The following is a 57671-nucleotide window of genomic DNA, read 5'->3' on the forward strand; positions in this document are numbered from 1 at the left end:
TTCAAACTTGAAGGTGTTTTTATTTGTCTCATCTTATGGGGGCAGTCCCTGCAAGCGGTGCTCTTTTATTTTTTAACAAATCCAATCAAAATGGAGATCATCGGCGATATATAAAGGAAAAACGTAAACGGAATATAGTCTATGACGGGAACACCGAGTGCGCTCGCCATAAAAGCGCCGCTGACGCCCCAAGGGATTAACGGGTTAATCAATGTTCCGCCATCCTCTAATGATCTTGTCAGAAATTTTCGCGGGATGTTTTGTTGGTCGTATAAGGATTTATATGATTGTCCCGGTATTAATATTGATAAATACTGTTCGCCGGTTGCCAAATTGACGCCGATGCTTGAGCCGACAGTTGCTGCAACGAGACGGCCTTTTGAGCGGATGCCTTTCATGACGCCTTCCAATAGTGCTGAAATCAATCCGATTTTCTCCATCAATCCGCCGAGTGCAAAAGCAATCATAATGAGAGAGACAGAGCCCATCATAGATTGCAGACCGCCTCTGTTGATGATTTTTGCTGCCGCCTCATTATCTGTTTCGAATGTTGTGCCATTTTGTAAAGCTGTCATAAATGCCTGAAGGCTGCTGTCAGGTACAAAAATAGCAGTCAACATTCCCGAGGAAATAATTCCGATAGTCAGAACGGGAATCACGGACACACGCTTAATTGCCAGCAAAACGACTAAGAGCGGGGAAAGAAGGGCCCACGGTGTCACGTTTGCGGCATCCTTTATGCCGGTTATGACACGTTGGATATCATCAGTTGAAGCGGCATCAGCTGACACAGATAAACCAAGAAAGTAAAACAGAACGACGGTGATGAGCAAAGCCGGAATGGTAGTGCCCATCATATGGCGAATGTGTTCAAAGATCGGTATTTCGCCTATGCCGGCGGCAAAATTGGTGGTGTCTGACATCGGAGACATTTTATCACCAAAACAAGCGCCGCATATGACTGCGCCCGCCGTCCATTCAAGCGGAACGCCGGCCGCGCTCGCCACGCCGATCAGCGCTACCCCGATCGTGCTCACAGTAGTCAGGCTTGAGCCGACAAGTGTGCTGATGATCATGCATGAAAACAAAGCTGTCAAAAGGAGGTGGCTTGGTTCAATAAAGGACAGAGCATAAACTGTCACGGACGGTATTGCGCCGCTGTACATCCAAGCGCCGATTAAGATGCCGATCAGCGCCAGAACGATAATCGGCTGTACGCCGTTTTTGATTCCATCAACAATCCCCTTTTCTAGGCTCTTCCAGGAAAAACCGAACCATAAACCGGCTGCTGAAAGCATGACAACACATAGAAACAGCGGGATATGCGGTTCTGTATGAAGAAAGAATAAGCAAGAAATAATGATGCCTAACATGAATATAAATAAACCGACGGCTAACGGAAACGTCAGCTTTTTTTGAGATTCCAAAATAACACCCCGTATTTTCTTTAATGCTTTTGTGCTTTTGGGCACGAAAGCATTATAACAGAAAAAAACGAAAATCTATGTTTTTTCACAATTATGAATATAAAAAAGCGAGCACAGGGCGTGCTCACTTTACGATCAGAACGGGTATATCTGATTTTGCTGAAAGTTTTTCGCTCACACTTCCAAATAGCAGCTTTTTCAGCCTGTTTTGGTCTCTGGTTCCAGTTACGATCAAATCTGCAGAAATGCGGTTTGCATGCTCGATAATTGATTCAGCAGGATCGCCTTCTAAAATATCGATATCTCCATCTGCCTGCTGGTCATTCAGCATCATTCTCGCTTCAGCGATGACCTCTTCTGTACGGTCTTCGTAGATCATTGGCTCAGGTGAGGCAACATCAGATATCAGCGGCTCGGGAACACTTGTCATGCCTCCGCCAATATAGCTTGCCCCGGCTGCGGGCCTCGGCGGGTCGATGATGGTCTGATTGTCTTTCATATCATGTGAATGGGCGACGGTAATGGCGGCATTTACGGTATTAGCAAGGTCAATGGCTGTCTGAAGCGCTTTCTTGCTATTTTCACTTCCGTCAAACGCAACGATGATACGGTCAGCATGAAACATCATTCTCACCCTCTCAAAACGTCTTACAACACCATACCCGGATTTAAGCACAATTAACCTTTTCCTATTCAAGTAATGATTGACAAAAAAAGGTTTTGTTTATATGATGAAAAAAAGATGAAATCAGAACGGAAGGAGGGTTTGCTATGCCAAGGAATTTGCGTGTTTATCAAACAGTTTCATATTGGCGCGGCAATCCCTATGTTCTGTTTAATTGAACGGTTTATTGGCCTAGCCGCGCGCTGAAAAGCGCTGTGCATATCATTTGGATAAAAAAGGCATGGAGCTGACGCTTCATGCCTTTTTTATATACAAAATTGAAGGAAAGACAGGTGTATGGGATGTGAAGACAAATACAGAGGCGAGGGCAGCTCACGTCAAACTGAACGAAAAAAGCAGCAAGGAAAAAATAGAAGGCGGCTGATGAGATAAAGGAGATGGGAATCGATGTTTTCAGTTTTGAAAAAGCTTGGCTGGTTTTTTAAAGCTTACTGGCTGCGCTATACGATTGCGATTGTGCTTTTATTAGGAGTTAATGTCATTGAAATGTTTCCGCCCAAGCTCTTGGGGAATGCCATAGATGACATGAAATCAGGGGCATTTAATGCGGAAGGGCTGCTGTTTTATATCGGTATCTTTTTTGTGCTGACGGCGGCCGTGTATATCATGTCTTATTTTTGGATGCACCAGCTGTTTGGCGGAGCGAATGTGATGGAGAAAATTCTTCGTACAAAGCTGATGGGGCATCTGCTGACGATGTCGCCGCCGTTCTATGAAAAAAACCGGACAGGCGATTTAATGGCACGGGGGACGAATGATCTTCAGGCCGTCAGTTTAACGACGGGGTTTGGCATCTTGACGTTAGTCGACTCCACGATGTTTATGATGACGATCTTTCTGACAATGGGATTTTTAATCAGCTGGAAGCTGACCTTTGCCGCCATTATCCCGCTCCCTATTATGGCGATTGCAATCAGCCTATACGGAAGTAAAATTCATGAGCGGTTCACGGAGGCCCAAAATGCGTTTGGGGCGCTGAATGACAGGGTGCTTGAATCCGTTTCAGGCGTGCGGGTGATTCGCGCATATGTGCAGGAAACAAACGATGTTCGCCGATTTCATGAAATGACCGCAGATGTTTACCGGAAAAACATGAAAGTGGCATTTATTGATTCGCTGTTTGAGCCGACGGTGAAGCTGCTTGTCGGCGCCAGTTATCTGATCGGACTTGGCTATGGAGCATTTCTTGTATTCCGGAACGAGCTGACAATTGGCGAGCTTGTGTCCTTTAACGTTTATCTCGGCATGATGATTTGGCCGATGTTTGCAATCGGTGAACTTATTAATGTGATGCAGCGAGGTAATGCGTCATTAGATCGGGTAAATGAAACCCTTTCTTATGAGCCGGACGTGACAGATCCAAAGCAGCCCGCTGAACTGAAAGAGCCAGGAGATATCGTTTTCAGCAATGTCTGCTTTACATATCCAAGCTCAACAAGCAGCAATATTCACGATATTTCGTTTACGGTGCGAAAAGGGCAGACTGTTGGGATTGCCGGTAAAACAGGGAGCGGGAAAACGACGATTATCAAGCAGCTCTTGCGCCAGTACCCTCCCGGTGAAGGGAGCATCACATTCTCAGGCGTGCCGATTGAGCAGATCCCTCTTGATCGGCTCCGCGGGTGGATCGGATATGTGCCGCAGGATCATTTGCTGTTTTCACGAACGGTAAAAGAAAATATCTTATACGGAAAACAGGATGCAAGTGATGAAGAGGTTCAGCAAGCTATTGCCGATGCACATTTTGAAACCGATTTACACATGCTTCCGTCCGGCCTGGAGACAATGGTCGGCGAAAAAGGCGTGGCGCTGTCCGGCGGGCAAAAACAAAGAATCTCGATTGCGAGAGCACTTATGGCGAATCCGGAGATTTTGATTCTGGATGATTCGCTTTCTGCCGTAGATGCTAAAACAGAGGCGGCGATTATCAGCAATATCAGAGAAAACCGCAAAGGAAAAACGACTTTTATTTTGACGCACCGTTTATCCGCGGTAGAGCATGCTGACCTGGTCCTTGTGATGGACGGCGGCGTGATTTCGGAGAGAGGCACGCATCAAGAGCTGCTGGCCAATAATGGGTGGTATCGGGAACAATATGAAAGACAGCAGCTGTTCACTGAGGAGGAAAGGGGAGCAGGCGCATGAAAACAGGAAAAACGTTATGGAGATACGCACTCCTTTATCGAAAATTGCTGATCACAGCCGTCCTATTGCTGGCAATCGCTGTCGGGGCAGAACTGACCGGACCGTTTATCGGCAAAAAAATGATTGACGATCATATCCTCGGCATTGAGAAAACATGGTATGAAGCGGAAAAAGATAAAAACGCCGTTCAGTTTCACGGCACTTCATACGTCAGAGAGGACCGGATGCAGGGCCCTGTTTCTAAAGAAAAAGAAGCGCATATTTATCAAGTGGGAATGGCGTTTTATTTTGTTGATCAGGCGGTCAGTTTTGATGGGAACAGAACGTTTTCTGACGGAAAGCTGACGATTACAAACGGAGACGAGAGCCGGACATATGAAGCCGAAAAGCTGACAAAGCAGGAGCTTTTCCAGTTCTATCAGCCGGAAATAAAGGGAATGGTGTTTCTGATCTGCTTGTATGGGGGCTTGCTTGTTTTTTCGGTATTCTTTCAATACGGACAGCATTATTTGCTGCAGATGAGCGCCAATCGCATTATCCAAAAGATGAGGCAGGACGTGTTTTCGCACATACAGAAAATGCCGATTCGTTATTTTGACAACCTTCCGGCCGGTAAAGTGGTTGCGCGGATTACCAACGATACGGAGGCCATCAGGGATTTATATGTCACAGTGCTGTCAACATTTGTGACAAGCGGAATCTATATGATTGGGATATTCACGGCTTTGTTTCTGCTGGATGTTAAGCTCGCGTTAGTGTGTCTGGCAATTGTGCCGATTATCTGGCTGTGGTCGGTCATATACCGAAAATACGCGTCATATTACAATCAAAAAATCCGCTCAATCAATAGTGGCATTAACGCAAAAATGAATGAGTCCATTCAAGGCATGACGATTATTCAGGCTTTCCGTCATCAAAAAGAAACGATGAGAGAATTTGAGGAATTAAATGAATCACATTTTTATTTTCAAAACAGGATGCTGAATTTAAACTCCTTAATGTCCCATAATCTTGTCAATGTGATCCGAAACCTTGCGTTTGTCAGTTTGATCTGGCATTTTGGCGGTGCAAGCCTGAATACGGCCGGAATGGTTTCCATCGGTGTGCTGTACGCGTTTGTCGACTATTTAAACCGGTTATTTCAGCCGATTACAGGCATCGTCAATCAGTTTTCAAAGCTGGAGCTTGCACGGGTCTCTGCCGGACGCGTTTTCGAACTCCTTGAAGAAAAGGATACGGAAGAAGCGGGTGAACCGGCGAAGGAGCGCGCGCTGGGGCGGGTGGAATTTCGTGATGTGTCATTTGCCTATCAAGATGGTGAAGAGGTATTAAAACATATTTCCTTTACCGCGCAAAAAGGCGAGACCATAGCGCTCGTCGGCCATACCGGATCTGGAAAAAGCTCGATTTTAAATCTCTTGTTTCGTTTTTATGACGCGCAAAAAGGGGATATTCTGATTGATGGGAAGAGCATTTACAACATGTCAAGGCAGGAACTCAGATCCCAAATGGGCATTGTGCTTCAGGACCCATACTTATTCTCGGGCACAATCGGTTCAAACGTCAGTCTGAATGACGAACGAATGACTGAGGAAGATATCAAAAAAGCACTGCAGCAAGTTGGTGCCGATCCGCTTCTGAAAAAGCTTCCGAAAGGCATAAATGAACCCGTGATTGAAAAAGGCAGCACGCTGTCTTCCGGAGAGCGGCAGTTAATTTCTTTCGCCAGAGCTTTGGCGTTTGATCCCGCCATTTTGATTTTAGATGAAGCAACAGCACATATTGATACAGAGACAGAGGCCGTGATCCAGCAGGCGCTCGATGTCGTGAAACAAGGACGCACCACCTTCGTCATCGCCCATCGGCTCTCAACAATCAGAAACGCAGATCAGATTTTGGTCCTCGATAAAGGAGAAATTGTAGAAAGAGGGAATCATGAGGAGCTAATGGCGGTTAGAGGCCAATATTATCAAATGTATGAACTGCAAAAGGGCCAGAAACATTCCATTGCATAAAGCACAAAAACCCAAAACAATCGTGTTTTGGGTTTTTTGTTTTTATGTAGTTAATAAGCCAGTCCCACACGGTATCCGGCATACTCTCCTGTAACGAGCTCACGATATAGAAAATCAGCAGTATCGCCGACCGAAATCCTTGTGCCGCCCTCAGGCAAAACGCTACGCTCGGTTCGATAAACGCCGGTTGCTGTTCCGTCCGGAAGGTAAGTGGGACAGATAATTGTCCAGTCTAACGAGGATTCTTTAAGCATTTCGTATACTTTTGCGTGCTCTTTGGCGGCGCGGGTCAGCTTTCGTTTCGATTCATTTGTTTCAAACCGGTATTTTCCTGGTTCATATCGGGAATCAAGAATGCCTGCGGTACCGATCGTAATCAGCCGTTTCATATCCTGTTCCCGCATAATGGCGAGAATGTGTGTCATAGCTGTTGACAGGGTATCATCACCATCCGTGCCGAGACAGCTGATCACGATTTGAGCATCCTTTATCACGTTTTTTACATCTTCCCGGCAGCGTGCGTTCCCCGTAACGATTCGGTCTTTTGGAAGGGGAAGCTCAGTAGGTTGAGATCTGACCAGAGCATATATGTCAAATTGTTCATCTGCGGCAGCTTGTTTTAAAAAAGCTTGTCCGACGCGGCCGCTGGCTCCAAATAAAGCGATTTTCATCAAAAACCCTCCTCGCCCTATTATAAAAGGATGTTCTCAATTTGAACAGCGCGGGAAAGAATACCTGTACAAATAGACAGAATGATGGGAAACATATTCATGAATCATGGATATACTTACGAACTGAACCAGCTCCCAATTCACAAAGGCGATGAATGACACCCTTATTCCCTCCCTTTTTTTCTAGGATATGTGGAGCAGGAAAAAAGGGTGACAAATATAAAGAGAGCGCGGAAACCGCGCCCTCTATAGCCATATATTAAGTTGTTATTGTACTCTGCCGCCCATTTGCTGTTGAGCGAAAGATACTAAACGTTTTGTGATTTCTCCTCCGACAGAACCGTTAGCGCGGGAAGTTGTTTCCGCTCCAAGGTTAACGCCGAATTCAGAAGCGATTTCAAGTTTCATTTGATCGATAGCCTGAGCTGCGCCAGGAACTAGTAAGTCATTTGAAGAATTTTGGTTAGCCATGTGTAAAATCTCCTTTTTGTTTAGTGTGGTTGGGTTAACTGGAGTTGCACCAGTCTGTGGACCCGTCTCGGGTGTCACTGCCCCTCGGCGTAACCCAATGCTTGCCGGCTTGTTACTAGTATTATGTTAAAATGCCCGGAAGCTCATGCGGATAATTGAGTGGTAAATCTTGAGAAGCTAAAAAAAGCTTAGCCGTTCAGGCTAAGCTAGTCATAAATATGAAAAAGCATCAGTTCATGTATCTCATTTTTAAGAGCAGGCTCGTCAGCGCGGGCGGGAAACAAGTCTCCCCATTCAATTTCACCGCTTTTATGATAGATGCCTTCATAATGGGTTCCTTTATAATAAAACGAAATGCTCCATCCGGGCAGCTTCTCTTTTTGGAACAACGGTTTCCAGCTAAAATGCGAAATCATTACGCCACGCTCCTTAAAATTGATATCCATTGACCTGATACGAACGATTATTTTCATTGTATCACTGTTTCAGAACATCATTGAAGAGGTCTTTGTGCGGCAGTTTGTCCTAGGTTTGGAAAAAGGTAAGCCCGCTTTATCAAAAAAAGCGGACAGATTACGAAGGCCATAACGCATCATGGGAGGTGATCGCCTTCTCGGATAGATAGGATGCGTATTCAAAGCTTCTTCGTTTTGTCAAAGAATCAACATGATGCAAGTTTGGATGAGAAAAAATACTGCGGCCCGGACGTGAATTCGCTTCAAACATCCATACCTTACCGTTCTGATCAATGCCAAAATCGAAACCGATCTCCCCGATAAACCCCTCGATATGGTCGTGAAGCACATGACTTGCCGTCAGTGCTGCAGCAGAAAGCTTTTTAATGACCTCAATTCTTTCAGCGGGATCATCATATACTTCCGCAAGTGTTTTTACCGTTCCGCCATTCGAAAGATGGGTTGTAATGCTGTTTTCTCCGGAAATTTTGACGGCTATGGCTGTCACCGTCCATTTCCCTTTTCTGTTTTTATTCGTATGGACGCGGAAATCCGCTGGTTTTCCTTGAAATTTGATCAGATCCACACCTTGCTGAATGAGAAAGTCGGATGGATCGTGCTGTTTTTGAAATTCTGCCAGAAATGCAGCGGCATCGGAATAATTGATTGCAGAAAACGTTTTGGCATCGTTCGTATGTTTCACCGTCAGGCCATCGTCTGTTTTTGTCAGCTGATAAATTCCGGTGCCGAGTGCTCCGTTTGCAGGTTTGATATAGACTTTTTTGTATGCATCACAGAGTTCTGCAATTCTTTCCACAGATGGTGTCAGCTCCGATTTTGGCAAAAAAGGAGCTGTTCTCGGATCTTGTTCGAGCAATTGATGAACGCTCCATTTATTAAAAAATGTTTTATTAAACCATGGGATTTGATATTCATCAATCAGCCGTTTTTTTGTATGCTGCAGGAGAAGCGAATCTTCAATTTTTCGGTTTGGCAACCGGTCATAAACGACATTTGGCAGCGGGACGATTTTTTTCTCCCAGCCGTTTTCCCTGTAAAGGAGCGCTTCAATTGTGCCTTCCTCCCAATTGATTTGATGCGCGCCAAAAACGAAACAGTAGCCTCCTGCTTGCTCGTGTAACGTCACAAGCTTAGAAAAAAAGAGGGAACGGTCCTTAAAAGGGCGCTCAAGAGATACGGAAAACCCCGCCGTAAAGATACCGATCAGCGGTCCGATATGAACCGTATGATCATGAATCAGAATGTCAGCCCTGCTTCGGTGGGGAAGCAAAAGCTCATGAAACAGATTTTCAGAGAGAAGCACGGTTTGTTCTAGATGCTGTCTATAAGAAACGTGGCATCTGACAACCTTCGTCCCGAATGCGGCATGCAAAAGTCCGTCTTGCTTTAGAGATGAGGGCAGAAACAGGGTATTTTCACTGGTTTTGTCTATGCCGATCAAAAACCGTTTACCATTCACGCGGAAGAACTCCTTTCTGGCTTTGCTCGGAAAACAGGTATTGGCAGCGTTTAAGGGGGCAGGTGTACAGCTGTTCTTTTTGCTCGGGAGAGACACGCAGGATTGATTTTCTGCCGGGTTTGGAATTGATATCCATGATCCAAATTCTCCCGTCCTTTGCAAGGCATATATCGAGTCCGAGTTCAAACAGCGGTCCGTAGCGCTCGTCAAGATAATACGGAACCGATTGGGTGATCGAGAACACGTCATCAAGTAAGACCACTTGCTGTTTTTTCGGTATATCTTCAAACCACGAATCAAATGTCAGTGCATCAGATCCGCCTGACAAATTGGCCAGCAGCCCATGTTTGTATCCTCGTCTTACTGCCTTGCCGACTGTATTCCATTCACCTGCTTCGTTTTTTTCCATGAACAGGCGGATATCACATGGGTATTGTTCCTTATCTTGAATATTTAAATAAGGCTGAAGCAAATATTGGTGCTGAAGCACTTTTTTGCACCATGTTTTGAAAGAAGTTTGGTTGGAAAAGGTTTTTGACTGCTTATCCTTTCCGATGTGATAAGTGGCAGTGATGTTTTTCTTGCCCAGCTCCAAAAGAATTACGCCTCTGCCTCCTGCACCGAACGCCGGTTTTAGGATGCAGGCTTTTTCTTTAGATAAAAAGGAGTGGATTTGCTCATAACGGTTCACCTTCATCGTTTCCGGAATATAGGGGTTAATGACAGCATGCTGCTGCAAATCTTGAAGGACGGTCCACTTATCTGGCAAGCCCAGCCCGATGAATTCCGTTTTCGGATATTTTTTGAGCCACTCAACGATCGGTTTTGCTTTTTGGGATTGTGAATCCTTGCCGTAAAAACAGCGGTCATAAATATAATCTGGTATTGCCATTTCAGTTTCGTTCCATGTGCTGCTGGCCGAATGATAGACTGATGCTTTCACACGCAAGGTGTCAGGTGAAATATCAAACGGCGTAAACCGGATGAAACGTATGCCAAATTCGGGTGCTCTTTTGGCCAGCTCTGCGGAATAGTCCGCTTCATGCTGGCGGGATAAGGACATAAAACCAAGTGTTATCATGGTGAGACTCCCCCTTTTATTCAAAAGCTGCCGGCGGGTGTCAGCAGCTTTACGCTAAATACATGTAAACGGTATTCTACTCTACAGAATACGATTCTCCACCTTGCCCTATTCCAGATGAACAAGCTGATTTTATGACAACAGGAATTTGTCTCCTTATTTGCTAAGTGATTGCATCAACCTCTATAATACGAATAGATATATCATCTATATGAAAAAAAGCTGAAGCACAGATGGAGGAAGATGAATAGGAATGGGTATTGCAGGAACCTTTATTTTTATGATCGTGATCGGCGCCGTCATTGGCGCGGTGACGAATCATTTAGCAATTCAAATGCTATTTAGGCCTTATAAGGCGTACTATTTGTTTGGAAAACGAGTCCCTTTTACCCCCGGGCTGATTCCAAGAAGGCGGGATGAACTGGCAAAACAAATGGGACTGATGGTCGTCAATCATCTGTTAACCCCTGAGGGCATTAAAAAGCGGCTCGTCTCTGATACAGCCAAAACGCAGGCTCTCCAAATTGGGGAGCAGCTGATTCAAAAGCTGACACTTTCTGAAATGACAGTAAAAGAAGCGCTTGAAAAAGCCGGGGTGAAGAGTGCTGATGAAGCGGCAGATGCATGGATCAGCAACTGGACGGATGATAAGCTGAATCAGCTTTTCCGCCAATACGAGCACCAATCGTTAAAAGAGCTGGTGCCTTTGGAAGTGCAGGAAAAGCTTGAGGAAAAGATCCCGATGATTTCAGGATATATATTGGCACGCAGCGTCAGATATTTTGAAAGCGATGAAGGAAAAATCCGACTCGGCAATATGATTGATGATTTTTTAAAAGAGCGCGGCATGCTTGGAAGCATGGTGCAAATGTTTTTGGGCAATACAAGCCTCGCAGACCGCGTGCTGCCGGAGCTGCTGAAGTTTCTGAGGAACGAGGAAACAAATAGACTGCTTTCTGATCTTTTGAAAAACGAATGGGGCAAGCTGAGAGAGTATACGTTTTATGAAGCAGACGAAAAATGGAATGCCAAAGCGCTTATTTTCAGCCTGAAACGAAGCGTGCTGAAAACATTTTCGACTGCTCCTTTCTTCGACAATACGATTGGCAGTCTTGCTGTCCGCTATGAATCTGAGCTGGCCCAGCAAATGCTCCCGGCGCTGTTAGACAAATTGCTTGAAGGGATTTCGGCCAATCTTGAAAGTGTTTTAAAACGGATGCGCCTTGAGGAGATCGTCAAGGAGCAGGTGGATCAGTTCCCGGTGCAGCGTCTTGAAGAAATGGTGCTGTCCATTTCAAAAAAAGAATTTAAAATGATTACTTATTTGGGAGGCCTTCTCGGCGGGATCATAGGTGCGATTCAAGCGCTGTTTGTCATCCTTTTTTAAGAAGAAATGGTTTGTGATTAATGAAAGGAGCTCCATAGTTTGTTATAGTGGAGTGGTATGTCAAATGGCAATGATGAAAGGAGCTATTTATAATGGCTGTTAATTTTTATGATGTAGCGTATGATCTGGAAAAAGCATTACGCGGGAGCGAAGAGTTCACCCGTTTAAAAAACCTTTACGATGAGGTAAACGCAGATGAATCAGCGAAGCGCATGTTCGAAAACTTCCGTGACGTGCAGCTTAGACTCCAGCAAAAACAAATGGCAGGAGAAGAAATTACACAAGAAGAAGTGACACAGGCTCAAAAAACTGTTGCGCTTGTACAGCAGCACGAAAAAATTTCTCAGCTGATGGAAGCGGAACAGCGCATGAGCATGCTGATCGGTGAATTGAACAAAATCATTATGAAGCCTTTAGAAGAGCTTTACGGCAGTGTTGAAGGCTAATGAAGCAAATCCCTTCTTGGAAAAGAAGGGATTTTTTATTCATTCAGCAAATTTCGAAATCCAGTGAGTCTTTTGTCTCTCCGTTGATAATCACTGATAATGTATGAGTGCCTTTGTAATGTTTTCTGGTCGTTAGGTCCTTAAAGGAATGATTTTTTGTGTATGACTTCGTTTCGTTTTTTCGAATAGTTGTTTCTGTTATTTTAAATATTTTTTGATGACGCTGGCCCCTTGCTTTGACAAAATCAATCGCGTACTCAATTCTCACTTTTTGATCCCTGTCTGATCGAACAGAAAAAGAAAATGCAATGCTTTCGCCAATGGCTATACGGCTTGGTTGGCATGTTAGATCATGTATTTGTATTGAATCGGCATTTTCATAACCAAAAAGCGCTAAGGCTTGTTTATCACCCTTTTTTAATAAGGTACGATAGGCGTGTTTGATGATCCAATCAGAATAGGGATGTGTTCCGTACCATTGATCTGCGACTTTTCTCAGCAAATGAGGATGTGTTTTTGATATATCATTCAGATTGTTGGCCACGCTTTTTCGTACATATAAGGACTCGTCCTGCATCAGATTCTCAAGGATCGGCAGAACCGGAGAAGGGTCCGATTTCAAAGCGGGTATCGATTTTCCCCATGGCAGGCGGGGTCTGCTTCCTTCACTCGCAAGTCTTCTCACGTGCTCATTTTCATGCTCAGACCATGCAAGCAATTGTGCAATCATTTTGTCTTGATCCAAAAGCAAAAAAGGCCTCACAGCGAATTCTGAAGTAGAATATTGCGTAAAGTATTCCAATGCGTGTATCGATTCATCCCAATGCGCTAACCCGTACTGCTCCACATAATCAGGGAATAGAATTCCGCTGAGTCCTTTAAAATGAGGGGCAGCATCCCGTAAAATGGCCACCGCTTCACCGAAATGTTTTGGCAGTGTTTCGTATAAGGAAACTGTAATGCGGCGCATCCGCTCTTTTAATGCGAGCCCAGGCCATTCTTCCTTCAGTAAATGTTCCTCAAATCTGTCTTGGTTAAAATCAGGATAGGATGCCTTAACATGGTGTATTAATCGAGATAGTAGTTTTTCATTGTATATTTCTTTTAAATCAGCCATCTAATCACCGCTTTATCGCTTAGTATGTATATTATATGAGAATATATGTTCTGCATCAAGTGTCGTGTTCCAAAAATTGACAATTAGTGCTACCTCAGGTATACATCACCTGGTCACTTTTTTTAGTTAAAAAAACCCTTGTCATCTGCAAAGAAAACTGAGATAATACCATTGAAAGCGCCTACACTTACCTGATTTATAAATGGATACGGTCGCATATCATGCCGTTATATAGAGGGGATAAGCAACAGAGAGTAAGTGTTCGGAGCGCATCATTGGTCAAACAAGGGGTTCCTGATACATGATTTTTCGTAAATCGAAATAACGATATTAGGGAGAATGGCTGCTTCGATCGTATCCTATATGTTTCAATCCACAAAGTCTGCTGAGCCAGGCTTTTTTTGCTTTGCGGAAAAGGTTGTTCTAAACACAGAGACAGGGTCATATCTTATACACAAGTACAGTCATCAAGGAGGGGGACATCTCTGTGTCAAAACAACTGCTTGCCTTAAATATAGATGGAGCGCTGCTTCGGTCGAACGGGAAGATTCATCAGGCAACGAAAGACGCGATTGAATACGTTAAGAAAAAAGGGATTTACGTCACGCTCGTGACCAACCGCCATTTTCGTTCAGCACAGAAAATCGCGAAATCGCTGAAGCTTGATGCCAAGCTGATCACCCATAGCGGGGCATACATTGCTGAAAAAATAGACGCCCCGTTTTTTGAAAAAAGAATTTCTGACGATCACACCTTTAATATTGTTCAAGTGCTGGAGAGCTATCAATGCAATATTCGGCTTCTGCACGAGAAATATTCTATTGGAAACAAGAAAAAAGTAAATTCGAATTTATTGGGGAAAGCACTCATTCACCCGTCTGATCCGATCTTTTATCCAGTCCAGTTCGTTGAATCATTAAGCGATCTTCTCATGGATGAGCCGGTAAGTGCGCCTGTCATCGAAGTGTACACGGAGCACGACATCCAGCATGACATCACAGAAACAATTACGAAAGCCTTCCCTGCGGTTGACGTGATTCACGTAAACGATGAGAAGCTGAATATCGTCCCGAGAGGTGTCTCGAAGGAAGCGGGCCTGGCCCTCGTCGCTTCAGAGCTGGGGCTGACCATGGATGATGTCGTGGCCATCGGGCATCAGTATGACGATCTCCCGATGATTGAACTTGCCGGCCTTGGGGTAGCGATGGGAAACGCCGCTCCGGAGATCAAGAGAAAGGCTGATTGGGTCACAAGGTCCAATGACGAGCAGGGTGTCGCTTATATGATGAAAGAATATTTCCGAATGCAGCAGCGAAAAGGATTTCTTGATAAGTTCCACATGAAACGTGTATAAAAAAAGCCGCTCGCGCCCTGACAGGTGCGGCGGCTTTTTTGCCGGATTGATTTTAGCGGTTTATTTCTGTACACTAAAGAAAGTTTTGAATCTGATAAATTAGGTGATGACGTTGCAAATTAAAATAGAAGGCATACATGATGACCGCCTGCATCGGCCTCTGCAAAATATTGCAAACTTGTTTTATGAAGAGTGCGAGCTTGTGTACGGCGGAGATGAGCCCGCAGATGTTGCTATTTCTTTAGCGTGCTCACAAACGGATGAGCAAGTGACGGTTTCGGGAGAAGTGAAGGGAACTGGCATTACGGAGCAGCATACAAAATCTTTTTCTCCCGGCATGAATGAAAAAGAAGCTTTTAAGCAAGTGAAAAACACGATTTCTTATGTGTACCTTAATCTTCTTCAAGCACATACGGGCATCACGCAAAAGTGGGGAATCCTCACAGGTATCCGGCCGACAAAACTGCTTCATAAAAAGCTGCAAAGCGGAATGTCGAAGGAGCAAGCGCATGCTGAATTGAAAAAAGACTATTTAATTCATGATGAGAAAATCGAGTTAATGCAGGAAATTGTAGACCGGCAGCTGGCGGCAGTGCCGGATCTGTATGAAGTAAAGGACGAAGTCAGCATTTATATCGGCATTCCGTTCTGTCCGACAAAATGCGCGTACTGCACGTTCCCTGCGTACGCCATCCAAGGGCAGGCGGGCAGAGTCGGTTCATTCTTATGGGGGCTGCATTACGAAATGCAGAAAATCGGCGAATGGCTGAAGGAGCATGATGTTAAGGTTACAACCATTTACTTTGGCGGCGGGACGCCGACAAGCATTACAGCGGAGGAAATGGATCTGCTGTATGAAGAAATGGTCCGCTCCTTCCCGGATGTGAAAAACATTCGCGAGATTACGGTGGAAGCCGGCCGCCCTGACACGATTACAGAAGAAAAACTCGCCGTGTTAAACAAATATGACATTGACCGGATCAGCATCAATCCGCAATCCTATGAAAACGAAACGCTAAAGGCGATTGGACGGCATCATACAGTTGAAGAAACCATTGAGAAATATCATCTATCACGCCTGCACGGCATGAATAATATCAACATGGACCTGATTATCGGTTTACCCGGGGAGGGCGTGAAGGAGTTCAGGCACAGCCTTTCAGAAACGGAAAAACTGATGCCGGAATCTCTTACGGTTCATACCCTTTCCTTTAAACGGGCGTCTGAAATGACAAGAAACAAGCATAAGTACAAAGTCGCTGGCAGGGAAGAGGTTTCTCAAATGATGGATGACGCGGTAGCCTGGACGAAAGATCATGGGTACATGCCTTATTATTTATACCGCCAGAAAAACATTCTTGGAAACCTTGAAAATGTCGGATACTCTTTGCCTGGACAAGAAAGCATCTATAACATCATGATTATGGAAGAGGTGCAGACGATTATCGGCATCGGCTGCGGCGCAGCAAGTAAATTTATTGATCGTGAGACAGGGAAAATTACGCACTTTGCCAATCCGAAAGATCCGAAATCATACAATGAGCGCTTCGAGCACTACACGGACGAAAAGATCAAATATTTAGAGCAGATTTTTGAGAAAACAACAAAGCAGCACTGATTTACAGTGCTGCTTTTTTTATCCCCTTTTTTTTGCAGGCTGAACATCAGGCTTCCATTTAAATACCATGTTCAGCAGGCGGTAGATTCGTTTTGATTCCTTTGTTAAAAGCGGTCCTAAAATCGCCAGTATGAGGACATATAATGCCGCAAATGGCTTTAATGTGGCTGACAGGCCGCCGGCTATCCCGAGATTGGCAACGATAATCGAAAACTCGCCCCGTGATACGATCGTCAGGCCGATATTCGATGAAGCTTTATGGGAAAGCCCTGCGCGCCGTCCTGCCACCATTCCGGCGATAAAGTTCCCGAGGATGGTCAAAATCACTGCTCCCAGCGCAAGCCAAACCGCTTCACCGAGCGAAAACGGGTCGATGCTGAGTCCGAAGCTGAAAAAGAACATTGCTCCAAAGAAGTCGCGAAACGGAACAACTAGATGCTCAATCCGGTCAGAATGCTCTGTTTCAGAAAAAACCAAACCGAGCAGCAGCGCGCCAATCGCTTCTGCTACATGAATCGTCTCTGAAAACCCGGCGATAAAAAAGAGTGCGGCAAAAATGACGATAATAAACACTTCATTTGAGCGAATATCCAACAGTTTATTCAATAGCGGCGGGAGCTTTCTGGCTGCAATAAAGAACAGCAGCATATAACCGAAGGCGATCAAAATGGACAAGAGCGCACTCCCTACGGATGTCGCATCACCTAGCACAAGGCCGGACACAACCGACAAATACACGGCAAGGAATATATCCTCGAACATAATGATGCCAAGAATCAGCTCGGTTTCCGGATTGGCCGTTCTTTTTAAATCAACGAGCACTTTTGCGACAATTGCACTTGACGAGATTGTGATGACGCCTGCGAGGACGAGGACTTCCAGAAAGGAAAACCCGGTGATAAACCCATAAAGCATTCCGAGGCTGAAATTAATCAAGATATAAATCGTTCCGCCGATTGCGATTGATTTTCCGGATTTGATTAATTTTCCAACGGAGAATTCGAGTCCGAGATAGAAAAGGAGGAACAGCACACCCATCCGTCCGAAAAACTCGATAATTTCACTGCTTTCTATAAATGTAAGGTCGATAATCCCTACTTTCGGCGCGTGCGGTCCAAGCAGCATTCCAAGCACAATCAGAAATGGAATAATTGAGAATTTAATTTTATTGGCGATTAGACTGGCAATCGCCACAAGCACAAGTGCAGTCCCGACTTCAAATACAAGATGATCCATCGGCCGATCACACGCCCTCTCCAGAAAGAAAATCGTGAATCAGCTTCTTCAGATGCTTTCTTTCACCTGAGAGGACAAGTGTGTCATTTTCTTCAATGACCGAATCGGCTCCGGGATTTAAAAGCTTCTCCTGGCTGTGTTTGATGATGGCAATCACAGTGACGTCGTAGTTTTGGCGGACATCAAGCTCTCCGAGTGTGCGCCCGATCGATTTTGCGCCTTTTTCGACCTTAAACCATTCAATAATGAGATCGCTGAAGGCCATTTCGATGGACTCAAGCGCTTGCGGTTTATAGACCATGCCCCCTAAGATGGCAGCAATTTGCCTTGCTTCAGCATCATCCAATGAGATATTGGAAAGAAGCTCATCCGGATCTCGGTCATTAAACCGGTAAATTTCTCTTCTTCCATCATCATGAATGATAATCGTCATTTTTTCGTGACTTCTTGTTTCGATTTCAAATTTTTTGCCGATGCCAGGCAAATCATTCTCTTTAATATTCAATGAAAATCCCTCCGAATGTAGTGTTGGCTAAATGGGGTAAGTTACAAACAAAACGTGAACATGTATATTCGGAGGTAATTAGACTGGTATTTGACAGGAACGGCACAGACCTTTTCCAGCCTGTTTATCAGCGGTTCGTCAAGAGGTTTGACAGACAGCTGCCTGACAGATTGCGCCAGCGGGCTGTACTCTTTGATCAGCTCTGCCGGATACATGCTGCCCGGCGACGGCGTTTTGGCCAATTGTGTTTCCTGCGGATATGAGGACATAGGCACATAGCTGTCAGTGCTTGCTTCAAGCTGGGAAGGCAGAACCACGTCCGAAGGGGGAAAGTACACCATAAATAAACTTAGCAGAAAACTGATCAGCAATTTATCCATGTTCCTTCCCTCCTTTCTCATCCTGATATCCCTTCTTTTTCACTATATAAAACTTTATGTTTTCATTCAAACAATATGCATTTTTCAGTATCTATTGACCTTGAAAAATAAAAAGGTTTATTTGAGAGTGGCGGGGAATGTATAGGAGAAAGAAAAAAGAAAGCGTATACATGGAGGTGCTTCATATGGAGTTTATTCAATATGAATGTAATGGGGCCGTAGCAGAGATTATCCTGAATCGACCTGACGCCCATCATGCCTTGAATGAACAAATGCTGTCTGAATTGAAGGAAGCGGTCGAAATGGCGGCTGCAAGCGAGGCGCTCATCGTTCTCCTGAGAGGAAGCGGGAAAGGTTTTTCGGCCGGCGGAGACATCCGAATGATGACATCAGAGCATGACCCTGATCAATTTAAGCAACTGATGGATACGATTGAGGCTGTCACTCTGACGCTATATCAGATGAAGAAAGTGACAATTGCAGCTATTCACGGCGCTGCTGCGGGATTGGGCCTGAGTTTGGCACTTTGCGCTGACATTGTGCTTGCGGAAAAAAACGCCGTTCTCGCGATGAATTTTATCGGCATCGGGCTTGTTCCGGATGGCGGAGGTCATTATTTGCTGAAGAAAAGAATTGGGGAGGCGAAGGCGAAAAAGCTGATTTGGAGCGGGAAAAAACTTTCCGCCGCGGAAGCCGCCGATATGGGTCTTCTGGATGGGACATTTGCCGGAGACCCTGCGGAAGGCGCAAGGCCCTTTATCGAAACCCTGATGGCCTCACCTCTATTGGCGATGATCGAGACGAAAGCCATCTTTCAAAGCCTCCAGCTTGAAGAACTGAAAAAGGTGCTTTCTCTAGAGCGCAGCGCCCAAGAAAAAATGAGAAGGACCAAGGATCACCAAGAAGGAATCCGTGCCTTTTTAGAAAAACGGGAGCCGAAGTTCCAAGTGTAACAGATCAGCCGGGAAGCTGATCATCTGTGAAACAAAATCAGCTTTCCGGCTGCATTAACTAAACGATGGGTATGACTGAGAAGCTCTTTTTCTTTTAACAGGGCTTCACCATGCGTTTTTGCCGCTTCTTCATTTTCAGCCTCGAATCGCTCATTTACCAGTGTTGTTCCCGCAGGATCAAAAGCTGTAAGGAAATAATCAGCCATAGGTTTCCCTCCATTTACAAGATTTATCGTTCTTTCTTCAATTATATTCCAAACAGGGAATCAAAATCCTTTATTATGTTTCCTCCAAAATTAGTATATAATGGGTCAGGGAAGGAGGAGATTAAGTGCTAACGATTGATCATGTCACGAAGACATTTGGAGATTATAAGGCCGTTGACGGATTAGACTTAGACATTCCGGAGCAGCAAATGTTCGGTCTTTTAGGCGCAAACGGAGCGGGAAAAACGACGACATTTCGCATGATCCTTGGCTTATTAAGCATTACAGAGGGCTCAATCAGCTGGAAGGGCCGCCCTGTGAATTACAGTATCAGCAACAAAATCGGTTATTTGCCGGAAGAACGGGGCCTTTATCCGAAAATGAAGGTAAAGGATCAGCTTGTCTATCTTGCCAGATTAAAAGGGATGGAGAAGCGGGAGGCTGTAAAAGAGCTCGGCACATGGCTTGAACGCTTCAATATAACAAATTACGAGAATAAGAAGGTGGAGGAGCTTTCAAAAGGAAACCAGCAGAAAATCCAATTCATTTCGGCTGTTTTGCATAAGCCTGAGCTGCTGATTCTTGATGAGCCATTCAGCGGCCTGGACCCTGTCAATGTTGAGCTGTTAAAAGAGGCTGTGATCTCGCTGAAAAACAGCGGTGTTTCTATTTTATTTTCAAGCCATCGCATGGAGCATGTGGAGGAGCTTTGTGAGAACCTTTGCATATTGCAGAAAGGAAAACCGGTTGTGCAAGGCAAGCTGAAGGAGATCAAGCGTTCCTTCGGAAAAAAGAATGTTACCATTCACTCCGATGACGATCTGCGTTTTTTGCAGTCTCATGAAGGCATTCTTCAATGGAAGGAAACGGCCGGCGGCGTCAAGCTGCAGATTGCCAATGAAGACATCTCTCAAGAGATTTTTGCCTTGCTCCAAGGGAAAGGGTTCATCAGAAAGTTCGAGCTTGAAGAGCCGTCACTGCATGATATTTTTATAGAAAAGGTGGGGGCCGTCTATGAATAAATTTTGGATCATGCTTTCTCATACATATAAAAATAAGATTATGGCAAAATCCTTTATTATTTCGACTGTCATCACGGTACTGCTTGTTTTAGTTGTAACGAATCTGGAGTCGATTATTTCTCTGTTTCAAGGTGATGACGCCAAAGAAAAAATCGCTGTTGTTGATGAAACAAACGAATTATACCCGATTTTCTCGAAGCAGCTGAAGGCGATTGATACAAACGGCGATCTTGATGTAAAGCAGTCGAAGAAATCGGAGGATGAGGTTACAAAGCAAGTCAAAGATGAAACGTTTGACGGCATGCTCATCATTAAAAGAGATGAAAAAGGAACCATTTCAGGAACGTATAAAGCGTTAACGATTTCTGATGAAAGCACGTATCAAACGCTGCAGCAGGCCTTGACGCAAACCAAAACGGCTGTCGGAACGGCGGAGCTCGGCGTTTCGCAGGAAACAATCAGCAGCCTTTATGCGCCCGTTACTGTCGGGCAGGAGGCGCTGAAAGAGGGAGCCAAGTCTGAGGAAGAGCTGGGCCAGACGGTAGGACTCGTTTATATCATGCTGTTCGTCATTTATTTCTCTGTGATTATGTATGCCAGCATGATTGCGATGGAGGTCGCAACTGAAAAATCATCGCGTGTCATGGAAATTCTCATCTCAAGCATGCCGCCGATTCAGCAGATGTTTGCAAAGCTGCTTGGCATCGGGCTCGTCGGGATCACTCAGCTTGCTGTCATTATAGCAGCCGGCTCTCTGTCGCTTAAGCTGAACAAAACGAGCGACACAGCTTCATCTGTCGGCGGATTCCTTAACCTGACCGACGTTTCAGCAACGACTGTTATTTATGCTGTGATTTTCTTTTTGCTCGGATACTTTTTATACGCGACACTCGCCGCGTTTCTCGGCAGTGTCGTCAGCAGAATAGAGGACGTGCAGCAAACGATCACGCCGATGACGCTTTTGGTGGTCGCCGGTTTTATGATCGCGATGTTCGGCTTGAATGCACCTGATGCAGGATTTATTACGGTAACCTCGTTTATTCCGTTTTTCACGCCAATGATTATGTTCCTGCGCGTCGGCATGCTTGATATTCCGTTTTGGCAGGCGGCTGCAGGAATCGGAATCACACTGCTCACTATTGTCATACTGGCAGTCATCGGCGCCAGAATTTACAAAGGCGGTGTGTTGATTTACGGCAACTCAAGCGCGTTCAAAGCGATCAAACAAGCACTTCGTTTAGCGAAAAATTGATGAAAAAACAGCCTGGGGTTTCTCAGGCTGTTTCTTTTTTGACAGAACGTGCATTCGTAAGAATTCGGTGCTAAAATAAGGGTACTTCATCCTGGAAAGGAGCAGAATGTTGACTGATCTAACCTTTATTCATGCTGCAGATCTTCATCTTGACAGCCCGTTTTACGGGATATCGCACCTGCCGGAACCGATTTTTGCCCGGATTAAAGAAAGCACGTTTGCTAGCGTGAGATATATAATAGACGCCGCAGTGAGAGAAAACGTTGATTTCATTTTGCTGGCGGGAGATCTATTTGACGAAGCCAATCGAAGCTTAAAGGCCCAGCTCTTTTTGAAAAAACAGTTTGAAAGACTCAGAGAGTGCGGGATTTCAGTTTATGTGATCTTTGGGAACCACGATCATCTGGGCGGGGAGTGGACGCCGATTGAATGGCCGGAGAATGTCCACATTTTTGCATCCGCTGATCCTGAAGAAAAATCGTTTTATAAGGAAGGCAGGCGCATAGCAAGCATTTACGGCTTCAGCTACCAGGCCAGAGCCGTAACGGAAAATCAAGCCGCCCGTTATCGGAGATCGACTGACGCGCCGTTTCATATCGGTATGCTCCACGGCACGCTATCAGGAGCTGAAGGGCACGATCCGTATTGCCCGTTTACACATGACGATCTTATGAAAAGCGGGATGGATTATTGGGCGCTTGGCCACATACATAAACGCCAGGTTCTTTCTGCCGAGCATCCGGCAGTCATTTATCCGGGAAACACGCAAGCGCGCCATATGAAGGAGACGGGAGATAAAGGCTATTATCTCGTTCGTGTGACAAACGGAGACATTTCTTATGAATTCCAGAAAGCGCACGATGTGATGTGGGAAAAAGCGGCAGTTGATGTGACAGAGGCAAAGAATATGACCGCCCTTTTCCAAATGGTTGAGGACACGTTTTCGAAGATGCGGACAAAGGGCAGCCCTGTTTGTGTAAGACTGGTATTACAAGGGACGGCGCCGGAATGGCTGCTGAAGGCGCCGAGAGGCACTTTGAATGAGCTTCTTGAAACGTTTCAGGAGCAGGAGGCGGAGGAAGAACACTTCATTTGGCCGCTTGCATTAGAAGATGAGACGGAACAAGAAACGAACCTAACAGACCTTGATCCTTTTTTTGGCGGTTTATTGGAAGACATTGATTGCAGTGATTTATCAGACGTGCTGGAAGGGCTTGAGCGGCACCCTGTGTATAGAAGGCACGCGGACCGGTTTAGCCAAGAGGAGGTAAAGGAAATAAAAGAACAGGCACAGATTTTATTGAAAAGACAGCTTAAGGTGCTTGAAATATGAGGCGGTGAAAGCTTTGCGCATTAAATCTTTACACATTTACCACTATGGGAAATTTTCCAATCAGACCTTTCACTTCTCCGCCTCACCTGTCCAATTAATCTACGGATTAAATGAGGCAGGAAAAACGACGATGATGTCCTTTATTGAAAGCATGCTGTTCGGTTTTCCAAAAACGAAAAAATATGAACCGAAAACAGGCGGTGTCTACGGCGGTGTTCTTGAAGCCGAACATCCTGAGTATGGGGTTGTGAAGATCGAACGGACGAAAGGGACTGCCGAGAAGCTGAGAGTGTACACCGAAAAGGGCGAAGTGAAGCATGGAGATTTTTTAAAGCAGCTGTTCCAAGGCACGGACAGGGCGCTTTATAAAGCCATTTATTCGTTTGACGTATTTGGGCTTCAGGAAATTCACGCCTTTAATCGGGACAAGATTGGGGAGTTTCTGCTGTTTTCCAGCTTGTTTGGCGCTGAAGCCGTCTCTAAGCTTGATTCAAGGCTGGCCAAGGAAAGCGAAAGGCTCTATAAACCAAACGGGCGAAACCCCCAATTGAATCAGGAGCTGGAAACGCTGAAGCAGCTGGCAGCGAAGCTGAAGCAGGCTGAGGCAGAGGAAGCGGGCTATCATCAGCTTCTTGAGGAAAAAAGAACGCTTGAAGCCCGTCTTGAAGCCGCCGAAACCGAATTGAAAGAGGCGGCCGGACATATCCGAATGATTGAGGGAGCGATTGAGCTGAAGCCGCTGCTAAATGAAAAAGCGACGCTGGAACAGGCGATTGCTCAATATCCGGAACAAGCAAGACAATTTCCGGCTGACGGGCTGCATCAGCTGGAAAAATACGAATCTCATCTTCATCCGAAATCAGCACAGCTTGAGGCGCTTCGGGTGAAGATGGCTGAACTGGACAAGCAGATGCAAAAGCTTAACCCGGATAGAGACATATTGGCGAGAGAAACGCTGATACAAGAGCTTTCGGCAGGGTTTCATATGTATCAATCCTACGGAGAACAGCTCGCCGCCATTCAGGCACAGCTGCGCCAGTCGTCTGCACAGGCAGCGGCAGGGCTGGAACAGCTCAATAAAACGGATGAAAATGAACTCCTGAAGATGAACACGTCATATGACTATGAATGGAAGCTTCAGCAGGCGGTACAGCAGTACGTGCAGGCCAGGGACAGAAAACGGCAGCTCGATGAGACATTTGAAATTGCCCGGCAGGAGCTGGAAGACACAGAAAAGGCCGTTCGTGCCGCTTCGTCTGCCATCCTTGAAAACAGCCAAAGAAAAGATAAAGAAGCGGCTCTTAAAGCATATGATGAAGCACAGGGGCAGCATCAGGAGCAAACGAAGCTGAGAGAACAGCTGAAGTTTTTTGAAAGGCAGCAGGCTAAACAGAAAAAGGCTGTGATGTCAGCCGGCATGTTGTTCATCGTTCTCTTTCTGCTGCTGCAGCAATGGATTCCCGCCATATGTATCGGCGCAGCCCTTATCGTGTATTGGGTTGCCGCAGGGAAAAAAGCACCGTCTTCCCGAAACCGGGAGGCGAGACTGCCAATGACGGATATTTCGCCGGCAGAAGCCGAAGCGCTGCGAGAAGCGCTATGGGAGGATGACCGCAATAAACAGCATCTCATCACACAGCGGGCGGTGCTGCAGCAAAAAGAGGCGGCGTATGAAAGGGTCATCCAGCAATTTGAACAGTGGGAAACCGATATGGCTCCGTCCTTTGCTCAGGTTGAGCATTTTATGAAGGAGCTCGGATTCAAGGAAGATCCGTCTTTTTTGCTTGATGCATACAGCTTAATGAAGGATGTCAAAAAAGAAGTGAATAAAAAGCACGAGCTGACCATTGAAGCAGGCAGGCTGAGAAAGCACCGGAGAGCATTCGAAGAACGCGTCAGCATGCTTCATCCTGTGAACCAGAGCCAGGACATCTCCATCTCGGATGCCCTTCACACATTGCGGAAAAGCGTTGAACGAGAAAAAGAAATCGAGAAGCAAAAAAAGGAAATTGAAACAGATATTCATTATACAAAGGAACAGATGCTGGAGCTGGAACAAGAAATACAGTATTTCCACGCACAGATCGAACAGCTATATGCCGTAGCAGCTGTAAAAGACAGAAATGAATTTTGCGCTATGGCAGACATCAGCAGGGAATTGAAGGATACGGAGAACAAACGTTATCACGTAAACGCACAGCTGCAAGGCGGACACCCAGAGGAACTTGAACTGGCGGGGGCCAATACGCTTTCTGAATTGAAAAACCGGCAATTCATTGAGAATGAAAGAAAAGAGCGGCTGACTGAGGAGATCGAACAGCTTCGCAGCCAAATCGCATTGCTCTTGGTCAAACAGGAACAATTAGAGGCTTCTGGGCTGGTCTCAGACCTCAAGCTTCAAACCGAAATGCAAAAAGAGCGTGTGAAAGAGACCGCTAAAAAATGGGCCTCCATACAAATGATTAAACAGGTGATCAGAAACAAATTGGAGCGGCATAAGAAAGTCGAGCTTCCCCGCCTTTTGGAGACAGCCGGAGAATTTTTCCGCCCGCTGACTGACGGAAGCTATCAAACGATTTATTTCTCTGAAACGGATGATTCCATTATGGTCATGAACGGTGATGGAACTGTCTATCATGCCGAAGAACTGTCACAAGGGACGTGCGAGCAGCTGTATACAGCGATCCGGTTTGCTCTGGCCGTTACGCGTCAGGATGGGGCCAGGCTTCCGTTCCAGCTTGACGACAGCTTTGTTCACTTTGATCAGGCCAGGCTGAAACGCGTATTAGACGTTCTTTATGATTTATCTGAAGGCGGACGACAGATTTTGTATTTTACATGCCATGACCATGTAAAAGATGCATTTCAAAACAGCCAAATCATCCATTTGGTGTCATAAAAGAGGTTCTATAGCTGTAAATCGGTATGTGATATACTGGTATTATGTAAGATACGGAGGGAGCTTTAATAGAATGGCTAAAGGGATTATGCTACATGAGGTTGGCGAACAGGTGGACCAATATCTATTGATTAAATCCTCGACGAAAGGGATTGCAAGCAATGGAAAACCGTTTTTAACGCTGATGCTGCAAGACCAGTCAGGTGATATTGAAGCAAAGCTGTGGGATGCCAAGCAAAGTGATGAACTGACCTATGCGCCGCAAACGATTGTGAAGGTCGTAGGGGATGTCCACCATTACCGTGGGCGCACCCAGCTGAAGCTGAGAAATATCAGGCCGGTAAGCGAACATGAAAACGTCAATATTGATGATTTTTTAGAAACCGCGCCGATTCCGAAAAATGAAATGATGGACACCATCACTCAATATATATTTGAAATGAAAAACCCAAATATCCAACGGATAACAAGGTTTTTAGTCAAAAAACACGAAGCTGAATTTATGGATTATCCGGCAGCGACGAAAAACCACCATGAGTTTGTCTCAGGTTTAGCGTATCATGTTGTCTCTATGCTGAATCTGGCGAAAACCATTGCAGATTTATATCCGTCTCTTGATCGTGATCTGCTTTATGCCGGTGTTATCCTGCATGATCTCGGAAAAGTGAAAGAACTGTCCGGCCCTGTTTCCACTTCATATACGGTCGAAGGCAATTTGCTCGGCCATATTTCGATTATGGTCACAGAGCTGTCAAAAGCGGCTGAGGAGCTTCAAATCGATTCAGAAGAGGTGTTAATTCTTCAGCATTTGATTTTAAGTCACCACGGCAAAGCAGAATGGGGCAGCCCAAAACCACCGATGGTGAAGGAAGCGGAAATTTTACATTATATAGACAACCTGGATGCCAAAATGAATATGATGGACAGAGCGCTTGAGCGCGTGAAACCGGGCGAATACACTGAACGTGTATTTGCACTGGAAAACCGTTCCTTTTATAAACCGACTTTTCATAAATAATCAAAAAAGGACTGATGCTGAAACATTCAGCTCAGTCCTTTTTTATGCGTTATTGCCGCTCATAACTCGTCTCACTCCCGCATATGGTTAAGAATAAAGAATCTATGCAAAAGGGGGAGGAGCCCGTGTTATTTTTTCCATGGTGGGTGTATCTTTGTATTGTAGGCATCATTTTCAGCGCATATAAACTTGTGGCGGCAGCCAAAGAGGAAGAAAAAGTAGACCAGTCCTTTATTGAAAAAGAGGGGCAGATTTATATAGAGAGGATGGAAAAGGAGAGAGAACGCCGCAGTTCCCAGCAGCATGACGAAGAAAATCCAAACCATTCCATCGCATAAAAAAAGCTGTGCAGCTCAATGAGCGTGCACAGCTTTTTTTATTATTATTTAGAATTGCTTGAAGATGAAGAGGTGCTGCTGTTTGTTGAAGATGTATTAAATGTGTCTTTCAGGTCTTTATCCTTCACTTCAATGTCAGCTTTTTTCATGACTTTTTGAACAGCTTCCTGAACAGCTGTGCTGTCATTAAGTTTTTGTTCAAGCACTTCAGATTTCAGCTCTTTTTTCATATCTTCGTATTTGCCGCGTTCTTCTGTCTTTTTGATGATGTGGTAGCCGTATTGTGTTTTGACAGGATCACTGACTTCACCTGTTTTTAATTTAAATGCAGCTTTACTGAACGTTTCGTCCATTTGGCCTTCTTTTGCGAACCAGCCAAGGTCGCCGCCTTGTGAAGCAGAGCTGTCTGTTGAGTATTCTTTCGCAAGGTCTTCAAATTTCTCGCCTTTTTTCAGCTTTTTCTCTACTTCTTCAGCTGTCTTTTTATCAGCAACAAGGATGTGGCTTGCACGGATTTTGCCTTTTAAGCCTTCCCAGTACTCTTTGATATCGGCATCTGTTACTTTGATGTTATCTTTAGCCGCTTTTTGTGTCAGCAATTCATATTTTACTTGCTCTTTGAGGTAATCTTTTCCGTATTGGTCTTCAAGGGCAGTATATTGATCGCCAAGCTGTGTTTTGTAATCTTTCAGCTTGTTGTCAATTTCTTTATCTGTAACTTTATATTTCTTGTCTAATACTTTTTCTTGCACCAGCTGTGTCAACACACTTGCACCAGCTGTTTTCTTCATGTTTGTGTAAAGCTCGCCTTTCGTCACATCGCCTGCGTCTGTTTTTGCGATGACTTCTTTGTCGCCGCTGCTGCAAGCACTGAGAGCGAGGATGCTTGTAGCAGTGATAGCTGCTATTGCGATTTTCTTCATTGTTTTCAAACACTCCTAATCATTCCAAATTAAATTACCTATGCGTATCATAACATATTGTGGCTTTCTGTAAAAAGATTTTAAATAAAGGGCATTCGTCTAGTCAAACTTTTGCTGGCGACATACTTATATATTGATCAAGAAAAGGAGGTATGTAACATGAGCGGAGGATACTCTAACGGATTCGCGTTGCTCGTAGTACTGTTCATTTTGCTTATCATCGTAGGTGCAGCTTACATCTACTAAGCAGCCCGGGGATCGCTTGCACGATAAGCGATCCTTTATTTACACAAGCGCCTAATCGTTTCAATCATGAATTGCATAAGATGTAATTGGTAAATAAAGCTTTTTACAGGAGGTGCTTTTTAAGATGGGTGAAGTATTTGCAGGCGGTTTCGCTTTATTGGTTGTTTTGTTCATTTTATTGATTATCATCGGCGCTTCTTGGCTGTACTAATCAAACAAAAAAGCATAGCTGCTGAAACAGCAGCTATGCTTTTTTCATATTTACACAGTAAAGGAGATCTCCACAAACGAAGAGATCAGTAAAATTAATATAGATACATTAATAAATCGAAATACCTTATCCTGCCGCTCTTCAGGAATCTCTCTGACAAGGCATAATGTATTGGTGAGCCTGTTTATGAAGTATAAAATAAACATGGCAGCCACGATAAAATAGAATAAAATGATGGGAGATTCCCCCTCTCTCTGAACTGTCCCATATTACATTACCAAATATTTATTAAAAAAGATAGAATGCAAATTCAAAAATCGAGGTCTGGCTACTTTTCTACAAGAATATCCAAGCCATCTGCTTCCTGATCTATAAAACAGGCTTTCGGCGCTTGTATCAGCTTGAGAGCCAGCAAGAAGTCAGGCAGACAATAGCCGGCATGTATGCCCGAAATCATGCAGAAATAATGGGCGTGATTTGGAAATGCCAGCGCCGCGTAAAACAGTACAGGCGTAATCAGCAAAAACGGGCTTACGAGCGAAATCAGCATTGTCGTTTTTGGTATCCGTTTCCATGAGCGCATGCGCAATATGTAAACCTTTTTTTCTATTTTTCTTTTTTTGCAGATGATTGGCAGGACATGGATGACTTTATGTACAAATAAAATAACGACGAGCAAACCGCCGAATAAGGGTACGTATTCATCGCTTAAGCTTGTGCCAGGCCGCAGCAGCTCAAATGCTAAAAAGGTAGATATAAAAACCAAAATCATAAAACATACAGCAGTTAATATTATGCGAACGGCGCCATAATCCTTCATGAGATTTATGGTCTTCCAGCAATTCATCAAAGTCATCCTTCCATGCATCTTGAATAGAATCTCAAAATAATTTACTCCTCCCAAGAGAAAAAATCAATGCTTTTTAAGAAAAAATATCATCCGGCAGGTATTTTTTTGAAACAAGCAAACAAACTGCAAAATATGGGGTTAGAACTTTCTTCTCAGTGAAATATCAGCTAAAATAAGATTAAAGATAGAAAGAAGTGGTGTGGATGGATTCGATGGATCATCGCATTGAGCGATTAGAATATTACATACAATTATTAGTGAAAACAGTAGATATGGACAGGTACCCCTTCTATGCGCTTCTCATTGATAAAGGACTGAGCAAGGAGGAAGGGGAAGAGGTTATGAGGATATGCGATGAATTGTCGGAAGAGCTGGCAACACAAAAAGCGCAAGGATTTGTAACTTTCGATAAGCTCCTTGCGCTTTTTGCCGGACAGCTGAATGAAAAATTAGATGTTCACGAAACGATTTTTGCCCTGTATGAGCAGGGGCTTTATCAAGAACTGATGGAAGTGTTTATTGATATCATGAAGCATTTTGATTAGCTGTTTACAGGTTCGAGCTCTTCTGCCGGTTCATCCGCAGTACTGTTCTTTGCTTTTTTCTTCAGCTTTCCGTTTACGCTTTCAAAGTCATTGTCAATATTGGTGAGTGACGTTTCGAAAATTTCCATAAAATCATCGCCGTAGATATGGCGTATCATACACATCATTTCTGCCACTTCAGGAAATTTTCCGAATAAATGATACAAAGGCTGTGACCCTTTAAAAACCGCGTTGCGAGTTGGATCAAATTCCTCAAGCAAGCTCCAGAAAACCTCGGTGCCTTCCTCAGTTAATTGAACGTATGTGTTCCGTTTATCATTCAGCCGTTTGGAGAACCTTAAATATCCTCGTTCTTCCAGCTTTTTTGAAAAGTTGAATGCGGTTGATACGTGCATGACTCCGAATTTAGCGATTTCAGAAATGGAAGCTCCATTCAGTTGATACGCAATCCATAAAATATGATGCTCATTGATATTCAGGTCATACGGTTTGAGCCACTGCTGCCAATCCTTCTCGATCGATTTCCAAAGAGCCTTGCTAAGCTGAGCCATTTTCTGGGTGAAGACCAGAGCCTCTTTCACATCATAGGGCGGTTCCACTCGATTCATTACGTCACCTGCTTCTCTTTTTCTTTTTCTCTATTATGCCAATAAAATAAAGATTAATAAAGATGAAAATGTAAGAATTTTTTAATAAATTCACAAACCATTGCGGTGAGAGGCTTTTTCGGCAAAAAAAAATGCGGGTCCCAGTTTGGACCGCATTTTTTTCTTTTGAATAGGATATTAGTTTTGTAAGGTTTTCTCCAGCTGTCTGATCTTCTCTTCAATATCAGCGATTTCTTTTTGCAAATCCTGCTGGTGAGGCTTGATCTCTTCCTGCCATTTTTTAATTGACGTTTGGAGCTCGCCGCTTACGTCTTTAATGACGTCTGTACTTTCTTTTGCCGCTTTGATCAGCTGGTCTTTTAACGCAAGCCCGTCTGATTTTAAGCGTTTGATCGTTTCTTCGAAAGAATCATAATTGGTTTTCATTTTTTCACGCAGCTGCTTTCCTGAGGAAGGTGCAGATAGAAGAACTGCTGCTCCTCCGATGATGCCGCCTACGAATAGTCCTGTTAATAGAGAACGTCCGTCCGCCATTACAATCACCCCGTCTTTTTCTTGAAAATAGGATTCATTCAGTATTTTTCATTTTTGTTGAAAGCCTGAACTTCTATACATAGCTTGCTTTATTTTAGCATATTTTTTAAGTGAAAAGGAGGGAGAAGGTTGTCTGTCTTTATGATTGTGTTATCCTGCATCACACTTGTCTTCGCTTCAGGCGCTGTTTACTATATCAGACTTCTCAGCCAGGCTGCTTCTTATCCGCCCAAGAAGGTCATCCGGCAAAAAGCGCTTGTTTGTTCAACCGGAACCGCCTTTACACTATGCCTTATCTTTTTCACGAAACTCTTCGCTTAAAACATGCTGGCATGCTGCGGGCTCTTTGTCAAAAAACCTCTCCCGGAAGCGGAAGAGGTTTTGGGTGATAATTATTTAACAGCTTCCAAAAAGCTCGAACGTCTTAAAATCGTTTGTATAATCGGATACATAATGATCATGGCGATAGTATTCAGCACAGTAGCAGGCAGAACAACTGCCGCGAACAATGCGATGAAACCGCCAGGCAAACCGACGATCAATAAAGCTGAAGATAAAAATACAATTCCCGATAAGATAGTTCCGATCGCTGTCAGCACTGCAGCTGCACCTGTTTTCTGGCTCTTTCTGAACAAAAGGAACAGGGTGAAGAACAGAAACGCTGATACAGGTTTATCGATGATGTTAGGAATCTGTCCGGCTGGGAATGCGGTTGTAAGCGCGGAGATGATTCCGGTCACAATCCCGATGACGAGTACGTTTTGCACCCGCGGGAACAGCAGGATCCCCATGAACATCATGATCAGCATCATATCTGGTTTCATGCCGCCTAAAAAGGGCGGAATAATGGAATGAAGCGCTGCGCCGATTGCGGCAAACAGAGCCATAATGACTAACTCTTTTGTTTTCATATCTATGCTCTCCTCTGCTAAGCTTTTTGCCCCCCAATAATATGCTCGTCATTTATTGCGAAGGCTTAAAGAATGTATATGCAAACAGTATACCAAACGGACCGTTTGCATAGCCAGACTTTTTACTCATTTTCTTGCTGGAATTTCTTCATGAACGCAGCTAATTTTTCACAGTCTTCGAGAGACACTGCATTATAAATAGAAGCGCGGCAGCCTCCCACTGAACGGTGTCCGCCAAGACCTACCATTTTTGCTTCTTTTGCTTCTTGAACGAATGTTTTTGTTAATTCGTCATCACGAAGCGTAAAGGTAACATTCATGCGTGAGCGGCTGTCCTTTCTGGCATGCCCTTTATAGAATCCATTGCTTTCATCAATGCAGCTGTATAGAACTTGCGCTTTTTGCTCATTGCGCTGTTCTGCAGCTTCTACACCGCCGTTTTCTTTCAGCCATTCCAGAACAAGGCTCAGCATATAAATCGCAAATGTCGGCGGAGTGTTATAAAGTGAGTCCGCTTTGACATGCGTTGAATATTTCAGGATTTTTGGAACGTTCGCATTTTCATTCTGCAGCCAAGTTTTTTTCATGATGACAACTGTCACGCCGGAAGGGCCGAGGTTCTTTTGGGCGCCTCCGTAGATCACGTCAAACTTGGATACATCGATCTTTCTGCTCAAAATATCGCTGGACATGTCAGCAACGAGCGGAATAGGGGAATTCGGGAATTCCTGCCACTGTGTGCCGAAAATCGTATTGTTGGATGTGATATGTAAATACGCACCGTCTTTTACATCCGAGAGGTCAACCTCCGGAATAAAGCTGTAATTGTCTGCTTCACTTGTAGCAGTGATAGACGTATTTCCGAATAGTTTCGTTTCTGCCAGTGCTTTTTCAGACCAGGCTCCGGTCATGACAAAATGCGCGGTTTTTTCAGGTGTTAAAAAGTTCATCGGAAGCATTGAGAATTGAAGGCTTGCCCCGCCTTGAAGAAACAAAATATCGTAATCTTCCGGAATGCCCATCAGTTCAATTAATAGGCTTTTCGCTTTTTGATGCACCGCTTCATACTCTTTGCTGCGGTGGGAAAGCTCCATAACAGACATGCCGGATTCGTTAAAATCAATAAATTCTTTCTGTGCTTTTTGCAGAACTTCCAATGGCAGCGCTGCAGGACCTGCATTAAAATTCGTTGTACGTTCCATCATGATCTCTCCCTGTTTTCCACGTTAATGTATAAAATAATACAATTATCCTATCACAAAAATTCAGTTTTTTTGATAAAAAATTTGAATTATCAAAAGAAATTGACGGATATTGGCGAAATGTTCACAAATAAAAAAACCTCATCTTATGATGAGGCCAGGCGTTTTGCGATAGAGGAAGAAATGTTTTGAAGATCCTCTGGTTTGTAATCATCAGCATGCGTTTTCCAAACTGCTCCGAATCCGTCTCCTTTTCCGTAGCGCGGGATAATATGCATATGGTAATGGAAAACAGATTGTCCTGCTTTTTCGCCATTATTGTTCAGCGTATTTAAGCCGATCGGTTCAAATTCATCCCGGATCGCGCGGGCGATTTTTGGAACAGCGTGAAAATATTGTTTTGCTAATTCATCCGTAAATTCATACACATTTTCGATATGTGTTTTTGGAATGACAAGTGTGTGTCCCTTTGTCACTTGGCTGATATCAAGGAAGGCCAGCACGTGTTCATCTTCATACACCTTTGCGGATGGAATGTCGCCGGCAATAATTTTACAAAAGATACAATTCTCTGCACTATGCATGAGGGTTCCTCCTTATGAAATTGTTTGGTATGTATACACTCATCGTACCACAGAAATGCAGAAAATAGAAAACAGGATGAACGGCGAGCGTTCACCCTGAATGCAGAGGAAGAGCTTATATAAAGAAAATGTGATATGCCTTTGGTAAGCACCTCATTTGTCAGTAAAATGAAGACTTGTTAATGCTTAACGATTCCTGCGATAAACACCTCATTTGACAATTTGCTTCATAAGAAGAATTCATCAATTCAGTGAAGAGAAATGTTTGAGCATTGGACATGTTTATTTTCTATCCAACTGTATCTAAGACGTCTTTGACAAACACCTCATTTTTCAGTTGATATGCTTTTCCTCTACGACCATTATGATGTCCAGAAACCTGTTTCTTTATGACAGCAAATTCATCATTTGTTAAAAGGGAATTGTTTCAAATCGGGCCTTGTTTTTGGTACTATGAAGAAAAACAATATAAGGGGAGAAACTATGTCTCTGCTATCGGTAAAAGACTTAACCGGCGGATATACAAGAAATCCGGTGTTGAAAAACGTATCATTCACCCTTGAACCGAATCAAATTGTAGGTCTAATCGGGCTGAACGGTGCAGGTAAAAGTACAACCATCAGACATGTCATCGGGCTGATGGACCCGCATAAAGGATCAATCGAATTAAACGGAAAAACCTTTGCTGAGGACCCGGAAGGCTACCGCTCTCAATTCACCTATATCCCTGAAACACCTGTTTTATATGAAGAGCTGACGCTGATGGAGCATCTTGAATTAACAGCCATGGCTTACGGCCTCTCAAAAGAAACGATGGAGAAAAGGCTGCCGCCGCTTTTAAAGGAATTCCGAATGGAGAAGAGGCTGAAGTGGTTCCCGGCTCATTTTTCCAAAGGAATGAAGCAGAAGGTTATGATCATGTGCGCATTTTTGGCTGAACCCGCGCTCTATATTATCGATGAGCCTTTCCTGGGGCTTGACCCGCTTGCGATTAACGCGCTGCTTGAGCGGATGAATGAAGCGAAAAAAGCCGGGGCGAGCGTGCTGATGTCAACGCACATTTTGGCAACGGCAGAACGCTATTGTGATTCGTTCATTATTTTACATAACGGCGAGGTGCGGGCGCGAGGCACGCTGTCCGAGCTCAGAGAGCAGTTTGGAATGAAGGACGCGGCGCTGGATGATCTGTATCTTGAGCTTACAAAGGAAGACGCTGGCCATGAATAATATGCTTGATATTTGGCAGTCGCGGCTGCAGGAGCATATCAAAGAAACAAGAACGTACATGAAATATATGCTCAACGATCACCTCGTCATTGTTTTGATCTTTTTTCTCGCGGGCGCTGCAAGCTGGTACAGCAAATGGATCCGGGACATTCCCGCTCACTTTCCGTCCTTCTGGGTGATGGCCGTGCTGTTTTCGCTCGTGTTGACAAGCTCTTACGTGCGGACGCTTTTGAAGGAGGCTGACCTTGTCTTCTTATTGCCGCTAGAAGCGAAAATGGCGCCTTACTTGAAGCAGGCGTTTGTCTACAGCTATGTGTCTCAGCTGTTTCCGCTGATTGCGCTGAGTCTTGTTGCGATGCCGCTTTATTTCGCCGTCGCACCTGGGGCTTCGCTTGCATCATATGCGGCAGTCTTTGTCCAGCTTTTACTACTGAAAGTGTGGAATCAGGTAATGGAATGGCGTACAACCTTCCAGAATGACCGCAGCTTGAAACGGATGGATCTTATCATTCGCTTTGCGGCGAATACGCTCGTTCTCTATTTTGTATTCCAATCTGTTTATATGTATGCGCTTGTGGTCTATGTCATTATGGCTGCTCTGTATCTGTATATGTCTTCGGCAGCGAAACGGAAAACGTTTAAATGGGAAAGCCATATCGAGTCCGAATTAAGACGGAAGCAGCGTTTCTATCGGATTGCCAACCTGTTCACTGATGTGCCGCATTTACGAAAGCAAGCGAAACGCAGGGCCTATCTTGACTTTTTGCTGCGGCTCGTGCCATTTGAGCAGCGCAAAACGTTTACGTACATGTTTGCCCGCGCCTTCTTTCGTTCTAGTGATTATTTGGGCCTTCTCGTCAGATTAACGGTTATTTTCGCGCTGATTATTATGTATGTATCGGCAAGCCCGCTGATTGCAGGGGTTTTGACTGTGTTTACCATTTTCATTACGGGTGTTCAGCTTCTGCCGCTGTTCGGCCACTTTGACCATCTGGCGCTTCAGGAGCTTTACCCTGTGAAAAAAGAAACGAAGCTGAAAAGCTATTTCTCCCTATTAAAAACTGCGCTTAGCACTCAAGCTCTGCTGATGTCGGCTGCATCTGCGTACGCTGCCGGCTTGACAGGTTTTCTGTACGCGCTGATCGGTTCTGCCGTTCTGATTCTTGTTGTTCTGCCGTCTTATATAACAACAAGACTGAAAAAACATGGAAAGCTGTGAACTGAAAAGGGGTAGTCAAATGACAGACAACCAGATGCTGATGCAGGAAGCCCTTCAATGGAAAATGCATTTTTTGCGAAAGGATTCCATGTTTGAACGCTTTTCGAAGCGTGTGCAAACGAAGGTGAATGAGCGGATTCCTGAAAAAATCCATACAGTCGTCACTGAGAGCGTGAAAAAAATGGTGGAAGCGACAATGGCAGGCTCCAATATCATCACCTATAAAAAGGATACAAGTGCACTGTCGCTTAGTGAAAAAAACGAATTGGCGAAAAAAACAATTGCTTCTTATCAGAAAGTGGCAGCTGCTGAGGGAGTCGGCACCGGAGCGGGCGGCATTTTTTTAGGCATTGCCGATTTTCCGCTGCTGCTTTCTATTAAGATGAAGTGTTTATTTACTTTATCTTCAATATATGGCTTTGATGTGAAGGATAAACAAGAGAGAATGTTCTTGCTGCTTATGTTTCAGCTTGCGTTTTCGAGTGATGACTGCCGCAAATCGCTTTTTTCTGTCATTGAAAATTGGGAGACGGAGAAAAAGAGCATCGACTGGAGAGTGTTCCAGCAGGAATATCGCGATTATATCGACGTCGTGAAGCTTTTTCAGCTTTTGCCGGGCATAGGAGCGGCAGTCGGAGGAATTGCCAATTATAAGCTGCTAGCTCAGCTTGGAGAGACGGCCAGACACGTTTTTCATCTGAGGATAGTAAAGGAAACAGCCGGAGAATAAACACTCCGGCTGTTTTTTTATAGTAAATGATAGGTGATCGCAGCGCCCGCAAGAACCTTGGCCGCTGTCAGCATTGCTTTTTCATTGATATCGAATTTCGGATGGTGGTGGGAATAGACCCGCTCTGGCTGTTCAGGAGCAGCACCTGTAAAGAAAAAAGTGCCTTTTACGTTTTGTAAGTAGTAAGCAAAATCCTCGCCGCCCATTTGCGATTCACCGTCAATAACCTGCTGAACACCCTCAGTGTTTTTAGCGATGCTGACCAAGTGGCTCGTTTCTGCAGGATGGTTCACAACCGCTGGATAACCCCGTTCATAGTTGTACTCATAGGAGGCGCCGTGCATGCTGCATACTCCTTTTACAACTGCTTCAATTTCTTTCTCCAGAATGTCCCGGACATTTTCATCAAAAGAACGCGCTGTGCCGATGAGTGCCGCTTGGTCTGCGATGACATTAAACGGGTTGTCGGCGATGAAGGAGCCTGTTGAAATGACGGCGGATTGAATCGGATTGACTTTGCGGCTGACAATGTGCTGCAAAGAGGAAACGATTTGCGAGCCGATCAGGACGGCGTCTTTTGTATCATGCGGGTGAGCGCCGTGGCCGCCCTTTCCGTGGACTTTAATCGTAAATCGGTCCGCCGCCGCCATTACGGCGCCTGGGCGGCATAAAATGGTTCCGAGCGGCTCAGTTGCCCAAAGATGGGTTCCGAATATCACATCCGCGTTTTCGAGGCACCCGTCATCAATCATCGGCTTTGCGCCTCCTGGATAATATTCTTCTGCATGCTGGTGGATCATTACAAACGTTCCCTTCAGCTCATGTCTGTTTTGGTGGAGAACCTTTCCCACTGCAAGAAGAGCTGCTGTATGGCCGTCATGGCCGCATGCATGCATGACACCGGGCACTCTTGAGGCGTAAGGAACATCTTTTTCATCTTGAATGGGAAGGGCGTCAAAGTCTGCGCGCAAAGCAACGGTAGGACCGGGGTCGCTTCCTTCTATATAGGCTAAAACCCCTTTGCCGCCGACATTCGTGCGGATCGGAACGCCTAATGATTCATAATAGGAAGCAATAAATGCGGCGGTTTTTTCTTCTTGAAACGAGAGCTCAGGATACATATGAAAATGACGCCTGATCTCGACCATTTCTTCAAAACAGCTGTCGAGCTGTTTGTTTATCTCTTTCTGCAGTGTAGATATCGACAAAGCCGCTTCCCCCTTTTCTATGCTTTTCCATGATTGTATAGAAAAAGTCTGAATATTTCAACTTGTTTTCAAAGCAGAACCATAGCTGCGACGGTTGTTACTGAAAGGCCAATCACGACAGGGATAAAGTTTTTTCTGGCAAGCTCAAAAGGATCAATCTTGCAAATGGCCGCAGCGGGAATCAGCGCCCATGGGACCAGTGTTCCTCCGCCCACCCAAATGGCAGCTATTTGTCCGAGTGCAGTTAGAACAGCGGGATCTGCATGAAGAGCGGACGAAAAGAGCTTGGCGATAGAGCCGGCGAGAGAAATGCCTGAAAACCCCGAGCCATCGAGGCCCGTGATGGCGCCAGCGGCAGTTAAAGCAACGGCGGCAAGCTCCTTTGACATGGGCAGCGTATGGGATAAGGCAATGCCAAGATCGTTGACAATGCCGTGGGAACCTTTAGGGAGTGAAGTGCCCAGTATGCTCTCAAAGCCTGAGTCGCCAAGGTAGAAGAAAGCGGCAATTGGGATGACGGGGCCGAAAACCTTAAAGCCGAACTGGAATCCATCAATAAAATAGCCAGTGATTTTTTCGAGTCCCTTTTGCTTATGCGCGAGAAAATGAACGATCAGGAGGATGCAGATTGCAGACCCGCCGATTAACGCGGTCGCATCATTTCCCTGAAGGTTAAACAAGATCATGCAGGCGATATCAGCAAGAAAGACAAGCGGAATTAAAAGAGCCATTGTGAACCGCAGCCGTTTTGGCAGGTACAGCGAGGTGTCTTGCTCACCTGAAAGTAAAGGGGAAAAAGAATCTGGAGTCAGCTGTTTTTTTCGTTCGCGCTGAATCATGATAAATGCTGCGGCTGTTGTGGTCACGCCCATAATCAGGACAAGGGGAATGCTCGCTGAGACGACATCACCAACTGGAATGCCTGCTGCATCTGCTGTCAGCTTTGGCGCCGCCTGAATGACAAAGTCTCCTGACAGCGCAAAACCGTGACCAAATAAGTTCATGGCCATGGCGGCGGCAATGGGCGGCAAACCGGCGCGGGCGGCTGCCGGAAGCAGGACGGCGCCGATCAACGCGACACCCGGAGAAGGCCAGAAGAAGAGAGAAATGGCGAACATCAGGCCGCCAATCAGCCAGTAGGCGATTACAGGGCCTTTTACAAGGCGTATAAAGGGAGAAATCATGGCCTCATTTATCCCTGTTTTTGTTAACAGATCACTCATCGAAACGATAAAACAAATGATGAAAATCGTGGGCAGCAGTTCGCCAGCCGCGTAGATAAAGCTGTGGAATAAACTGCTGACAGAAGCTGAAAATGAATGGCTGGCCCACAATGATATGATAAAAATGCCGAATAAGGAAATAAAGGTCGTATCTTTCCGCAGCAGCATAAATAGGATAATCGCCCCGATAAAAAAGACATAAAGAACATGGACAGGCAAGATCCCGATTTCCATCATTATCACTCCTTCCGCTTCCTACAGATTATTCATAGGCGGGCGGAAGGTGCCGGGACAGAAGGCAGGGTTATGATGGAAGATGAACATTGATCTGTTTTAGCTGTTCAATCAAACGATGCTGTAACACTCTGTTCGCTTTTTGCTGATGTTTCCGGGAAGCATTCAGGAGAAAAAATGACGCCCCCATCAGCAAGCCAGTTTTTTCTGTAGCCGGCAATGCTTTCCGATGGCTCGAAAAATGCACCATCCTCGCGCTGCATCTCGTAATCGTCAAATCCGAACTGAAAACCGCAGCACGGGCAGATTTCATGAGAATGATCCCCTTGCTTATCATATGCCGGTTCAGTCAGTCCCTTAAACCCGCATACTGGACAAGTATATTTCATTTTGTTTTCCTCCCAATAAAATAAGCCGCCGGACATGCCGGCAGCTATTCGACAGCGAAATATGTGGTGACATAAGAAGGCCGTGAGAAGATCGACGTTGTATCAATTCCGGCAGATGTGCCACGTTTTTTGTGGGCTTCTTTGTATGAATCTGACTGCTGCCAGTCTTGAAAGTCTCTTTCGGTTTCCCACAAGGTCAGGATGACATAGGTGTCACTGTCAAGCGGGCGAAGCACACGTATCGCTTCAAAACCAGGCTGGTTTTCGACTTTTCCCGCTCTGTTTTTAAATCTGTTTTCAAACAGCGGACGCCCTTCCTGAGTGACAGCAATATTGTTCAATACTGCAAAACCGGGATGCTTTATCTCTCCGGCTTGGTCAATGACTTCATAAGCGTGTGGTGCCTGGAAAACCGTATCCCCGTTTGTTTCGTGGATCAAAATCGCGTTTTCCTGCCCCTGCATTAAAAGGATACGTTCTGAGGGATGCTTCTTTACGATCGTTTTTAAAAAATCGGCTGTCCCATATGTAATATAAACCTTCATATCAGCCACCTCCTGCTTGCTAGTATATCAAAACAATGGTATAAGTTTCTATTGGCGAGTGCTTCGAACATAATTCCAAACAATTTTTCCCATACTACCTTTAGAAAGGCGAGGTGAGTTCATGTTTAAGGTAAAGAAAAACAAACTTTTTATACCCATCATTATTTTAGTGTTAACTGCTTTTCTCGCTTTACTAGGATATATTTCAATTATTTTTCTCGGACATTATGTTATAGATGAAAAGAAGCTGATTCTTCATGCCTCTTCAAAAATTGTAGATCAAAACGGGAATGAGGTTGCAAGCCTGTATACAGAAAATCGCGAGCCGGTCTCGATCAATGAGATTCCGAAGCAGGTAAGAGAAGCGTTTATTGCAGTTGAGGATAAAAGATTCTACGAGCACCACGGCATTGATGCAAAATCTGTCGGAAGGGCAGTATACCGTGATATATTAGCAGGCGGAAAGGTGGAAGGCGGAAGCACGATCACCCAGCAGCTTGCCAAAAATATTTTTCTGACGCATGACAAAACATTTTTACGAAAAACAAAAGAAGTGATCATTGCAATCAACCTTGAACGGGATTACAGCAAGGACAAGCTGCTGGAAATGTATTTGAACCAGCTTTACTTCGGACATGGGGTATACGGCATCCAAGCGGCGTCTCACTATTATTTTAATAAAGAAGTAAAAGATTTAACTGTATCGGAAGGTGCGGTTCTGGCCGCTATACCGAAGGCGCCTTCTACGTATTCTCCTGTTTTGCATCCTGATAAAAATAAGGAGCGGCGCGATACGATTCTCGGGATGATGAATGACCAAGGCTTTATCAGTGCGAAAGAGGCTGTCAGCGCGCAGGGCCGGACACTCGGGCTGCACGTGAAGAAACAGTCGGAAACACCTTGGTTTGACAGCTATATTGATCTTGTGATTCAAGAGGCAGAAGACAAGTACTCGATTTCCGGAGAACAGCTTCTTCAAGGCGGATACACGATTAAGGTGCCGCTTGATTCGAAGCTGCAGAAGACAGCCTACCAGGTGATGAAAGAGGGAAGCTATTATCCCGGAACTGATCAGAATGCTGAAGGAAGCGCGGTTTTTATTAATAACAAGACAGGCGGTGTGGAGGCGGCGATCGGCGGAAGAGATTACACATCTAAAGGATATAACCGAGTGACAGCCCTCCGCCAGCCGGGTTCCACATTTAAGCCGCTTGCTGTATACGGACCGGCAATGCAGGAAAAGAAATTTAAGCCATATTCTCTATTGAAGGACCAGTTGCAATCCTACGGAGATTATACGCCCAAAAACTATGACAGCCAGTATGAAGGCGAAGTGACCATGTCTGACGCCATTACATACAGCAAAAACGCGCCGGCTGTCTGGACGCTGAATGAGATAGGTGTCGAAACAGGAAAATCTTATCTGAAAGCAAACGGCATGGATATCCCTGATGAAGGCCTTGCTCTTGCTCTAGGCGGCTTGGAAAAAGGCGTTTCACCGCTCCAGCTTGCCGGCGCGTTTCATACGTTTGCCGCGAATGGAACGTATACTGAGCCGTATTTTATTTCCAGCATAATAGATGAAGACGGAGAGGCTATAGCCGATCATAAAGAAGAAGGAAAGCGGGTCTTCAGCAAGCAGACGTCCTGGAATATGACGAGAATGCTGCAGCAGGTGGTCAAAAGGGGAACCGCCACATCCGGCACCTATCACGGCGATCTGGCGGGAAAAACCGGTTCAACGTCTTATACAGGCGTCTCTGGCGCGACAAAGGACGCCTGGTTTGCAGGCTATACGCCGAAAATAACCGGGGCAGTCTGGATGGGCTATGACAAAACGGATCAAAACCATTATTTAAAAGGCGGCAGCGCGTATCCGACGCGGCTGTATAAGGATATTTTGACACAGGCAGGAGAAACCGGCTCTGTGTTTACGAAGCCTAAAAACGTCAAAGAACTGGAAAGCCCGATAGAGCTGGAGCCAGTTAAAACACTGAAAGCGGATTACACATTTAAAGCTGCCGGACTGTTTACCATTGAATTAAAATGGGATGCCCAAGAGGATGATCGGGCTGTATACAGAATTTATGTAAACAAGGACGGCAAGGAGACGCTTCTTGATTCGGTTGAAGGAAAGGGAAGCTATGAGATCCCTTATGCCAACTTGTTTTCAGGCGCTTCTTATAAAATTGTGCCTTATAATACGCAGACAAAAAGAGAAGGGGAAGGAACCGAATACGTTCAGCCGAAACTATTTTCCTCTTAATGGAATTCGGCGATTTTTTGAACTTTAAGCTTCATTTCTATACCATTTGCCAAAAACGAGGTATAGTGTAATGGTCAAGAAATACGAACGTATGGTTGCAGTATGAAAGGTGGAAATCAGATGAGTAAACGAGAAACGTTTAACGAGACGTTTTTAAAAGCTGCACGGGGAGAAAAAGCGGATCACACGCCTGTATGGTATATGAGACAAGCAGGGCGCTCACAGCCGGAATACCGTAAGCTGAAGGAAAAATACGGATTGTTTGAGATCACACATCAGCCAGAACTTTGTGCGTATGTCACAAGGCTGCCGGTTGAGCAATACGGAGTCGATGCTGCAATCCTTTATAAAGATATTATGACTCCGCTGCCGTCAATCGGTGTGGATGTTGAAATCAAAAACGGGATCGGACCCGTGATTGATCAGCCGATCCGGTCTCTGGCGGACATTGAAAAACTCGGCCAAATTGATCCAGAACAGGACGTGCCGTACGTGCTTGAGACGATTAAACTGCTTGTCAACGAGCAGCTGAACGTCCCTCTCATCGGTTTCTCAGGTGCGCCTTTTACGCTGGCCAGCTATATGATTGAAGGCGGCCCGTCGAAAAACTACAATAAAACAAAAGCCTTCATGTACAGCATGCCGGATGCATGGAGTCTGCTGATGTCCAAGCTAGCCGACATGATTATCGTGTACGTAAAAGCGCAGATTAAGGCTGGCGCAAAAGCGATTCAAATCTTTGATTCATGGGTCGGCGCGCTGAATCAGGTAGATTACAGAACATACATCAAACCGGTAATGAACCGGATTTTTTCAGAGCTTGCGGAGGAGAATGTGCCGCTGATCATGTTTGGCGTCGGTGCGAGCCATTTGGCAGCTGATTGGCATGACCTTCCACTTGATGTGGTCGGGCTCGATTGGAGACTCGGCATTGATGAAGCCAGATCAAAAGGCATCACCAAAACAGTGCAGGGCAACCTGGATCCGTCCATTTTGCTTGCGCCATGGGAAGTCATTGAGAAGAAAACGAAGGAAATACTCGATCAGGGTTTGAAATCGGACAGCTTCATTTTCAACCTTGGACACGGTGTATTTCCTGATGTCAGCCCTGATGTTTTGAAAAAGCTGACGGCGTTTGTCCATAAATATTCACAAAACAAAAAAATGGGTCAATATTCCTAAGCATATCTTTTGGTATCTTGAAGATATCCTGTCAAAATGTTTGTATCAGATCATTAAAGAGGGTGTAAACAGTGAGTAGAAAGAAAATGGGGCTTCTCGTTATGGCGTACGGCACGCCTTATAAAGAAGAAGATATCGAGCGTTATTATACACATATCAGAAGAGGCAGAAAGCCTGAGCCTGAAATGCTTCAAGATTTGAAAGACAGATACGAAGCAATCGGCGGCATTTCACCGCTTGCCAAAATCACAGAGAAGCAAGCGCACAAGCTTGAACAGCACTTAAATGAGATTCAGGACGAGATAACATTTAAAGCGTATATTGGACTGAAGCATATCGAGCCATTTATTGAAGATGCTGTGGCAGAGATGCATAAGGATGGCATTACAGAAGCGGTCAGCATCGTGCTGGCACCGCATTTCTCCACGTTCAGCGTGCAGTCCTACAACAAACGTGCCAAAGAAGAGGCAGAAAAAATTGGCGGCTTAACGATTACGTCAGTTGAAAGCTGGTACGATGAACCGAAGTTCGTGAAATATTGGGTTGACCGAGTGAAGGAAACATATGCGTCAATGCCTGAGGATGAAAGAGAAAACGCAATGCTCATCGTATCCGCACACAGCCTGCCGGAAAAAATTAAAGAATTGGGAGACCCGTACCCGGACCAGCTTCATGAATCTGCTAAAATGATTGCTGAAGGTGCAGGCGTCTCCGAATATGCGGTCGGCTGGCAAAGTGAGGGGAACACGCCTGATCCTTGGCTCGGACCTGATGTGCAGGATTTAACACGTGATCTATTCGAACAAAAAGGCTATCGGGCATTTGTATATGTTCCTGTCGGATTTGTCGCGGACCACTTAGAAGTGCTTTATGATAATGATTATGAATGCAAAGTGGTAACTGACGATATCGGCGCAAGCTATTACCGGCCGGAAATGCCGAATGCTAAGCCTGAGTTTATTGATGCGTTGGCAACAGTTGTATTAAAAAAATTAGGACGTTAAAGAAGGCGATGAACATGAGTGAAGGCAAAAAACATGTAGTCATCATCGGCGGCGGCATTACCGGTTTAGCCGCCGCCTTCTATATGGAAAAAGAAATCAAAGAAAAAAATCTGCCGCTTGAACTGACGCTTGTTGAGGCAAGCCCGAGAGTCGGCGGGAAAATCCAGACTGTCAAGAAAGACGGCTATATCATCGAAAGAGGGCCTGACTCATTTCTGGAACGGAAGACAAGCGCTCCGCAGCTTGTCAAAGATGTAGGGCTTGAACATTTGCTTGTCAACAATGCGACCGGACAATCCTATGTGCTTGTAAACCGCACCCTGCATCCAATGCCGAAAGGCGCCGTAATGGGGATACCGACAAAAATAGCTCCGTTCGTTTCAACCGGCCTGTTTTCTTTGTCCGGGAAGGCAAGAGCTGCTATGGATTTCATCCTGCCTGCAAGCAAATCAAAAGACGACCAGTCATTGGGGGAATTTTTCCGCAGACGTGTCGGAGATGAAGTGGTTGAGAATTTAATCGAGCCGCTCCTATCAGGCATCTATGCAGGCGACATTGACAAGCTCAGCCTGATGTCGACATTCCCGCAATTTTACCAGACGGAACAAAAGCATCGAAGCCTGATTCTCGGCATGAAAAAAACAAGGCCTCAAAGCTCTGGCCAGCAGCTGACGGCTAAAAAACAAGGGCAGTTTCAGACCCTGACAACCGGTTTGCAGACCCTTGTAGAAGAGATTGAGAAGCAACTAAAGCTGACGAACGTGTACAAAGGCACAAAAGTGACCAAGATCAGCCGAGGCGGCACTGGCTACTCGCTCGAACTGGATAATGGTGTCACGTTAGATGCAGAATCAGTAATTGTAACTGCTCCGCATAAAGCGGCTGCAGGAATGCTATCTGAGCTTCCTGCCATTTCTCATTTGAAACATATGCACTCCACATCCGTGGCAAATGTGGCCTTGGGCTTTCCTGAAGGCGCCGTCCAAATGGAGCATGAAGGCACGGGATTTGTTATTTCCAGAAACAGTGATTTCGCGATCACAGCCTGTACGTGGACGAACAAAAAATGGCCGCACGCAGCGCCGGAAGGCAAAACGCTGCTTCGGGCGTATGTCGGAAAAGCCGGAGACGAATCCATCGTTGATCTCTCAGATAACGACATTATCAACATTGTGTTAGAAGACTTAAAGAAAGTCATGAACATAAACGGGGAGCCTGAAATGACATGTGTCACCCGCTGGCATGAAAGCATGCCGCAGTACCATGTCGGCCATAAGCAGCGCATTAAGGAGCTGCGTGAAGCACTGGCATCCGCATATCCGGGTGTTTACATGACAGGCGCTTCTTTTGAAGGTGTCGGAATTCCGGACTGCATCGATCAAGGAAAAGCTGCTGTATCTGACGCGCTTACCTATTTATTCAGCTAAAAACCTCCGCCATATAACGGGGGTTTTTTTATTTTGCAATGGCCATATTGTTTAAAAAAATGATTGATTTGATCAGCTGGTTATGATACATTTGCATATGTACTTAATGACTAAAATGTTCAAATGGTCAGTTTTGAGGTGAATACAATGTCAATAGATCGAAAAAAGCTCATTTTAGAGGCGGCTACAAAGTCTTTCACGCAGTTCGGGTATAAAGCGACGACAATGGATCTTGTGGCAAAGCTTGCGAACGTGGGGAAGGGAACCATTTATACTTTTTTCAAAAACAAAGAAGAGCTGTTTGACGAGATTTTCACTACTATATTGAAGGAAATGAAGCAAAAAGCGGACGAAGCGATGGAGCCGGATCTTCCGTTCCATGAAAATGTGCACAGAGCGCTGTTTGCCATTCTGGAATTCAGGAAAACACATCAGCTGACGATTAAAATTTTCCAAGAAAATGCTGAGATTGGTACAATAGCAGTTCAAGATGTAATTCAAAAAATGGAGCGTGCCATTCTCTCTTATATAAAAAATAAGATTGAAGACGGGATCGAAAGCGGTGCAATCAAGCCGTGCGACCCGGAGCTGACAGCTTTTGTGATGCTGAAGCTTTATATCGCACTCATTTTTGATTGGGAAAAACAGCATCCCCCGCTTGATAAAGAGACGATTGCAGAAATGCTTGAAGTGTATGTTGTCAAAGGATTGTCAGCTAACTAGATAATCCTTTCTCTTTGCAAGAAAATGACCATTTTTCATGATGAGTCAGTTTTAGAATGGAGGCATCAGGATGAACACAATACGAAGTCAGTGGAAAGACATCGTAACAAGTAAAAAACTATTGATTCCCATTATTGCCATTTTGTTTGTCCCGCTTATTTACAGCGGCGTATTCTTAAAGGCTTATTGGGATCCATACGGCACAGTTGACCAGCTGCCTGTCGTCGTTGTCAATCAAGACAAAGGAGCAACATATGAAGGAGAAAAACTTCAAATCGGCGATGATCTGGTTAAAGAATTAAAGGATAATGACAACTTTGATTGGCATTTTTCAACTGATCTCGACCAATCGTTAAAGGACTTATTAAATCAAAAATACTATTTAGTAGTCGAGATTCCTGAGGATTTTTCTAAGAATGCCAGCACTGTGTTGGACAAAAATCCGAAAAAGCTGGATCTGAAATACCATACGAATGCCGGTTCAAACTATGTAGGGGCAACGATCGGCGAAAAAGCGATTGATAAACTGAAATCCTCTGTTTCAAAAGAAGTGACCGAGCAATATACGAAAGTCATTTTTGATAACTTTAAAGATATCGCAAAAGGTTTGAGCGACGCGAGCAGCGGCGCGAAAAAAATTGATGACGGCACAAAGGATGCGAAAAACGGAAGCGCCCAGCTGAAAGAAAATCTGGCAAAGCTGAAGGAAAGCACAGCCACCATCAGTGACAAAACAGCGCAGCTTGCAGATGGAGCGGCTCAGGTGACGAGCGGCATCCAATCGCTTGACAGCTCGCTCGGTAAATTCCAGGACAGCAGCAACCAGATTTATGATAATTCTAACAAGCTTGCGGCAGGATCGGGCGAGCTGACAGGCAAACTGAATGAACTTCTTGGCGGACTTCAAAAAGTGCAGCAGGGCTTGCCTAATCTGACAAACGGGCTGGATCAGCTCAACAGTAAAGCGCAAGAAGGTTCTGAGAAAGCGGCAAAAGCGGAAAAAATCATAAATGCGCTCGATTTAACAAAGCTTGAAACAGCTGTGAACAACCTGGAAAAGTCAGAAACAGCGATGAAGGAATTCCAAAAACAGCTGACTGACTTTGAAAACAGCTTGAAAAACCGTGATCAGGCATTTAAAAATCTCATCAATTCAAGTGATTTCTTAACAGCGGAGCAAAAGAGCCAGCTGATTAATTCTGTTGAGAAAAAGCTTCCGCAAGTTGATGCGCCTGATTTTGATCAAATCTTAAGCCAGCTTCCTACAGCTGATCAGCTGCCTGACATTGCAACGATAAAAAGCTCTCTTGAAGATGTGAAAGCGGAGGTCGCACAGCTGAAAGCAATGCCGGAAGCTACATCTAAGCTTTATAACGGTGCAAAAACGACTCAAGATGCTATTGATAAATTAACCGAAGGAACTGAGAAGATATACAACGGTTCACAGCAGCTGACAGAAAATCAAAACAAACTGACAGCCGGTATCGGTGAATATAATAAGCAGTTCGCAAAAGCAAAAGCGGGCTCAGAGCAATTGGTAACAGGAAGCAGCCAAGTATCCGGCGGATTGTTTAAGCTGTTAGAAGGTTCCAAACAGGTCCAAAGCGGATCTTCAAAACTTGCAGACGGATCTGCATCACTTGATACAGGTTTAGGCAAGCTATTGGACGGCACAGGAGAGCTGTCTAGTAAGCTGAAGGATGCGGCTGACCAAACAGGAGATGTCGATGCTGATGATCAAACATACAGCATGTTTGCCGATCCGGTGAAAACCAAAGATGATGCCATTCATTCTGTTCCTAACTACGGAACAGGGCTGACACCTTATATCCTGTCAATGGGCTTGTATGTCGGCGGTATCATGCTGACGGTTGTCTTCCCGCTGAAGGAAGCATCAGGACGTCCGAGAAACGGTTTTGAGTGGTTCTTCAGCAAATTTAATGTCATGATGCTCGTGGGAATCATTCAATCATTGATTGTGGCGACGGTTCTTCTGCTAGGGATCGGTCTCGAGGTTGAGAGCACGTGGAGATTTTACGTGTTTACGATCATTACGAGTCTCGCTTTCCTGGCGATGATTCAATTTTTGGCCACCACAATGGGCAACCCGGGACGATTTATCGCAGTCATTATTTTAGTGCTGCAGCTGGGGGCGAGCGGAGGAACCTTCCCGCTGGAATTGCTTCCTCATTTCTATCAGGTGATTCATGGCGCATTGCCGATGACTTACAGCATTAATGGATTCAGAGCGGTTATTTCAAACGGGGACTTTGGCTACATGTGGCAGATGGCCGGCGTCTTAATCGGCATTGCCCTCGTCATGATTGCGCTCAGCATTACTTACTTTACGATTTTAAGCTGGAAGGAAGAAACATCAGAAGAACAGCCGGCTTCATAATGAAAAAGAACTTGTTTCCTTGGAAACAAGTTCTTTTTTTATTACATTCCCCATTTGACAAGCAATCCTGTATAGGTTAATCCGCCGCCGAACCCAAAAAGCATTAAGGTTTGGTCTTTTTTCAGCTTTCCGGCTTTCACTGCGAGATCCAGCGCCAGCACGATCGAAACAGAAGATGTGTTTCCGAAGGATTCGACACTGGTAAGCGTTTTTTCAATTGGGAACGGTGTTTTTTCACAAATTGACTCAATCATGCGCAAGTTGGCGCTGTGAGGCACAAACCAATCGAGATCATCAGAACTGAGCCCCGCTTTATGTAAAAGCCGTTCAAATTCGACGGGGATGGTTCTCGCCGCCCATTTATACACTTCTCGGCCATTTTGTACCATTTTACCGGAACCAGCAAGCGGGACTCCATTTAGGTCATTCCGCAAACCGGCACGGTATAAAATTTCTCCTCCGTTCCCGCTAGTTCCTTGGACGCAAGCTAAAAATCCAGGTGTCTCTTCATCACGTTCTACTAACAGCGCGCCCGCGGCGTCGCCGAACAGAACGCATGTCGTTCGATCGGTATAATCCGTAACCTTTGACAATGTCTCTCCCGCGATGACGAGAATTTTTTGATGAAGTCCGGATGTAATCAATCCGTTTGCCAAATGAAGGCCGTATGTCAGCCCCGCGCACGTCGCATTAATATCCAGCGCACCGGTGTTTTCCCAGCCGAAATATTCCTGCACACGGCAAGCTGTACTCGGAAAAGCATAATCGGATGTTGTTGTGGCAACAAGGATCATATCCACATCATCAAGCGTCCCTTCATAACGGCTCTTGAGATCCTTTACAGCTTCGATGCATAAATCAGAGGTGAACTTCTGTTCATCTGCGATCCGGCGTTCTCTCATTCCTGTGCGCTGAACAATCCATTCATCAGATGTATCAACAATCTTTTCTAAATCAGCATTAGTTAAGCGCCTGCTCGGCGCATAGGTGCCGATAGCTGTTATTTTTGCTTTTGACATATCAATCACTCCTTATGGTCAGATTATAACACTAGATATTAGTATCTGGTACTAAAAAGAAGGGTTTTTTGATAAAAATAGAGAAGTGTGAAATAAGGAATCTTTAAAATAGAAAAAGGAGGCTGAAAAATGGTCAGTCAAGAAGCAGTAGTCTTTATGGCAATATCCGGAGCTATTGCGTTTTTGTTGCCGATCGGACTGATTGTATGGTTTAAGCGAAGGTATGGCGCCTCGCTGAAGGTGTTTTTTATTGGCGCTCTCACGTTTTTTGTCTTTGCTCAGCTGCTGGAAGGCGGTGTTCATGTTTATGTACTGCAGGTGAATGAAATGACGAAAGAAGCGATGCAGCATCCATTATGGTATGGCATTTACGGGTGCTTAATGGCCGGAATTTTTGAGGAGTGCGGGCGGTATATTATGATGCGATTTTTTATGAAGCGCCATCATACTTGGGCGGATGGCCTGGCTTTCGGAGCGGGGCATGGGGGGCTTGAAGCCATCCTGATTACAGGCTTGTCCTCTATCTCACTTATTGTATACGCATTTGCGATCAATAGCGGGACATTTGAACAGCTTTTGATCAATGGCGATGTCAAACAGGCACTTTTACCGATTCAGGAGCAGCTGCTGCATACTCCTTCATATGAATGGCTGCTGGGCGGAGTAGAAAGAATCAGTGCCATTGCTGTCCAAATTGGTCTGTCTCTGCTTGTTTTGTACGCGGTTAAAAACCGCCGGCCGCTGTTTTTGCTGTATTCTATCCTTTTACATGCACTGTTTAATGTACCGGCGGTTTTATACCAAAAAAGAATAATAGAACATGCTGCTGCTGTTGAAATCATTGTTGCTCTGATAGCGGCCGTATCAGTTTATTGGATCGTAAAAGCAAAAAGGCTGTTTCAATAAAAGGTCCAAGCAGCAGCAATGCCCGCTTGGAAAAATGTGAATGGAAATATTCATTAAGCATGGGTCATCAGAATATTTCTGATTCGGTCTTTACCAATGACAGCAAGAGTGTCTGTGTTTTTTACAAGAGAAACAATGGTTTTTCTTTTTCTTCTTCTTGCAAGGGTCATGGCATTCTTTCTTTTTCTCGCAATGGTCGTGGAAATCTTTATCGAACCACTCGTCAAAGAACCAAAAATCATCGAACCAACTGTGACAATGACATTTCTGTTCATGTGAATGACGACAGCACATAGATATCCCTCCTCTTCCCATGCTTACTACAGCATATGAGAGATTGATAGGAAAAGATTGGACGGGTCCCTCGGGAAAAGAGTATATTTTAAATAGAAAAATAAAAGGAGGAATGTCCTGTGACGTCCGTACGTAAAACGATGGAGCTCATTAAAGAACTTGTATCGATCCCAAGCCCGACAGGAAATACATATGAGGTGATCAATTATATTGAAAGCCTTTTAAAAGAATGGAAGGTAGAAACAGTCCGGAACCATAAGGGCGGCTTAATTGCAACGCTTCCCGGACGCGATACATCCCGTCACCGCATGCTGACGGCGCACGTTGACACCCTCGGAGCTATGGTAAAAGAAATTAAAGCTGACGGCCGGCTGAAAATCGATTTGATCGGCGGCTTCCGCTACAACTCGATTGAGGGGGAGTATTGCCAAATTGAAACCGCCACGGGAAAAACATATACAGGAACAATTTTAATGCATCAAACGTCTGTGCATGTCTACAAAGACGCGGGAAAAGCTGAGCGGGATCAAGAGAATATGGAGATCCGCCTTGATGAACCTGTTCACTGCAGGAAAGATACGGAAGAGCTCGGCATTGGCGTCGGTGACTTTGTGTCGTTTGATCCCCGCGTCGAGATCACCTCAAGCGGATTTATTAAATCGCGCCATTTGGATGACAAAGCAAGCGTCGCCTTATTGCTCCGCTTAATTCATCAGATTCAAACAGAAGACATTGAACTGCCGTATACAACTCATTTTCTCATTTCAAATAATGAAGAGATCGGATATGGGGGGAACTCGAATATTCCTCCTGAAACGGTCGAGTATTTGGCGGTGGATATGGGGGCTATCGGAGACGGACAGGCGACAGATGAATATTCAGTATCAATTTGTGTGAAGGATGCGAGCGGGCCGTATCATTATCAGCTCAGAAAGCATTTAGTCCATTTAGCCGAGAAGCATCATATCGACTACAAGCTTGATATTTATCCGTACTACGGGTCGGATGCGTCAGCGGCGATCAAATCCGGGCATGATATTGTGCATGGCCTCATCGGGCCGGGAATTGACGCTTCGCATGCGTTTGAACGCACCCATAAATCATCTCTTCGCCATACGGCTAAGCTTCTGTACTACTATGTCCAGTCACCTATGGTATAAGGGGAAGGCGAATGAAGATTTATGAACTGAAAAGCACATTCGGCTGGGAAGGTGATGCCGGCTTGGGGGAACAGCTGATTCAGCAAATCATCGCTGGAGAAAAAACAGCCACATGCGCGCCGAAAATATTATATTCAAAAGATGAATTAATGGCCGTGTATCAAACAGCGGGTCAGCTTGTTACTGTTTATGATAAACATGACAATCCGAGATGCAATATAAAAGTGACAGATGTGTTTGAAACAACTTTTGGAGCGCCTGATATGCGGCTAGTCAAAGGGGAGGGCAATGGAGACCGAATTGATGAATTTCAGGAGGATCACCGGATGGCATGGGCGGAACTGATCAAAAGCGGTGAACTGGAGCTGGATGAGGATACGGTTTTGATTACAGAGCTATTTCAGCTAGCTACAGATTAAAAAAGCCTGCGGGGCAAGAACCCCGCAGGCTTTTCATTAACCGGAAATGGTTGCGTTTTGATCTGCTTTTGCTTGGGACATAACAGTTTCTGCTTTCGCAGGATTAAACATGCCTTCCCATTTAGACATAACAACAGCAGCAAGCGCATTTCCAGTCAGGTTGACAACTGTACGCGCCATGTCCATGATGCGGTCTACACCGGCAATAAAGGCAAGCCCTTCAGCTGGAACGCCGATCGTGCCAAGTGTCGCAAGCAAGACGACAAAAGAAGTACCAGGCACGGCAGCCATCCCTTTAGATGTCACCATTAATACGAGCACAAGCGTAATTTGGTGCCAAATTGTCAAATCAATGCCGTATACCTGTGCCAAAAACAGCGCGGCAATAGATTGATAGAGAACGGAACCGTCTAAGTTAAACGTATATCCGATCGGAATAACAAATGAAACAATGCCTTTCGGGCAGCCGATTTTCTCCATTTTTTCCATGATGCGAGGAAGAACTGTTTCAGAGCTGGACGTACTGAACGCCAGTAAAATTTCGTCCTTCATGTAAGCAAGGAATTTGAAGATGCTAATGCCGGCAATTTTTGCGACAATCCCGAAAATGACAATTAAGAAGAAAGCAAGCGCGACATAAACCAATCCGACGAGCTTTCCAAGAGAGAGAAGAGAACCGAGCCCGAATTTAGACACAGTCACTCCGATTAGTGCGAAAACGCCGAATGGCGCTACTTTCATGACAAGGTTTACAACGTGGAACATAGCATGGGATACGCCTTCAAAAAAGGCTAATACAGGCTTTCCTCTTTCGCCGATCGCTGAAATTCCCAATGCAAATAGTACTGTAAAGCAGATAATGGCAAGAAGATCCCCTTCAACCAATGATTGGAAGAAGTTGGTCGGCACAATATGCAGGAACGTTTCCGCCACTGATTTATTGCTTTGTTCTTTTTCAGTTTCAACATATTGACTAATGTCCGTTTTTTGAGCTTCGTGTATATTAACTCCTGTACCCGGATGGAAGATGTTTGCAAGGGCTAGTCCGAGAATGATGGCAAAAGTGGTAATGATCTCGAAGTACAGAATCGTTCTGAAGCCTAGTTTACCGACTTGCTTTCCATTTCCTGCACCGGCTACACCGATGATTAAGCTGGATACAACAATAGGAATCACTATCATTTTGATTAAGCGTAAAAAGAGATCCCCGACTGGCTGCAGATAAGTAGGCAGTGCTGGGTTGCCATACCAAATGACGCCAACAATGACACCTAGAATAAGTCCAACGAATATTTGTGTGGCTAATCCAAACTTAATTCTTTTCATAGATTACCTCCCAAAAAACAAAGTATCAACATATATCATGAATAGACATATATTTAATCTCACTATTAGATCAAATTATAATAGATAAGAATAGAATTCGTCTATAGTAAATTATATTTCGAAAATAAAGAATATTCAATGATGTTAGCGTAATCACCAGAATTATCTAAAAACAGGTGAGCTTTGACCTAACTTGACTATTATTTCAAAATGAAAAGATATGTGAATAATCAAGAAAATCCCACGCGTAAGGCGCGGGATTTTCGCTCATTACAAATCGTTTACTTTTATACAGTCATTGCAGATATTACCATAACATTCATGCTGTTCTTCTATCTTTTTTCCGCATTCCGCGCACTTTTTCGAAGGCAGGTTTCTAAAAAATTCTGTGATTTTTCCCAGCATAACCAATCCCTCTTTCCCCTTTGTAGTGATTTCATTGTAATATAACAGATTGAAAAAATCAATAACTGTTTTGATACAATGTTTAAAACATGCTTTTTTTAAGAAAAATGGGTATATTGAAGGAGGATCAATTTTCTTGAAAAGATAGGAGGACATTATGAAAGTTACAGTTATCGGATGCTATGGCGGTTTTCCGGCTGCAAATGAAGCAACGTCGGGCTATTTGTTTCAATCAGGTAATTACTCTTTGCTTGTCGATTGCGGCAGTGCCGTATTGTCTAAGCTGTTCGGGTATGTGCCGGCGGAAAAGCTGGATGCGGTCGTTCTGTCTCATTATCACCATGACCATATTGCTGACATCGGGCCGCTGCAATTTGCCAAACAAGTCGGTTCGTTTCTCGGCAAAGGAGAGCACACGCTTCCGATTTACGGACATGATGCTGATATAGAACAGTTTCAAAAGCTTACATATAAAACACATACGAAAGGGATTGCCTATCAGCCGGATCAGGCGCTGACTGTCGGTCCGTTTACGATCACCTTTTTAAAAACAATCCACCCGGTGACCTGCTATGGCATGCGGATTACTGACGGCAGCCATACTGTCGTATATACTGCTGACTCCAGCTATCAGGATTCATTTATTCCGTTTTCGAAAAATGCCGATTTGCTCATCTCAGAATGCAATTTTTATGCTGATCAAGATGGGACAAGCGCTGGCCATATGAACAGCCTGGAGGCCGGGCGAATTGCAAAAGAAGCGGGAGCGGGAGAGCTGCTGCTGACGCACTTGCCGCATTTCGGCGTTCATGACAATCTCCGCAAAGAAGCGAAAACCGTTTTTAACGGTAAAGTGAATATTGCGAAATCAGGTTTTGTGTGGGAAGGATAAAGGAGGAGCACCATGTTATTTATAGACAATCAAAACATCAATGATCCGCGGATCAATCTTGCTATCGAGGAGTACTGTGTAAAGCACTTAGACCCTGAACAGCCGTATTTGCTCTTTTACGTGAATCAGCCGTCTATTATCATTGGGAAAAACCAAAATACAATAGAAGAAATCAATACAAAATATGTAGACGAAAACGGGATCATCGTTGTCCGCCGTTTATCAGGCGGGGGGGCTGTATATCATGATCTGGGAAATTTGAACTTCAGCTTTATCACAAAGGATGATGGGGACAGCTTTCATAACTTCAAAAAATTCACTGAGCCGGTGATCCAGGCTTTACACCAGCTTGGGGTTGAAGCAGAATTGAGCGGCAGGAACGACATTGTAGTAGACGGCCGGAAAATATCCGGAAACGCCCAGTTTGCGACAAAAGGACGCATCTTCAGCCACGGCACCCTCATGTTTGATTCAGCGATTGATCATGTCGTGTCTGCGTTAAAGGTGAAAAAGGATAAAATTGAATCAAAAGGCATTAAATCGATCAGAAGCCGCGTGGCAAACATCAGTGAGTTTCTTGATGAAAAAATGACCACGGAAGAATTCCGCAGCCATTTGCTTCGCCATATTTTTAACACAAATGACATTCAAAACGTACCGGAGTATAAGCTGACGGAAAAAGATTGGGAAGTTATTCATCAAATTTCGAGAGAACGCTATCAAAATTGGGATTGGAACTATGGGCGCTCACCGAAATTTAACCTCAATCATTCGAAACGTTATCCGATCGGTTCGATTGATTTGCGCCTGGAAGTGAAGAAAGGCAAAATTGAGGATTGCAAAATCTTCGGAGATTTCTTCGGAGCCGGTGATGTATCTGAAATCGAAAACCTGCTGGTTGGAAAACAATATGAACGCAGCGTTATCGCTGATGTCCTGGAAAATGTGAATCTCAAGCATTATTTTGGGGACATTACGAAAGAGGATTTTCTTGATCTGATTTATTAAGGCGAAACACATTGTTTGAAAGAGCGGTTGTGTTTTTGAAATAATGGAGACAGGAGGGATTCACATGAAGGTGTTTTTAATCGGAGCGAACGGACAAATCGGACAAAGACTCGTTTCTTTATTCCAGGACAATCCTGATCATTCCGTCAGAGCGATGGTCAGAAAAGAAGAACAGAAAGCGTCTCTCGAAGCTGCCGGTGCAGAGGCTGTGCTTGCGAATCTGGAGGGCAGCCCGGAAGAAATCGCCTCCGCGGCAAAAGGCTGTGACGCGATCATTTTCACAGCCGGTTCCGGCGGCAGCACAGGCTATGATAAAACGCTGCTGGTGGATCTTGATGGAGCGGCAAAAGCCATTGAAG

At 44.8% G+C, this 57671-nt stretch carries 59 protein-coding genes and 2 pseudogenes (1 of these 61 running past the window's edge); 34 read left to right on the forward strand and 27 right to left on the reverse strand.

Going from position 1 to position 57671, the window contains the following annotated elements:
• Positions 1 to 65: 65 nt before the first annotated feature.
• Positions 66 to 1427, reverse strand: coding sequence for a Na+/H+ antiporter NhaC (gene nhaC, locus MOC09_RS00325; protein ID WP_268360008.1), 1362 nt, complete (start codon positions 1425 to 1427; stop codon positions 66 to 68).
• Between the two features lie 124 nt (positions 1428 to 1551).
• Positions 1552 to 2052 carry a universal stress protein gene (locus MOC09_RS00330; protein WP_268360010.1) on the reverse strand — a complete coding sequence of 167 codons (501 nt, stop codon included), beginning with the start codon at positions 2050 to 2052 and terminating at the stop codon, positions 1552 to 1554.
• Between the two features lie 162 nt (positions 2053 to 2214).
• Between MOC09_RS00330 and MOC09_RS20140 the strand changes: the two are divergent.
• The 3 genes and pseudogenes from MOC09_RS20140 to bmrD form a co-directional block, all read left to right on the forward strand.
• Positions 2215 to 2371, forward strand: a pseudogene (locus tag MOC09_RS20140) (hypothetical protein); the annotation flags it as partial.
• Positions 2372 to 2499: 128 nt separating this feature from the next.
• On the forward strand, positions 2500 to 4257 hold the full coding sequence (gene bmrC / locus MOC09_RS00340) for a multidrug ABC transporter ATP-binding protein BmrC (RefSeq protein ID WP_268360011.1): 1758 nt from the start codon (positions 2500 to 2502) through the stop codon (positions 4255 to 4257).
• On the forward strand, positions 4254 to 6272 hold the full coding sequence (gene bmrD / locus MOC09_RS00345; protein ID WP_268369221.1) for a multidrug resistance ABC transporter ATP-binding protein/permease BmrD: 2019 nt from the start codon (positions 4254 to 4256) through the stop codon (positions 6270 to 6272). The genes bmrC and bmrD overlap by 4 nt, the downstream gene beginning before the upstream one ends.
• Before the next feature lie 50 nt (positions 6273 to 6322).
• Here the strand turns inward: bmrD and MOC09_RS00350 are convergent, their stop codons facing one another.
• The 6 genes from MOC09_RS00350 to spaC form a co-directional block, all read right to left on the reverse strand.
• Positions 6323 to 6943 (reverse strand): SDR family oxidoreductase, encoded by a 621-nt coding sequence (locus tag MOC09_RS00350; RefSeq protein WP_268369222.1) that lies wholly within the window; start codon positions 6941 to 6943, stop codon positions 6323 to 6325.
• A gap of 36 nt (positions 6944 to 6979) precedes the next feature.
• Positions 6980 to 7105, reverse strand: coding sequence for a hypothetical protein (locus MOC09_RS00355; protein WP_268360014.1), 126 nt, complete (start codon positions 7103 to 7105; stop codon positions 6980 to 6982).
• Between the two features lie 105 nt (positions 7106 to 7210).
• Positions 7211 to 7414, reverse strand: coding sequence for a beta type acid-soluble spore protein SspB (gene sspB, locus MOC09_RS00360; RefSeq protein ID WP_003224226.1), 204 nt, complete (start codon positions 7412 to 7414; stop codon positions 7211 to 7213).
• Between the two features lie 206 nt (positions 7415 to 7620).
• Positions 7621 to 7830: a YheE family protein gene (locus MOC09_RS00365; RefSeq protein WP_268360015.1), complete on the reverse strand. Its 210-nt coding sequence runs from the start codon at positions 7828 to 7830 to the stop codon at positions 7621 to 7623.
• A gap of 157 nt (positions 7831 to 7987) precedes the next feature.
• The gene (yheD, locus tag MOC09_RS00370; RefSeq protein WP_268367225.1) at positions 7988 to 9349 is read right to left on the reverse strand and encodes a spore coat associated protein YheD; all 1362 of its coding nucleotides are present in this window, start codon (positions 9347 to 9349) and stop codon (positions 7988 to 7990) included.
• On the reverse strand, positions 9339 to 10430 hold the full coding sequence (spaC, locus tag MOC09_RS00375) for a spore coat associated protein SpaC (RefSeq protein ID WP_268369223.1): 1092 nt from the start codon (positions 10428 to 10430) through the stop codon (positions 9339 to 9341). Before spaC ends, yheD begins: the two co-directional genes overlap by 11 nt.
• Positions 10431 to 10683: 253 nt before the next feature.
• Here spaC and MOC09_RS00380 point away from each other — a divergent pair, with 253 nt between their 5' ends.
• Both MOC09_RS00380 and MOC09_RS00385 read left to right on the forward strand, forming a co-directional pair.
• On the forward strand, positions 10684 to 11817 hold the full coding sequence (locus MOC09_RS00380) for a DUF445 domain-containing protein (protein ID WP_268362851.1): 1134 nt from the start codon (positions 10684 to 10686) through the stop codon (positions 11815 to 11817).
• 92 nt (positions 11818 to 11909) lie between these two features.
• Positions 11910 to 12263, forward strand: a complete 354-nt coding sequence (locus MOC09_RS00385) for a YlbF family regulator (protein WP_268362849.1) — start codon at positions 11910 to 11912, stop codon at positions 12261 to 12263.
• Between the two features lie 43 nt (positions 12264 to 12306).
• Here MOC09_RS00385 and MOC09_RS00390 read toward each other — a convergent pair whose 3' ends face one another.
• Positions 12307 to 13380 carry a DNA alkylation repair protein gene (locus MOC09_RS00390; protein WP_268369224.1) on the reverse strand — a complete coding sequence of 358 codons (1074 nt, stop codon included), beginning with the start codon at positions 13378 to 13380 and terminating at the stop codon, positions 12307 to 12309.
• A gap of 487 nt (positions 13381 to 13867) precedes the next feature.
• On the opposite strand from MOC09_RS00390, the gene MOC09_RS00395 reads away from it, so the two are divergent.
• Together MOC09_RS00395 and MOC09_RS00400 are read left to right on the forward strand one after the other, a co-directional pair.
• Positions 13868 to 14734: a Cof-type HAD-IIB family hydrolase gene (locus MOC09_RS00395; RefSeq protein WP_268369225.1), complete on the forward strand. Its 867-nt coding sequence runs from the start codon at positions 13868 to 13870 to the stop codon at positions 14732 to 14734.
• A 112-nt stretch (positions 14735 to 14846) separates the two neighbouring features.
• A complete protein-coding gene (locus MOC09_RS00400; RefSeq protein WP_268362491.1) occupies positions 14847 to 16352 on the forward strand; it encodes a coproporphyrinogen III oxidase in 1506 nt (501 codons plus the stop codon).
• Between the two features lie 18 nt (positions 16353 to 16370).
• On the opposite strand, the gene khtU is transcribed toward MOC09_RS00400, so the two are convergent.
• Genes khtU through MOC09_RS00415 form a run of 3 tightly spaced genes read right to left on the reverse strand, consistent with a single transcriptional unit; the run spans position 16371 to position 18494 of the window.
• The gene (khtU, locus tag MOC09_RS00405) at positions 16371 to 17588 is read right to left on the reverse strand and encodes a K(+)/H(+) antiporter subunit KhtU (RefSeq protein ID WP_268362488.1); all 1218 of its coding nucleotides are present in this window, start codon (positions 17586 to 17588) and stop codon (positions 16371 to 16373) included.
• 7 nt (positions 17589 to 17595) lie between these two features.
• Positions 17596 to 18093 (reverse strand): K(+)/H(+) antiporter subunit KhtT, encoded by a 498-nt coding sequence (gene khtT, locus MOC09_RS00410; protein ID WP_268362485.1) that lies wholly within the window; start codon positions 18091 to 18093, stop codon positions 17596 to 17598.
• A 41-nt stretch (positions 18094 to 18134) separates the two neighbouring features.
• On the reverse strand, positions 18135 to 18494 hold the full coding sequence (locus MOC09_RS00415) for a hypothetical protein (RefSeq protein WP_268369226.1): 360 nt from the start codon (positions 18492 to 18494) through the stop codon (positions 18135 to 18137).
• A 164-nt stretch (positions 18495 to 18658) separates the two neighbouring features.
• Between MOC09_RS00415 and MOC09_RS00420 the strand changes: the two genes are divergently transcribed.
• Positions 18659 to 19426: an enoyl-CoA hydratase gene (locus MOC09_RS00420; protein WP_268369227.1), complete on the forward strand. Its 768-nt coding sequence runs from the start codon at positions 18659 to 18661 to the stop codon at positions 19424 to 19426.
• A 20-nt stretch (positions 19427 to 19446) separates the two neighbouring features.
• Here the strand turns inward: MOC09_RS00420 and MOC09_RS00425 are convergent, their stop codons facing one another.
• Positions 19447 to 19632: a YhzD family protein gene (locus tag MOC09_RS00425; RefSeq protein ID WP_268362478.1), complete on the reverse strand. Its 186-nt coding sequence runs from the start codon at positions 19630 to 19632 to the stop codon at positions 19447 to 19449.
• A 125-nt stretch (positions 19633 to 19757) separates the two neighbouring features.
• Here MOC09_RS00425 and MOC09_RS00430 point away from each other — a divergent pair, with 125 nt between their 5' ends.
• From MOC09_RS00430 to yhaL, 6 genes are all read left to right on the forward strand, one after another.
• A complete protein-coding gene (locus tag MOC09_RS00430) occupies positions 19758 to 20654 on the forward strand; it encodes an ABC transporter ATP-binding protein (RefSeq protein ID WP_268362477.1) in 897 nt (298 codons plus the stop codon).
• The gene (locus MOC09_RS00435) at positions 20647 to 21906 is read left to right on the forward strand and encodes an ABC transporter permease (protein ID WP_268362476.1); all 1260 of its coding nucleotides are present in this window, start codon (positions 20647 to 20649) and stop codon (positions 21904 to 21906) included. Before MOC09_RS00430 ends, MOC09_RS00435 begins: the two co-directional genes overlap by 8 nt.
• A gap of 106 nt (positions 21907 to 22012) precedes the next feature.
• Positions 22013 to 23239: a DNA repair exonuclease gene (locus tag MOC09_RS00440; RefSeq protein ID WP_268369228.1), complete on the forward strand. Its 1227-nt coding sequence runs from the start codon at positions 22013 to 22015 to the stop codon at positions 23237 to 23239.
• A 4-nt stretch (positions 23240 to 23243) separates the two neighbouring features.
• Positions 23244 to 26138, forward strand: a complete 2895-nt coding sequence (locus MOC09_RS00445; RefSeq protein WP_268369229.1) for an ATP-binding protein — start codon at positions 23244 to 23246, stop codon at positions 26136 to 26138.
• A 73-nt stretch (positions 26139 to 26211) separates the two neighbouring features.
• On the forward strand, positions 26212 to 27156 hold the full coding sequence (gene yhaM, locus MOC09_RS00450) for a 3'-5' exoribonuclease YhaM (RefSeq protein WP_268369230.1): 945 nt from the start codon (positions 26212 to 26214) through the stop codon (positions 27154 to 27156).
• 125 nt (positions 27157 to 27281) lie between these two features.
• Positions 27282 to 27494: a sporulation protein YhaL gene (gene yhaL / locus MOC09_RS00455; protein WP_061188284.1), complete on the forward strand. Its 213-nt coding sequence runs from the start codon at positions 27282 to 27284 to the stop codon at positions 27492 to 27494.
• Positions 27495 to 27538: 44 nt separating this feature from the next.
• On the opposite strand, the gene prsA is transcribed toward yhaL, so the two are convergent.
• On the reverse strand, positions 27539 to 28417 hold the full coding sequence (gene prsA, locus MOC09_RS00460; protein ID WP_268362800.1) for a peptidylprolyl isomerase PrsA: 879 nt from the start codon (positions 28415 to 28417) through the stop codon (positions 27539 to 27541).
• Positions 28418 to 28576: 159 nt separating this feature from the next.
• On the opposite strand from prsA, the gene yhzE1 reads away from it, so the two are divergent.
• Entirely contained in the window at positions 28577 to 28663 is an 87-nt protein-coding gene (gene yhzE1 / locus MOC09_RS00465) for a sporulation protein YhzE1 (RefSeq protein ID WP_003327753.1), read from the forward strand.
• 124 nt (positions 28664 to 28787) lie between these two features.
• Positions 28788 to 28874: a sporulation protein YhzE2 gene (yhzE2, locus tag MOC09_RS00470; protein WP_003155248.1), complete on the forward strand. Its 87-nt coding sequence runs from the start codon at positions 28788 to 28790 to the stop codon at positions 28872 to 28874.
• A gap of 328 nt (positions 28875 to 29202) precedes the next feature.
• On the opposite strand, the gene MOC09_RS00475 is transcribed toward yhzE2, so the two are convergent.
• Positions 29203 to 29721 carry a DUF3267 domain-containing protein gene (locus MOC09_RS00475; protein WP_268361893.1) on the reverse strand — a complete coding sequence of 173 codons (519 nt, stop codon included), beginning with the start codon at positions 29719 to 29721 and terminating at the stop codon, positions 29203 to 29205.
• 206 nt (positions 29722 to 29927) lie between these two features.
• Here MOC09_RS00475 and MOC09_RS00480 point away from each other — a divergent pair, with 206 nt between their 5' ends.
• Positions 29928 to 30269, forward strand: coding sequence for a YhaI family protein (locus tag MOC09_RS00480; protein ID WP_003239502.1), 342 nt, complete (start codon positions 29928 to 29930; stop codon positions 30267 to 30269).
• Here the strand turns inward: MOC09_RS00480 and MOC09_RS00485 are convergent.
• Complete coding sequence (locus tag MOC09_RS00485) at positions 30266 to 30877, reverse strand: HTH-type transcriptional regulator Hpr (RefSeq protein WP_268361890.1); 612 nt, start codon at positions 30875 to 30877, stop codon at positions 30266 to 30268. The genes MOC09_RS00480 and MOC09_RS00485 overlap by 4 nt on opposite strands.
• Positions 30878 to 31054: 177 nt before the next feature.
• Positions 31055 to 31411 (reverse strand): YtxH domain-containing protein, encoded by a 357-nt coding sequence (locus tag MOC09_RS00490; RefSeq protein ID WP_003224279.1) that lies wholly within the window; start codon positions 31409 to 31411, stop codon positions 31055 to 31057.
• A gap of 129 nt (positions 31412 to 31540) precedes the next feature.
• Here MOC09_RS00490 and MOC09_RS00495 point away from each other — a divergent pair, with 129 nt between their 5' ends.
• Entirely contained in the window at positions 31541 to 31732 is a 192-nt protein-coding gene (locus MOC09_RS00495; RefSeq protein WP_079288669.1) for a hypothetical protein, read from the forward strand.
• Positions 31733 to 31803: 71 nt separating this feature from the next.
• Here MOC09_RS00495 and trpP read toward each other — a convergent pair whose 3' ends face one another.
• The 3 genes from trpP to MOC09_RS00510 form a co-directional block, all read right to left on the reverse strand.
• Positions 31804 to 32322, reverse strand: a complete 519-nt coding sequence (gene trpP / locus MOC09_RS00500) for a tryptophan transporter TrpP (protein WP_268361884.1) — start codon at positions 32320 to 32322, stop codon at positions 31804 to 31806.
• Positions 32323 to 32444: 122 nt separating this feature from the next.
• Positions 32445 to 33524: a 3-phosphoserine/phosphohydroxythreonine transaminase gene (gene serC, locus MOC09_RS00505; protein ID WP_268361882.1), complete on the reverse strand. Its 1080-nt coding sequence runs from the start codon at positions 33522 to 33524 to the stop codon at positions 32445 to 32447.
• A 146-nt stretch (positions 33525 to 33670) separates the two neighbouring features.
• On the reverse strand, positions 33671 to 34108 hold the full coding sequence (locus MOC09_RS00510) for an HIT family protein (RefSeq protein WP_003239494.1): 438 nt from the start codon (positions 34106 to 34108) through the stop codon (positions 33671 to 33673).
• Between the two features lie 483 nt (positions 34109 to 34591).
• Here MOC09_RS00510 and ecsA point away from each other — a divergent pair, with 483 nt between their 5' ends.
• Genes ecsA through MOC09_RS00525 form a run of 3 tightly spaced genes read left to right on the forward strand, consistent with a single transcriptional unit; the run spans position 34592 to position 37284 of the window.
• Complete coding sequence (gene ecsA, locus MOC09_RS00515) at positions 34592 to 35335, forward strand: ABC transporter ATP-binding protein EcsA (RefSeq protein ID WP_268362631.1); 744 nt, start codon at positions 34592 to 34594, stop codon at positions 35333 to 35335.
• Positions 35328 to 36554, forward strand: a complete 1227-nt coding sequence (ecsB, locus tag MOC09_RS00520) for an ABC transporter permease EcsB (protein ID WP_268369231.1) — start codon at positions 35328 to 35330, stop codon at positions 36552 to 36554. Before ecsA ends, ecsB begins: the two co-directional genes overlap by 8 nt.
• Before the next feature lie 19 nt (positions 36555 to 36573).
• Positions 36574 to 37284, forward strand: a complete 711-nt coding sequence (locus tag MOC09_RS00525) for an EcsC family protein (RefSeq protein WP_268369232.1) — start codon at positions 36574 to 36576, stop codon at positions 37282 to 37284.
• 17 nt (positions 37285 to 37301) lie between these two features.
• Here MOC09_RS00525 and sndC read toward each other — a convergent pair whose 3' ends face one another.
• The 4 genes and pseudogenes from sndC to hmoB form a co-directional block, all read right to left on the reverse strand.
• Positions 37302 to 38492: an N-acetyl amino acid acetylase SndC gene (gene sndC / locus MOC09_RS00530; RefSeq protein ID WP_268362625.1), complete on the reverse strand. Its 1191-nt coding sequence runs from the start codon at positions 38490 to 38492 to the stop codon at positions 37302 to 37304.
• 68 nt (positions 38493 to 38560) lie between these two features.
• A complete protein-coding gene (locus MOC09_RS00535) occupies positions 38561 to 39952 on the reverse strand; it encodes a hypothetical protein (protein ID WP_268369530.1) in 1392 nt (463 codons plus the stop codon).
• 67 nt (positions 39953 to 40019) lie between these two features.
• Positions 40020 to 40338 (reverse strand): annotated as a pseudogene (locus MOC09_RS00540) (hypothetical protein).
• A gap of 44 nt (positions 40339 to 40382) precedes the next feature.
• Complete coding sequence (gene hmoB, locus MOC09_RS00545) at positions 40383 to 40883, reverse strand: heme-degrading oxygenase HmoB (RefSeq protein WP_268369233.1); 501 nt, start codon at positions 40881 to 40883, stop codon at positions 40383 to 40385.
• A 121-nt stretch (positions 40884 to 41004) separates the two neighbouring features.
• Between hmoB and MOC09_RS00550 the strand changes: the two genes are divergently transcribed.
• The 6 genes from MOC09_RS00550 to MOC09_RS00575 all read left to right on the forward strand — a co-directional run bounded on the left by MOC09_RS00550 (position 41005) and on the right by MOC09_RS00575 (position 49883).
• Positions 41005 to 43149, forward strand: a complete 2145-nt coding sequence (locus MOC09_RS00550; RefSeq protein WP_268369234.1) for a transglycosylase domain-containing protein — start codon at positions 41005 to 41007, stop codon at positions 43147 to 43149.
• 120 nt (positions 43150 to 43269) lie between these two features.
• On the forward strand, positions 43270 to 44331 hold the full coding sequence (gene hemE, locus MOC09_RS00555) for a uroporphyrinogen decarboxylase (RefSeq protein ID WP_268369235.1): 1062 nt from the start codon (positions 43270 to 43272) through the stop codon (positions 44329 to 44331).
• 71 nt (positions 44332 to 44402) lie between these two features.
• Positions 44403 to 45335, forward strand: coding sequence for a ferrochelatase (hemH, locus tag MOC09_RS00560; protein WP_268369236.1), 933 nt, complete (start codon positions 44403 to 44405; stop codon positions 45333 to 45335).
• Positions 45336 to 45349: 14 nt separating this feature from the next.
• Positions 45350 to 46762, forward strand: a complete 1413-nt coding sequence (gene hemY / locus MOC09_RS00565; RefSeq protein ID WP_268362760.1) for a protoporphyrinogen oxidase — start codon at positions 45350 to 45352, stop codon at positions 46760 to 46762.
• A gap of 147 nt (positions 46763 to 46909) precedes the next feature.
• Positions 46910 to 47485 (forward strand): TetR/AcrR family transcriptional regulator, encoded by a 576-nt coding sequence (locus tag MOC09_RS00570; protein ID WP_268362757.1) that lies wholly within the window; start codon positions 46910 to 46912, stop codon positions 47483 to 47485.
• A gap of 70 nt (positions 47486 to 47555) precedes the next feature.
• Positions 47556 to 49883 carry a YhgE/Pip domain-containing protein gene (locus MOC09_RS00575; protein ID WP_268369237.1) on the forward strand — a complete coding sequence of 776 codons (2328 nt, stop codon included), beginning with the start codon at positions 47556 to 47558 and terminating at the stop codon, positions 49881 to 49883.
• Positions 49884 to 49924: 41 nt separating this feature from the next.
• On the opposite strand, the gene fabHB is transcribed toward MOC09_RS00575, so the two are convergent.
• On the reverse strand, positions 49925 to 50902 hold the full coding sequence (fabHB, locus tag MOC09_RS00580; protein ID WP_268369238.1) for a beta-ketoacyl-ACP synthase III FabHB: 978 nt from the start codon (positions 50900 to 50902) through the stop codon (positions 49925 to 49927).
• Positions 50903 to 51031: 129 nt separating this feature from the next.
• On the opposite strand from fabHB, the gene MOC09_RS00585 reads away from it, so the two are divergent.
• The 4 genes from MOC09_RS00585 (at position 51032) to MOC09_RS00600 (ending at position 53681) form a co-directional block, all read left to right on the forward strand.
• A complete protein-coding gene (locus MOC09_RS00585) occupies positions 51032 to 51808 on the forward strand; it encodes a YhfC family intramembrane metalloprotease (RefSeq protein WP_268369239.1) in 777 nt (258 codons plus the stop codon).
• 96 nt (positions 51809 to 51904) lie between these two features.
• Positions 51905 to 52087: a hypothetical protein gene (locus tag MOC09_RS20145; protein ID WP_311766266.1), complete on the forward strand. Its 183-nt coding sequence runs from the start codon at positions 51905 to 51907 to the stop codon at positions 52085 to 52087.
• 134 nt (positions 52088 to 52221) lie between these two features.
• Entirely contained in the window at positions 52222 to 53262 is a 1041-nt protein-coding gene (locus MOC09_RS00595; RefSeq protein WP_268357865.1) for a M42 family metallopeptidase, read from the forward strand.
• A gap of 11 nt (positions 53263 to 53273) precedes the next feature.
• Positions 53274 to 53681 carry an ASCH domain-containing protein gene (locus tag MOC09_RS00600; protein WP_268369241.1) on the forward strand — a complete coding sequence of 136 codons (408 nt, stop codon included), beginning with the start codon at positions 53274 to 53276 and terminating at the stop codon, positions 53679 to 53681.
• Between the two features lie 36 nt (positions 53682 to 53717).
• On the opposite strand, the gene gltT is transcribed toward MOC09_RS00600, so the two are convergent.
• Both gltT and yhfH read right to left on the reverse strand, forming a co-directional pair.
• Positions 53718 to 55007, reverse strand: coding sequence for a glutamate/proton symporter GltT (gene gltT, locus MOC09_RS00605; protein ID WP_268357868.1), 1290 nt, complete (start codon positions 55005 to 55007; stop codon positions 53718 to 53720).
• Between the two features lie 270 nt (positions 55008 to 55277).
• Positions 55278 to 55412, reverse strand: a complete 135-nt coding sequence (gene yhfH, locus MOC09_RS00610) for a protein YhfH (RefSeq protein WP_003244802.1) — start codon at positions 55410 to 55412, stop codon at positions 55278 to 55280.
• Positions 55413 to 55569: 157 nt separating this feature from the next.
• Here yhfH and MOC09_RS00615 point away from each other — a divergent pair, with 157 nt between their 5' ends.
• The 3 genes from MOC09_RS00615 to MOC09_RS00625 form a co-directional block, all read left to right on the forward strand.
• Positions 55570 to 56304 carry an MBL fold metallo-hydrolase gene (locus tag MOC09_RS00615; RefSeq protein ID WP_268369242.1) on the forward strand — a complete coding sequence of 245 codons (735 nt, stop codon included), beginning with the start codon at positions 55570 to 55572 and terminating at the stop codon, positions 56302 to 56304.
• A gap of 12 nt (positions 56305 to 56316) precedes the next feature.
• Complete coding sequence (gene lplJ, locus MOC09_RS00620) at positions 56317 to 57312, forward strand: lipoate--protein ligase LplJ (protein ID WP_268357871.1); 996 nt, start codon at positions 56317 to 56319, stop codon at positions 57310 to 57312.
• 64 nt (positions 57313 to 57376) lie between these two features.
• Positions 57377 to 57671, forward strand: partial view of an SDR family oxidoreductase gene (locus MOC09_RS00625; RefSeq protein ID WP_268369243.1) — the 5' end (the start) only. 350 nt of this gene lie beyond the right edge of the window; the window shows 295 of its 645 coding nt (coding positions 1-295); it begins with the start codon at positions 57377 to 57379; the stop codon falls past the right edge of the window.

This window comes from Bacillus sp. N12A5 (assembly GCF_026790125.1).
Taxonomy (GTDB): domain Bacteria; phylum Bacillota; class Bacilli; order Bacillales; family Bacillaceae; genus Bacillus.

Coding starts and splice junctions, on each gene's coding strand:
- MOC09_RS00330 (WP_268360010.1), bottom strand. CDS start 2,052: ATGTTTCATGCTGACCGTATCATCGTTGCGTTTGACGGAAGTGAAAAT.
- bmrC (WP_268360011.1), top strand. CDS start 2,500: ATGTTTTCAGTTTTGAAAAAGCTTGGCTGGTTTTTTAAAGCTTACTGG.
- bmrD (WP_268369221.1), top strand. CDS start 4,254: ATGAAAACAGGAAAAACGTTATGGAGATACGCACTCCTTTATCGAAAA.
- MOC09_RS00350 (WP_268369222.1), bottom strand. CDS start 6,943: ATGAAAATCGCTTTATTTGGAGCCAGCGGCCGCGTCGGACAAGCTTTT.
- sspB (WP_003224226.1), bottom strand. CDS start 7,414: ATGGCTAACCAAAATTCTTCAAATGACTTACTAGTTCCTGGCGCAGCT.
- MOC09_RS00365 (WP_268360015.1), bottom strand. CDS start 7,830: ATGATTTCGCATTTTAGCTGGAAACCGTTGTTCCAAAAAGAGAAGCTG.
- spaC (WP_268369223.1), bottom strand. CDS start 10,430: ATGATAACACTTGGTTTTATGTCCTTATCCCGCCAGCATGAAGCGGAC.
- MOC09_RS00380 (WP_268362851.1), top strand. CDS start 10,684: ATGGGTATTGCAGGAACCTTTATTTTTATGATCGTGATCGGCGCCGTC.
- MOC09_RS00385 (WP_268362849.1), top strand. CDS start 11,910: ATGGCTGTTAATTTTTATGATGTAGCGTATGATCTGGAAAAAGCATTA.
- MOC09_RS00390 (WP_268369224.1), bottom strand. CDS start 13,380: ATGGCTGATTTAAAAGAAATATACAATGAAAAACTACTATCTCGATTA.
- khtU (WP_268362488.1), bottom strand. CDS start 17,588: ATGGATCATCTTGTATTTGAAGTCGGGACTGCACTTGTGCTTGTGGCG.
- MOC09_RS00415 (WP_268369226.1), bottom strand. CDS start 18,494: ATGAGAAAGGAGGGAAGGAACATGGATAAATTGCTGATCAGTTTTCTG.
- MOC09_RS00420 (WP_268369227.1), top strand. CDS start 18,659: ATGGAGTTTATTCAATATGAATGTAATGGGGCCGTAGCAGAGATTATC.
- MOC09_RS00425 (WP_268362478.1), bottom strand. CDS start 19,632: ATGGCTGATTATTTCCTTACAGCTTTTGATCCTGCGGGAACAACACTG.
- MOC09_RS00435 (WP_268362476.1), top strand. CDS start 20,647: ATGAATAAATTTTGGATCATGCTTTCTCATACATATAAAAATAAGATT.
- MOC09_RS00440 (WP_268369228.1), top strand. CDS start 22,013: ATGTTGACTGATCTAACCTTTATTCATGCTGCAGATCTTCATCTTGAC.
- yhaM (WP_268369230.1), top strand. CDS start 26,212: ATGGCTAAAGGGATTATGCTACATGAGGTTGGCGAACAGGTGGACCAA.
- prsA (WP_268362800.1), bottom strand. CDS start 28,417: ATGAAGAAAATCGCAATAGCAGCTATCACTGCTACAAGCATCCTCGCT.
- yhzE1 (WP_003327753.1), top strand. CDS start 28,577: ATGAGCGGAGGATACTCTAACGGATTCGCGTTGCTCGTAGTACTGTTC.
- yhzE2 (WP_003155248.1), top strand. CDS start 28,788: ATGGGTGAAGTATTTGCAGGCGGTTTCGCTTTATTGGTTGTTTTGTTC.
- MOC09_RS00475 (WP_268361893.1), bottom strand. CDS start 29,721: ATGAATTGCTGGAAGACCATAAATCTCATGAAGGATTATGGCGCCGTT.
- MOC09_RS00480 (WP_003239502.1), top strand. CDS start 29,928: ATGGATTCGATGGATCATCGCATTGAGCGATTAGAATATTACATACAA.
- MOC09_RS00485 (WP_268361890.1), bottom strand. CDS start 30,877: ATGAATCGAGTGGAACCGCCCTATGATGTGAAAGAGGCTCTGGTCTTC.
- MOC09_RS00490 (WP_003224279.1), bottom strand. CDS start 31,411: ATGGCGGACGGACGTTCTCTATTAACAGGACTATTCGTAGGCGGCATC.
- trpP (WP_268361884.1), bottom strand. CDS start 32,322: ATGAAAACAAAAGAGTTAGTCATTATGGCTCTGTTTGCCGCAATCGGC.
- serC (WP_268361882.1), bottom strand. CDS start 33,524: ATGGAACGTACAACGAATTTTAATGCAGGTCCTGCAGCGCTGCCATTG.
- MOC09_RS00510 (WP_003239494.1), bottom strand. CDS start 34,108: ATGCATAGTGCAGAGAATTGTATCTTTTGTAAAATTATTGCCGGCGAC.
- ecsA (WP_268362631.1), top strand. CDS start 34,592: ATGTCTCTGCTATCGGTAAAAGACTTAACCGGCGGATATACAAGAAAT.
- ecsB (WP_268369231.1), top strand. CDS start 35,328: ATGAATAATATGCTTGATATTTGGCAGTCGCGGCTGCAGGAGCATATC.
- MOC09_RS00525 (WP_268369232.1), top strand. CDS start 36,574: ATGACAGACAACCAGATGCTGATGCAGGAAGCCCTTCAATGGAAAATG.
- MOC09_RS00535 (WP_268369530.1), bottom strand. CDS start 39,952: ATGATGGAAATCGGGATCTTGCCTGTCCATGTTCTTTATGTCTTTTTT.
- hmoB (WP_268369233.1), bottom strand. CDS start 40,883: ATGAAGGTTTATATTACATATGGGACAGCCGATTTTTTAAAAACGATC.
- MOC09_RS00550 (WP_268369234.1), top strand. CDS start 41,005: ATGTTTAAGGTAAAGAAAAACAAACTTTTTATACCCATCATTATTTTA.
- hemE (WP_268369235.1), top strand. CDS start 43,270: ATGAGTAAACGAGAAACGTTTAACGAGACGTTTTTAAAAGCTGCACGG.
- hemY (WP_268362760.1), top strand. CDS start 45,350: ATGAGTGAAGGCAAAAAACATGTAGTCATCATCGGCGGCGGCATTACC.
- MOC09_RS00570 (WP_268362757.1), top strand. CDS start 46,910: ATGTCAATAGATCGAAAAAAGCTCATTTTAGAGGCGGCTACAAAGTCT.
- MOC09_RS00575 (WP_268369237.1), top strand. CDS start 47,556: ATGAACACAATACGAAGTCAGTGGAAAGACATCGTAACAAGTAAAAAA.
- fabHB (WP_268369238.1), bottom strand. CDS start 50,902: ATGTCAAAAGCAAAAATAACAGCTATCGGCACCTATGCGCCGAGCAGG.
- MOC09_RS00585 (WP_268369239.1), top strand. CDS start 51,032: ATGGTCAGTCAAGAAGCAGTAGTCTTTATGGCAATATCCGGAGCTATT.
- MOC09_RS20145 (WP_311766266.1), top strand. CDS start 51,905: ATGACAGCAAGAGTGTCTGTGTTTTTTACAAGAGAAACAATGGTTTTT.
- MOC09_RS00600 (WP_268369241.1), top strand. CDS start 53,274: ATGAAGATTTATGAACTGAAAAGCACATTCGGCTGGGAAGGTGATGCC.
- gltT (WP_268357868.1), bottom strand. CDS start 55,007: ATGAAAAGAATTAAGTTTGGATTAGCCACACAAATATTCGTTGGACTT.
- yhfH (WP_003244802.1), bottom strand. CDS start 55,412: ATGCTGGGAAAAATCACAGAATTTTTTAGAAACCTGCCTTCGAAAAAG.
- MOC09_RS00615 (WP_268369242.1), top strand. CDS start 55,570: ATGAAAGTTACAGTTATCGGATGCTATGGCGGTTTTCCGGCTGCAAAT.
- lplJ (WP_268357871.1), top strand. CDS start 56,317: ATGTTATTTATAGACAATCAAAACATCAATGATCCGCGGATCAATCTT.